Genomic DNA, 57,671 nt, shown 5'->3' with positions numbered 1-57,671 from the left:
CCACATGAAGAGCGGGTTTCTCTGGAAGCTGTCTCCTCACCAGACGCGCCACGGCGCCTGCAACCGCGGCTCCGAGGACCGGATCCACCTGATCCTCGATTGCTACATGAACGAAACGCTGGAGGCGCTCGTCTCCAGGGAGTTCCTGCATCCGGACGCGCTGCAGGACAAGCCGAGTCTCTCGGAGGAGCGCTTCGCGGAGCTCTGCCGCGCCGCCGACGCGCTGGCGAGCGGAGGGCGCCAGGGCGCCGCAGAGGACCTGTTCCGGAAGGCGTTTCACGATCACGACCTGGGCTCCCTGTCGAGCTACGACCTGCTCGCGCGCTATCACGAGGAGCGCGGCGACGCCGCCCGGCGGGATCACTGGCTCGGCGAGAAGATCACCTTCCTGAACCTCAACGTGCCCGGACACCCGTTCTATCAGCCCGCCCAGGCGTGAGGCCCGCAGCTCCGCCGATCGAGGATGGAGGACTGGGGCTCGGAGCCGTCCCCGCCGTGCTCCCAAGTTCGCTCACGTCGGCCATCGCACCGCGCGTCCAGCGGCAGAAGTGGTACCACGAACGGAAAAATGCGCCTGCTTGCCAGCGAGGCCCTCCCCCCATAGCATGAAAGGTTGCGGGCTCGCGGAGCCCCCGCGCTTCGAGGGGACGGCGGATCATGCTTAGGATCAAACACGTACAGACAGGCGCGTTGGACGACCTCTCGCTGACCGGCGCCGAGGCGCGCCCTCCGGCCCGAGCGGAGCGGGAGCGGCTCGCCGGCCCGCGCGACGCCGCCCCGCCCGGCGAGGGCCGCCTCAAGCCCGCCCCCGCGCGGCGCTGCGTCACGGCGCGCGCCGTCCGCTCCGACATGCTGCTCGTGCTGCTCGCCGCGCTCTCCGCGCTCGCCGCCGGCGGCGCCCTCGGGTGCGGCCACGCGTGCAACCACGGCTTCTCGCCGTGCCCGGCGGTGTCCCCCGCGACCATGGTGTCGAGCTCGGCGGGCGCGCAGGGCACCTGCCCGACCGAGTATCGTCCCCTGTGCCCGGGCCTCGATACGCGCTGCGTGACCGACCGGAACGGCTGCCAGGTCTGCGACTGCGCGGAGACCGGGGCCGCCCCGCTCCACCCCCGCGACGTGCAGGCACCCCCGGAGCGATAGCCCGGGCGCCCGAGGCGTCAGCCGACGAGCCGCCGGAGCCGCTCGAGCAGCTCCGGGAAGCCGATCCCCTTGGCGAGCACCGCGTCGGGCGCCGGCGCCCCGCCGAGGTCGTCCTCACCGCACCCGCTGAGCACCACCGCCTTCGCGGCCGGCAGGCGCGCCCGCAGCGCCGGCAGGAGGTCGGTGCCGCGGCCGTCGCCGAGGTTCTGATCGAGCAGCGCGAGATCGTACGCCGCCCCCTCCGCCGCGAGCATGCGGCCGGCCTCGGCGAACGAGCCGGCCAGGTCGACCTGGAAGCCCTCGTCCTCGAGCAGCGTCGCGAGCACCATCCGCGACGACGCGTCGTCGTCCACGAGCAGCACCGTCACGCGCATGCGGCCCCCTCAGCCCTCAGCATGTCCCTGGATCGCTCCTGGCGCGCGCGATCGTGTGCATCAGCTCGCGCACGCCGAACGGCTTGTGCAGGCAGGCGTACCCGCCCCGGCTCGTGAACGCGTGGATCAGCTCCGGCGCCGCGTGGCCGGTCATCGCGATCACCGTGATCGGCCTGCTCATCCGCCGGAGCTGCTCGTACGTCTTCACCCCGTCCAGGGACGGCATGAGCAGGTCGAGCACGCACACGTCGACCGCCTCGTCGCGCGCGCGCTGGATCGCCGTGTGCCCGTCGTACACGGCCTCGGCGCGCAGCCCCGCCGCGTTGAGCCCCGCCACGATCGACTCCGCCACCGCGGGGAGGTCGTCCACCACGAGCACCCCGCGCGACCCGAGCGCCCGCGCGACGATCCGCATGAGGTGATCCATCGAGAACGGCTTGTAGATGACCGCGTACACCCCCTCGCCGATCCCCTCCTCGATGAGCTGCTCGATCGCGAACGCGGTCATCAGCACCACCGTGAGCTCCGGCTGGATCCGCCGGAGCTCCCGGAACGTCTCGACCCCGTTGAGGCCGGGCATCTTCACGTCGGTCAGCACGAGCGCGAAGCGCTGCTGCCGCACGAGCTCGAGGGCGTGCGCGCCGTCGCGCGCCTCGACGACCTCATACCCTTCGAGCTCGAGGTTCGCGGCGACGGTGGCGCGCATCCCCTCTTCGTCGTCCACCACGAGCACCCGCCTGGTCGCTTCCATCGACGGCTGTCCCTTCCCCGCTCACGCGGGCTGCGCCGAGTGTACCTCCGGCGCCGCCGCGAGCGGCAGCCGGATGATGAACGTCGTCCCTGCGCCGGGCGCGCTCTCCACCCCGATCGCGCCGCCGTGCATCCGGACGATGCCGGCGGTGATGGCGAGGCCGAGGCCCGTCCCCTTCAGCTTCGTGCTGAAGAGCGGCTCGAAGATCCTCGCGAGGTGCTCCTCCTCGATCCCCGCCCCGTCGTCCTCCACCGTCAGGACCAGCGCGCCGTCGCACACCCGCGCAGACGCGACCACGCGGCCCTCGCGCCCGGCCGGGATCGCCTCGGCCGCGTTCTGGATCAGGTTGACGAGCACCTGACGGAACTGGTCCTTGTCGAGGCTCGGCACGGGCAGCGCGGCCGGCACCTGGTTCACGAGGCGCACGTGCGCGGGCGCCTCCACGACCGACATCGCGTCGTCCACGAGGGGCGCGAGCGGGCACGCGGAGCGGCAGAGCCTGCGCTCCCGCGCGAAGTCCAGGAGATCGCCGATGATCCGGGCGCACGAGAGCAGCTCCTTCTCCATGAGGACGAGGAGCTGGGCGACGCGCGCGTCGGCGCCGAGCTCGGTGCCGGCGAGGCGCTTCTTGAGGTAGTACGCCGCGTTCCGGATGGCGCCGAGCGGGTTGCGGAGCTCGTGGCCGACGCTCGCCGCGAGCTGCCCGATGGCGGCGAGCCGCTCGACGCGCAGCCGCGACTCCTGGGCCTCGCGCAGGCTCTCGGCCATGTGGCGGAGCGCGGCGCCGATGCGCCCGAACTCGTGCTTCCCGAGGTCGGGCACGCGGTAGTCGAGGTCGCCGCCGGCGATGCGCCGCGAGCACTCGGCGAGCGCGCCGAACCCCCGCGCCATCGCGCGCAGGAGCCCGCCGAGGAGCACGACGAGGAGCACGAGCGCCGCCGTCATCAGGGCGACGCTGGCGACCCGGATCCGCGCGCTCGCGCGGCCCGCCGCCGCGGCGTTTCGCGCGACGTCGCGCCGCGCGTCGAGGATCGCCGCGTCGACGTGGGGCAAGAACCCGCGCTCGTACTCGTCCTCGGGCCGCTCCACGAACCGCCGGTGGGCGGCGAGCCGCTCCCCGCCGCTCGCCATGCGGGACACCTCGCCCACGTCCCCGGTGATCCTCGCGAGGCTCGCGCGCATCTTTCGCAGGCGCTCGTCGTCCTCACGCGCCTCGCCCGGCTCCGCGCGGAGGTGCGGGTGCTCGACCCACGCCCGCTCGAGCGCCTCCACCGCGGCGAGGTCCCGCGCGACGACCTCGGTCAGATGACGGAGCTCCTCGGTGTCGCCGCCGCCGAGGGAGATCTCCGCCGCCTCCCGCATGTAGCGGCCGGCGTGGTTGGCGAGCGTGATGTGGCGGGTGAGCTGCTCGTACGACAGCTCGGAGCGCCGCTGGAGCAACGAGAGCCGGTCGGACGTCACGTAGAGCGCGCCGGAGGCGAGCAGGACGACCGCCGCGGCCACGGCGAAGATCAGCGCGAGGGTCGCGCGGATGCTCATCGCGGCGCCTCCGGCGCGGCCGCCGTCACGGCGGCGGCTCCGCGGGGCCGGCGGCGGGCGGCGGCTCGGGCGTGGCCGCGAGGGGCAGCTCGATGCAGGCCCGCGTGCCGCGGGGCGCGGCGTCGGCGATGGTGAGCGTCCCGAAGTAGCGGCGCGCCACGCGCCCGGCGATGTTGAGCCCGAGGCCGAGGCGGCCGGGCTTTGTGGTGTAGAACGGGCGCGCGATGGCCTCGCGCTCCGCCTCGGGCACGCCGGCGCCGGTGTCGCCGACCTCGACGCGGTAGCGCGCCCCGACCACGCGCCCGCGCAGCGTGACCACCCCGCCGCCGGGCATCGACTCCGCCGCGTTCTCCACGAGGCACCGCACCGCCACGGACAGCTCGGCCGGATCGAGCTCGACCACGCCGTCCACCGCGTCGAGATCGACGCGGACCTCCGGATCGGCGATGCGCGCGCACGCCGCGGCCAGGCGGACGCACTCGAGGGCGCTCGCGCTCACCGGCCTGCGCCGGAGGTGCGGCCTCGCGTCGGTGACGCCGTCGACGAGCGCGCTCGCCGCGATCGCCTCCTCGTCGATGACGTGGAGGAACTGCTCCACCCGCGGATCGCCCTGGAAGGCCTGCTCCCGGGCGATCTTGCGCTTGAGGAAGAACGCCGCGTTGCGGATCGTCCCGAAGCAATTGCGCAGATCGTGGCGCATCGCCGCGACGATCTCCTCGGCCGTCGCGATCTGCTCCGCCGCGCCGAGCGGATCTCGGCTCATCATCGCGGGGCGCCACCTCCGCCGGCCCCCTCGGGGCCGTGCACGCCGCGGCGGGCCGTCACTTGAGGGTTCGGGCCGGGAGCCCGGCGTCCACGAGCCGCGCCCCGCCGAGGCAGATCGACGTGCGGGAGGATGGGGGCGGGTACGAGCTCACCCTGGCGCGCTGCGAGGACTCCGGCGCGTCGCGGGTCTCCGGCGACCTGTGCGACGGCGCGCTCCGCAGCGAGGGGGGCGCGACGGTCTCGCGCGGCGTGGACGGCGAGCCCGCGAGCGCGTCGACCGACCGCCGCGTGCTGGCGAGGCGCGCGAGCTCCAGGACGATCCGGGTGGTGCGGGCGGGATCGAACGGCTTGAGGATGACGTAGTGGCGGCCGCCCTCGCTGGAGCGGATGTACTCCTCGGCGCCGGTGATCAGCAGGCAGCTCGTGTAGAGCGGCAGGCTGGCGACCCGCTTGAGGAGCTCTTCGCCGTTCATGCCCGGCATCTTGTAATCGGAGCAGACCACGTGGAACTGGCCTGTGTGCAGCAGCTCGAGCGCCCGGTGGGCGGACACGCAGGTCGTGACGTCGACGTCATCGGCGAGGATCGCCGCGATGCTGTCCAGCATTCTCTGCTCGTCGTCGACGACGAGCACGCGCAGCCGCTCCTGGGCATTCAGGCTCACGATACTCCTCTTGTGTGCTCATACGGGGGTGGAACGCCGGCCTGGCGAGCGATCACGGGAGCCCTCGCGTCATGTCCCGCATGCCGCTCGGATCGCTCGCCAGGGCGAGGTCTCACGATGAAACCGCGCCGCGGCCTCGCGCCCTCGTGCCGATGCCTTCCAGCTCGGAGCAGCGGCGTGGGCAGATTAGGAATCTACACTACCCACCCTACTCGGTAAAGCAATTCCTGAGCTCATTCGCGATCGTCATCGCGTGGGCACCGTCGTGTGGGTGTCTCGTCGCGCCGGTCGCTCCGGTCGCTCCGGGTCGCTCCGGGCTGCTCCGGGCTGCTCCTGGTCGCTCTTGCTGACTGGCTCGTTCACCGTTTTGAAACACTCGATTCACGTGAACGATAAGCGCGCCTGTAGGCGGCGCTCATGGATTGCACATCTGCAAGGAGCGCGTGATTTCAACTCTGCTCTGCGAAACAGGCCTACGTTGCGGTTCCGAAAGGAGCGCCTCGACTCGGCTCGGCTCTCCTCGGCCGCCGTCCGTCGCGTTCGGCGGCCTTCGGCGCGGATCCTCCGGGACGATCGGCCCGAGGCTCGAGGTGCTCGCCCGGCTCGGGCGCTACGGGAACACCGAGCGCGGGCGTTACTTCTACGCTCACATCGGCGTCGATATCCCGCTCGCCGGGTCGGTCGCCGACACCGGCGACATCGCGCTCACCGAGCTGGAGGTCCTGTTCCGGACCGCGATCGTCTATCTCGCCCTGCTCGTCGTCGTGCGGCTGCTCGGCAAGCGGAGGTCCGGACAGATCGCGGGCAGTGCGGCACTTTGGCCGAAAGCGCGGGACTTTGGGGACCGCCAAGGCGCCAAGGACGCCAAGAAATTCCAGCGATTTGGCGTTCTTGACGTCCTTGGCGGTTCGATCCTCTGCGGCGCGCGTCAGCCCCCGCCGTCCCGAGCAGCGCTCCTGGCTGACAGCGGAGTGACCGACGCGATCCGGTCTGGTAGGGTGTCGGCCGTCCATGCCTCCGGCCATCGACAAGCGCGCGTTGCTCGCGGCCCTCAAGGATCAGCTCGCCCGCGAGCTCGAGCGCTCGACCGAGCGGGCGCGCGACGCCGCGAGCGCGGCGACCCACGAGGAGAACCGCGCCGAGGGCGACAAGGACATGCGCGCCACCGAGGCGTCGTACGTGGCGCGGGGCCACAGCGAGCGCGTGCACCAGATCGAGCAGGCGCTCGCGAAGCTCGGCGCCTGCGCGGTGCGCGACTTCGGCCCCAACGCCCGCATCGAGAGCTCGGCGCTGGTCGAGCTGGAGAGCGGGAAGCGGCGCGCGCTCTATTTCCTGCTGCCGGCCGCCGGCGGCGAGCGCATGCAGTTCGGGGGGGTCGAGGTGCAGACCCTGGCCACGACGAGCCCGCTCGGCGCGTCGCTGCTGGGCCTGTCGGAGGGCGACGAGGCCGAGGTCTCCACGCCGCAAGGGACGCGCTTCTACCTGATCGCCAGCGTGCGGTGAGGCCAGGCCGCGCGGCCCCGCGGCGGCGGGCGCCCCGCCGGCCGCCGGGCTCGCTGCCGGGCCCGCCTCCAAAAAAAGCGGACCTCCGTAGGGAGCCCCTGCCCGGCGGCGTCCCACGGACGAACGACCCGCTCGGCACGATGCGGGCGACCCAGGAGAAGAGTCCATGATGCAGTCTCGTTGGTGGAGGCTTGGTGGGATCTTGCCGCTCGTCGGCGCGCTCGTCGTTGGGGCCGGTTGCACCGCGGAGACGGGCCAGAGCGACACGTCGCCGAGCGAGGAGGCCGCCGAGGCGGCGCTCGCCCGGGGGCCGTCGAGGGGCCGCCCCGGCGAGGCCGCCGGTCCTCGGAAGGGCTTCGGCGAGCACCGCGGCGGCCCGGAGCGCCTCCTGCGCGCCGCGCTCCACGAGCTCGACCTGTCGGACGCGCAGAAGGCGACGATCGAGGGCGCCCTCGAGGGCCTGCGCGACGGCGCGCCGGCGCGCCCGAGGGACGGGGCCGCGTTCGCGGCGCTCGCCGAGGGCGTGCGCGCGGGCAAGATCGATCGGGCGGCGATCGAGGCGAAGCTGCCCGACGCCGGCCGCGCGGACGAGGAGCGCCGCGCCCGCGTCGCCGGGGCGCTGAACACGCTGCACGCCACGCTCACGAAGGAGCAGCGCCGGCAGCTCGTCGACGCGATCGCCGCGAAGATGGACGAGCGCGGCGCGATGGGCCCGCGCGGCCCGCGCGGCGAGCGGGACGGTCGACACCACCGCGGCCCGGACGGCGAGCGCGGCGCGATGGGCGGCCCGGGCATGAAGGGCGGCCCGGGCATGAAGGGCGGCCCGGGCATGAAGGGCGGCCTGGGCATGAAGGGTGGTCCGGCCATGAAGGGCGGTCCGCTGGGCCACCTCCTCGGCGGGCTCGACCTGCGCGACGACCAGCGCGCGCAGATCGAGAAGGCCCTCGAGGGGATGCGGCCGAGCGGCGCCGACAGGAGCGCGCGGCCCGCGGATCACGAGGCGAAGCGCGCCGAGATGCGCGCGCGGCTCGAGGCGTTCGCCGCCGATCGCTTCGACGCGAGCGCGCTCCTGCCCGCCGCGGACGCGAAGGTGGGCCCGCGGGCGCACCTCGACCGCATGGTCGACGCGCTGGCCGCGATCGCCCCGGTCCTCGACGAGGCGCAGCGCAACGCGCTCGCCGACCGCCTCGAGCAGGGCCCGGCCGCGGGCAGGCCCGAGCGCGGCCCCTTCCGCGGCGAGCGCGGCCCCTTCCGCGGCGAGCGCGGCGGCGAGCGCGGCCCCTTCCGCGGCGAGCGCGGCCTCGAGCGCCGCTGAGCGCTTGTCCCGATGGCGCGCGCGGAGCGATGGGCGCAGAATCGCGGGGGCACGTGATCGTCGACCTGAGGCTCGTCGCAGCGCGCGTCGCCGGGGGCGACGACGCGGCCTTCCGGCAGATCGTCGAGCAAACGCGCGCGCCGATGTACCGCCTCGCCGCGCGCCTCGTCGGCGACCTCGCCGAGGCCGAGGACGCCCTGCAGGAGGCGTTCGTCGACGCCTACCGCGCCCTGCGCGAAGGGCGCTACGACGGGAGATCGAAGGTGGAGACCTGGCTGTACCGCATCGTGACGAACGCCTGCCTCGACGCCCTCCGGCGCCGCCGCGACACCCCGCGCGAGGCGCCGACCGAGCCGCGCTTCGACGGCCTCGTGTCCGCCGAGGCGCGCGTCGCGCTGCGCGAGCTCGACGCCCTGCTCGCCGCGCTGCCGCCGCAGGAGCGCGCCGCGCTCGTCCTCGTCGCCGTCGAGGGGCTGCCCGCGAAGGAGGCGGCGGCCGCGCTCGGTTGCTCCGAGGGCGCCGTCGAGCAACGTTTGGTGCGCGCCCGCGCGGCGCTCCGCGCGCGACGGGCCGAGGAGGAGGCGCCGCATGCCTGACCGCGACGACGACCGGACCGAGCTCGATCGGGAGCTCGCGCGCCTCGCGGCCGCGACCGCTCGCCTCGACGCCGACGACCGCTTCACCGAGGCCGTGCTGCGCGCCGCCGCGGCGGCCGACGACCCGCTGGCCCGCATCGCGGCCGCCACCGCCGATCTCGCGCCGGACGCCGCCTTCACCGAGGCCGTCGTCCGCGCCGCCACGGCCGCGCCCCGGCCCGCGCGGCCCGCGATGGCCGACGGCATCGTCCGCTCCGGTCGCGCCGCCATCGCCGTCACCGCCCTCGCGGCGGCCGCGAGCGTCCTCTTCTTCCTGCAGACGCAGCGCGACGTCGACAGCGCGATCATGGCCTCCGTGGACGCCATCGAGGCGATCGAATGACTCCTTCCTCCTCCGCGCCCCCGCCCCCCGCGCCCCCGCCCCCCGCGCCCCCGCCCGCAGCCCCTGCGCGCTGGAAGCCCCTGGCCGTGCTCGCCGCCGTCTTCCTCTTCGGCGGCGTCGCCGGCGCGGCGCTCGGCCGCAGCATGGCCCTGCGCGACCTCGAGGCCACGCTCCGGGGCCCTCCGGCCGAGGCGCGCGCCCAGTTCCGCCTCCGGGCGATGCGCCGCCACCTCGACCTCACGGATCGCCAGGTGCGCGAGCTCCGCGCCACCCTGGCCGACGCCGAGACCGAGCGGGACCGGCTCCTCTCCGAGTGCCGCCCCGCGCTCGACGCCCTCCGCGACCGCACCGACGCCCGCGTGAAGAGCGTGCTCACGCCCGACCAGCTCACGCGGTACGAGGAGCTCGATGCGGAGCGGCGCCGGCGTCCCGGCCCGCCGCCGCGCGGGCCGGGGCACCCCGGCCGCGGCCGCGGCCCGGGCGGCCGCGACGATTGACGCCAGCCGCTCAGAGGAGGTCCTCCTCCTGCAGGGCGCAGTTGACCCCGAACGCCGCGTCGGCGCCCTCGGCGGCGGCCACGACGGCGAGCAGCACGTCCCTGGACGCGTCCCCGGCGACGAAGACGCCTTCGCGGGTCGTCTCCTCGTGCTTGGCCGCCGTCTCCACGCCGCGCTCCTCGGTGACCTTGCAGCGGAGCTTCGCGGCAAGGTCCGCCCCCTGCTCCTGCTTCGTCTTCAGGAAGAGGGAGCGCCGCTCCACGGCGCTTCCGTCCTCGAGCACGATGCGCTCGAGCATCCCGTCCCCGCCCTCGAGCCGGGCGATCCGCTCCTCGCGCACGCCGATCCCGTGCCGCGCGAGCCGTGTCGCGTCGGACCTGGACAGCGACGCTGGACCATCCGTGAACAGGATCACATCATCGCTCCACGTCTTCATGTTCAGGGCCAGCGAGACCCCCGTACAGCCCTGTCCATAGACGCCTATCGGTCGATCGCGCGCTTCCCAGCCATCGCAGTAGGGGCAGTGGTGCACGCTCTTTCCGTACATGGCGGGAAGGCCCGGGAGATCCGGCAGCCGGTCGACGAGCCCCGTGGCGAGCAGCAGCTTGCGGCAGCGCAGGCGCTCGCCGCCCTCCAGCGTCACCTCGAACCGCCTCGCGTCGCGGCGGACGTCGGCGACGGCCACGTCCCGGATCTCGACGCCGTAGGGCTCGATCTGCTCGCGCCCCAGCCGCCTGAGCTCGGACGGCGCGATGCCGTCGCGCGACAGGAAGCCGTGCATGGCGAGCGCTGCGTCGTTGCGGTACCGCCCCGAGTCGCACACGAGGACGCGCCTCCGGCACCGGCCCAGGATGAGCGCCGCGCTGAGGCCGGCCGGCCCTCCGCCGACGATGATCACGTCGTATCCCCGGGTCTCCTCGCTGCTCGTCGACATGGCCCGGCGGCCGGCTCGCAACGAGCGCGCCGAGGCCCCGTCGCGCTCGCCGCGCCCGCGGGCCGCACGAGGTGAGCTGGGCTCGAGCCGCCCGGCGCGCGTCCTCGCGACCGATCCCCGCGCCTCATCGTTTCCCTTCCCGCCCTCCCGTCGGAATCTTGCCATCACGCGCCGCTGCCGACCCGGCCATGCGCGCACGCCGTCGCACAGCGCGTGGCAGCGGCACACAGGCCGCTCGCCCTCGTTCTGTCAGGCCTTCATTGATTGTGAGATTTCGATCATCAATCGCTCTTCGCTCGCTTCGTTCGATTCGATACGAGGTGCGATGAGCGGCGGCGCTCGGCAACAAGACACAGCCTCGCGCTCGCCCTCCACGCTCCGGACAGAGCAGACTCGCAATCATCGATTCAACAATTTTACACAGACGCTCCATTGAGCACTGGACACCGATGGCGATTCACCGGTAGAAAGAATTCGACCTTCGACGAGACCGCGAAGGGACGAACCCGGGGGGACGACGATGTACCGGATCAGCACCGCTGATTTCGCAGCGCTGGCGCTCGTATTTCTTGTGTCCTGCGTCACGGACCAGGAAGAGGAGGAGGGACTCGTAGGAATTGCCCCTAATGCGCTTGAGTACGTCAATGCGCTCAACCCAAACGCGCTCAACCCAAATGCGCTCAATCCGAACGCGCTCAACCCCAACGCGTTGAGCTCCAACGCCCTCAGCCCCGGCGCGCTCAGCCCAGCGGCCCTGAGCGCGATCCAGGATCCGGGCGCGGCGGGCGACCTGTCGCGCCAGCTCCTCAGCTATGTGGTCGGCTGTGCGCTCACCCCCGCGCAGTCGTTCAGCTTCTCGTGGACCGACGGCACTGGCACGGTCCGTCATGAGGTGTACTGGGGGCTCATCGGCCTCGTGCCGAGCTGGATCGGCAAGCCGCTCGGCCACGTCGACCAGCAGTGGATCTCGGCGTGCCTCGCGTCGCGGACGAACTGGTACGGCGTCTCGGTGACGATCTCCTCACGAGCCGGCCATTGGGCCATCGACAAGACCGACACCCCCGAGCTCTCGAGCTACACGCGCATGGAAGGCGCGTTCTGGGGCAACCTCTTCGCCTCCACTCCTTACCTGAACGCTTGCTACAACGCGGCCAACCGCGACCACGCGCGGTCGCTGGCCCGAGAGTGCGCCGCCGGCCACCTCGACGCCGGCGGCGCCGCGCAGCCATGCGGGATGATCAGCATCCGCGGGACGTGCGACAGCTACTGCCAGCAGCTCAACACGCGCGGGATGTACTACCCGAGCTGCGTCAACCACCTCACCGGAAGCCCGGAATCGACCACGCGGGTGATCACCGTCTTCCTTCCTTAGAGCGCCTCGAGGTCCCCGTCGACAGCGCGGCTCGGACCGTCGATCGCGGCCTACTCGCCCTGGCCGCCGGCCCCCGGCGGCACCAGCGCCAGCACCCGGGCCGGCGCGCCGCTGCCGCTCGCGAGCGGGAGCGGCGCGACCACCACGACCGCGCCGGCCTCGGGGAGCTGCTCCAGGTTGGCCAGGTTCTCGATGTGGTAGCCGCCCGCGCCGAGGAACGCCTTGTGCTGCTCGAACGTCTGGCTCGGCCCCGGATCGGTCGACAGCGTGTCGATGCCCACGCACCGCACGCCCCGCTCGCGCAGATAGCGGCTCGCCTCCACGGAGACCCCGGGAAAGTGCATCACGCCCTTCGCGTCCTGGTTCAGGTACTTCACCGGATCGGACCAGCGCGCCCCCCACCCGGTCCGGATCAGCACGATGTGCTTCGCGCCGAGCGCCCCGTGCCGCGCCTCCCAGCCCCGGAGATCGTCCACGGTGACCTGATGGTCGGGGCTCGCCGCGACCTTCGCCGTCACGTCCACGACCGCCGCCGGCCCCACGAGCTGCTCCGGCGCGATCTGCTCGATGGTCGGCGCCCCGGCCTTGAAGTGCGCCGGCGCGTCCACGTGCGTGCCCGCGTGCTCGTCCATCGCGAACCGGCTCGAGTAATACGCGTCCTTCTCGACGGTGCTGAGCGTCTCCGACGCATAGGGCTTGTTGCCGGGGAACAGCGGCATCTGCGGCGTGATCGGGTGCGTCAGGTCGACCACCCGCGCCGTGGCGACGTCGAGGACCGCGGGCGCGGCCTGCGACGCGGGCGACGGCGCCGCCCCGCCCTCGTGCGCCGCGGGCGGCGGCGCCGCGGCGGGCGGCGACGCCGCGGCCGACGCGCACGCCGAGAGGGCGAGCGCCGCAGGGCCCAGCGCGTACGCCGCCGCCCCCCTCGCACCCGCTTGAAGGAAGCCGACCACGCCCGTTCCGTGCGCCTTGTGCATGGCGCGCATGTCACCACGAGCCAGCCCCCGCCACAAGGCGCGCGGGCGGGCCCGCGCCCGGCTCAGACCTCGTGCAGCTTCACCCGGCGTCGCAGGTAGTTGAGCAGATCGATGCGGGTGACGAGCCCGACGAACTCGTCGCCGTCGGTCACGATCGGCACGAGCCCCGCGTCGAACATCGGGAGGAGATCTCGAATCGGCGTCCGCACGTCGACCGTCCGGAGCCGCGTCGTCATCGCCGTCTCCACCGGCTGCCGGAAGCGCGACACGTCGTCGACGGCCGCGAGGAGGAGGTCCGACTCGTCCACGAGGCCGACGATCTTGCCGTCCTCGAGGACCGGGAGCTGCGACACGTCGTAGAGCTTCATCCGCGCATAGGCGACCAGGAGCGCGTCCGTCCGCTGCACCGTGACCACGGCCCTGTCGGCGTGGCGGCGCGTGATCACGTCGCGCAGATCGCCTGTCGGCTCGCGGTCCGTGAAGCCCTGATCGGCCATCCAGAAATCGTTGTACATCTTCGACAGGTACTTGTTGCCGCTGTCGCACACGAGCGTGCAGACGCGCTTGGGCGACGACTGCTCGCGGCAGTAGCGCAGCGCCGCCGCGAGGAGCGTCCCCGACGACGAGCCGGCGAGGATGCCCGTCTTGGAGAGGAGCAGCCGGGCCGTCTCCAGGCTCTCTCGGTCGGAGATGGTGTACGCGTGCTTGACCCGGGAGAGGTCGAGGATCGGGGGGAGGAAGTCCTCGCCGATGCCCTCGACGAGCCAGGAGCCCGCCTTGCCGAGGTTGCCGGTCTTGACGTAGCCCGCGAGCACCGAGCCCTCCGGGTCGGCGAGCACCATCTCGCAGCGCGGCTGCGCCGCCGCGAAGTAGCGCGAGAGCCCGGTCATGGTGCCGCCGGAGCCGACGCCGCACACCATCGCGTCGATCCTGCGATCGAGCTGCGCGTCGATCTCCGGGCCGGTCCCGGTCTCGTGCGCGAGCGCGTTGGCGGGGTTCTCGAACTGGTTCACGTAGAACGCGCCCTCTTCGCGCGCGATGCGGGCCGCGAGATCCTGGTAGTAGCTCGGGTGGCCCTTCTCGACGTCGGAGCGCGTCATCACCACCTGCGCGCCGAGCGCCTTCAGGTGAAAGACCTTCTCCTGGCTCATCTTGTCGGGGATGACGAGCGTCAGCCGGTAGCCCTTCCGCGCCGCCACGAGCGCGAGGCCGAGGCCCGTGTTGCCCGCCGTCGCCTCGACGACGTGCCGCCGGTCGCCGCCGAGCTGCCCGGCGCGCTCGGCCGCCTCGATCATCGACAGGCCGATGCGATCCTTGATGCTGCCGCCGGGGTTCTGGCTCTCCAGCTTGAGAAAGAGCTCGCACGGGCCGGTGTCGAGCTGAGTGACCTGGATCATCGGGGTGCGGCCGATGAGAGAGACGATGTTCTCGGCGGGCGGAGGGATCGGCATCGGCGTCATCACCGCTCAACGGTCACACGGCGCGCACCGTCTGTCGAGGTGCTCGGCGCGCAGGTGGTGATGACGCGCGCGTCAACGCGGGCAGGCTTGGAAAACGGACAAAGGTCCGTTATGATGGATTGTCCTTTGTGACGCGCCGGTCGCGCGGCGGAGCGCACGGCGCCACAAAGGAAAGAGTGCTTCTCATCGATCGACCGCTGCCGGGGATCGCGGCGCTCGTCCCGGGCGTCAGCCGCGGCATCGGCATGGGGGGTCGCGCGCGGGCCCGACATCGCCCGGGCCGCGCGCGTCAGGCGGCGGGCCGCACGGCCTTCTTGAACGCGGCCGGGCCGAGCGCGTTCAGCACCTCGCCCCGGCGGAGGCCGCCGCGCCGCGCGGTCCCCACGCCGAAGCGCAGGTTGTGGAGCGCGTTCGTCGAGTGGGCGTCCGTCGAGATCACGAAGCGGATACCGCGCTTGCGCGCCTCCTTGATCCACCGGGGCTCCATGTCGAGGCGATACGGGTCTCCGTTCACCTCGACGGCGGCCCTCGACTCGGCCACGGCGTCGAGCACCTCCTCGACGTGGCACGCGAACGGCTCGCGCCGCTGGATGAGCCGGCCGAGCGCGTGCCCCCAGATCTTGAAGACCGGCTGCTTCATCGCGCTCACCAGCCTGCGCGTCATCTGGTCCGCGTCCATCTTCATGCGCGAGTGGATGCTCGCGATGATCACGTCGAATTGCTCGAGGATCGCGTCCGGATAATCGAGCTTGCCCGACTCGAGGATATCGGACTCCGTGCCCCGGAGGAGCTTCACGCGCACGCGCTCCTGCACGCGGTCGATCTCGTCCCATTGCTGCTTGAGCCGGTCGAGGCCGACGCCGCCCGCGTAGTGGGCGGCGGGCGAGTGATCGGTGATGGTGAGGTATTTCATCCCCATCGCCTCGGCCTCCAGCGCCATCTCCTCGATCGTGTTCTTGCCGTCGGAGTACACCGTGTGGCAGTGCACCATCCCCTGGATGTCCCCCTCCTCGACGAGCGCGTCGTCGCGGCCGTCGCGGGACGCGGCGGACACGATGTCCTCGGCGCCCTCGCGGAGCTCGGGCGCGATGTACGGGAGGCCGAGGTGCCGGTAGAGCTCTTCCTCCGTCTTGGCGGAGAGGCGTTTGTTGCCCCGGAGGAGGCCTCGCTCGTCGAGGGTGAGCCCGAGCTCGCGCGCGAGCGCGCCGAGCGCCGAGAGGTACGCGGGCGCTCCGGTCCTGTGGTGGAGCGCGGCGGCGTAGTACCGGGGCGGCACGCAGAGGAGCTCGCCCCGGAGTCCGCCCGAGAACGTCACCTTGCACCGCGCGTCGTCGCGCGCCTCGACCTCGGCGACGCGCGGGAACCGGGCGAACCAGTCGACCACCTGCGCGGCGTCGTCGGTCGCGGCCACGACGTCGACGTCGGCCACCGTCTCTTCCCACCGCCGGATCGCCCCGGCGAGGTCGGCCTGCTCGGCGGCCTCGCACCCGCGCACGTGGGCGAGGAGCGGCTCGGCGAGCTCGAGGGCGTCCACGAGGAGGACGCGCTCGTCGCGCGTCTCGTAGCGGTAGATCCCCTCGAGCAGGCTCGCCTCGGTCTTGGCGCCGAAGCCCTTCACGGCGCGGACCTTCCCGGTGAGACAGGCCCTCTTGAGCTCCTCGACGCTGCCGACGCCGAGCGCGTCGTGGAGCGCCTTGATCCGCTTGAGGCTCATCCCCGGCACCTGGGAGAGCTCGAGGACGCCGGGGGGCAGCTCGGCGCGGAGCTGCTCGAGCTGCTCGGAGCGCCCGGTCTCGTAGAGCTCGGCGATCTGGGCGGCGAGCGCCGCGCCGATGCCCCTGAGCTCGGTCAGGCGCCTGGCCTTGACGAGCTCGCCGAGGTCGTCCGTGAGCTCCTCCAGGGCCTCGGCGCCGGCCTCGTAGGCGCGCGCGCGGTAGGGGTTCTCTCCCTTGATCTGGAGGAGCATGGCCGTCTCGCGGAGGGCCCGGGCGACGTCGAGCTTGTCGAGCATGGATGGCGGCAAATATAGCATTTGCAGGCCACCGGCCATGCCGCGCGGGCCGCGACGGCGAGGCAGTTTGCCACAGCGACACGCCAGGCGACGCGGGTACGTCGTCGACGCCGGAGCCTGCGGCTTCGGAGCAGCCGAGCTTCGCGGCGGCTCAGGCCGTGAGCCCGGCCCGTTGCCCGGCTCGTGTCATCGATGGACTCCCGGAGCCGGCTCTTTGATCTCCACCGTGACACGAGCAACCGAGCACTCGGGTGAGCAATCCGGACCGTTGGGTCGCTCGACGTCGTAGAACGGCGCCACGCGGGTATCCATGAGGATCGCCTGGTCACGCACCACGTGGAGAGCGACGACCTTCGGTCGCACGCCGGGGACCGTGACGGCCGTCAGGGAGCCCTTCCCCTCACGGATGGTGCACTCGGTCATGATCTCCTGGTGGCCGGAGCTGGGCAGGGATGCAGAGCAGCGCCGCGTCACGCCGTCCACATCGATCCTGAAATGATAGCGACCGGTCGCGACGAGCGCGGGCTCGAACTGGATTTCGAGCTCGTCGCCGCAAGCGGCCTCCGTGCACGCCTTGGTGCCTCCGGTCCGGCACGAAGCCAGCCCGATGAAGAGGATGGCGGCCGTGGCGCGACCGAATCTGCGCGGCGTGGATGCTGGCGACATGCGTCCTCCTGATGTCCTGAGCACGGTGCGCAGCAGCGCAGCCTCCCCGGAACGCTCATTTACCACCCTCCGGCCAAGCCCCGGGCACTTCCCGCGACGTCCTCCACCACCTCCGGCCAAGCCCCGGGCACTTCCCGCGACGTCCTCCACCACCTCCGGCCAAGCCCCGGCACTTCCCGCGACGTCCTCCACCACCTCCGGCCAAGCCCCAGGGACTTCCCGGACGCCGTGGCCGGCCCGGTTCTGGTCGGGCGCTCTTCGCGAAACGAGCGCAGGGGTTGCCCCGCTTATCGACATGGACTAACATCTTAGTCCACACTCGCACCGCCGGCCGAGCTCAAGGGGATCCCGGGTGAAGCAAGTCACCATCCATACCGCCAAGACCCACCTCTCGCGCCTCATCGAGGAAGCGTGCGCCGGCGAGGAGATCGTGATCTCCCGTGGCAGCGAGCCGGTGGTTCGCCTCGTCCCAGTAAACGCCCCTGCGCCGGCGCGCGTGTTCGGCAGCATGCGCGGTCGTGCGAAGGTTGACGCGGCCTTCTTCGAGCCGCTACCAGACGATGAGCTCGCTGCATGGGGGCAGTGAGGTGCGCGCCCTGCTGGATACTCACGCGCTGCTCTGGTGGCTCGACGGTGACGAACGCCTTTCACTCCCGGCGCGGGCCTTTCTCGCCGATGAAAACAATGAAGTCTTGGTGAGCGCGGCAAGCGCCTGGGAAATCGCCACGAAAGCGAGGATCGGAAAGCTCCCCGGAGCTCTCGATGTCGCTGCAGATATCCTGGACTGCTTGAAAAGGCAGGGGTTCACGCCTCTCAGCATCTCGGTCTCGGATGGGCAGCGCGCCGGGAGCTTGCCAGGGCCACACAAGGACCCTTTCGACCGCATGCTCATCGCGCAGGCGCTCTCGCTCGATGTCCCGCTGGTTACGAACGAGACGGTCTTCGATCAGTATGGCATTCGCCGGCTCTGGTGACGATGGAGGGCGCGATGCCACCGGCGTGCCCCGAGTCGATGGATCGGTCGGCGCGAGCTCGCCCCGCCAAGCACTCCCCCGGACGTCCTCCACGACATCCGGCCGAGCCCGGCGCACTTGAGAAACCAGCGCCGCTCGCTTCCCGCCCCTACTTGCACCCCAGCCGGCACACCATCGCCGCCGTGTAGGCGCACCCGTGGTCGCCCCAGATCGAGGAGCTCGGCCCCGTGCACCGGAACGCGCACCCGCGCCCGTCCGCGCTCGCCTCGGCCGTCAGCCGGTAGCCTTCCGCGTTGCAGCTCCCCGTCGACGACAGACAGCTCGACAGCTGCGGCTCGCACTGCTCCACCACGTACCCGGCCGGGCACGTCCAGTCGACGCTCGCACGCCCGTAGTCCGGCGACCGCCCGGTCTCGGTCGCGATCGGCTCGTGCTTCGAGAAGGTCGGCATCCCCGTCGTGACCTGGAGCGGCACCACGACCGCGCGCTCGCGCGGCACCACCGGGGAGGCCGCGTCCTTCGGCTGCACGACGAAGGTTTCGCGCCGCGTCTGCCGCTCGCAGCCGGCCGTCGCGCCCTCGGGCGCCCACGAGAACGTGAGCTCCGCGCTGCCGTGCGCGGGCACCTCGACGGTGCGCTCGCCGTGCGTCACCCGGATGTCGACCTGCGCCCGGTTCGTGATGAGCGCCTGCGCCGTCCCGGTGGCGCCGTACGGCACCACGCCGAGATCGACCGGCTGCGGCGCGATCTCCGGCTCGGCGAGCGAGAAACGGCACACGTCCGCCACCGGGTAGATCGCGTACGCCAGCGGCACCGCCTTCTTCACGTCGAGGCGCAGCGCGCCGAACGCCTGCCCGCCGCCCTTCGCGCCGGCCACCGGCGCGCCCTCGACGCCCTCGACGGCCAGCTCCCCGACCGAGGTCATCGTGACGCGGCGATCCCCCGCCTCGATCCGGGCCTTGAACAGGCCGATCGCCGTGCCGTGCGCCTCGCCGGCGGTCACGTCCGTCTCGTAGGCGACCATCGCGCCGCGCTTCACCGCCCCGATGAAGTGCGTGGCGCGACCGCAGGCGCAGCCGCCGCCCGGCGCCGGCACGACGCTCTCGGTCGGCTCGAAGAACTGCGGGTCCTCGTCCGCGACGAGCGCCATCGCGACCAGCCGCAGCCGGCGCTTGTCGAGCGTCCCGCCGGCGCTGAAATACGCCGGCAAGTCGACGTCGGCCCCGACGAGGACCGAGTCGACGGCGATGCCGACGTAGCGGAAGTCGATCGCGCGCTCGCCCTCGCCAGGCGCGGGCCGGCCCTGCGCCGCCGCGGAGGCCGTCGCGCCCGGCGCCGGCGTGGCGCCCGGCGCCGCCGTCGCGCCCGGCGCCGCCGTCGCGCCCGCGACCGCCGCCGCCCCCGCGGTCGCCAGCGCCCCCGTCGCCGCCTTCGGCTGGGCGCAGGCGACGCCGACCGGCGAGAACACCCCCGCCGCGCTCCGCGACAGCCCGCGCCCCGGCACCATCGCGCTCGAGGTGTCGAGCAGGTAGTCGTGCCGCACGTCGCTGAACGCCCGCGCGGCCTCGAGCAGCGCCCCGGCCTGCGAGCAGCCGCTGCCCTTGCAGGCCGGCAGGACCGCCGCGCCATCGGGCCGGCGCGACGGCGGCGCCGGCACCTCCGGCGGCCCGGGGCAGCCGAGCGCCGAGGCCAGCGCCCCCACGACGAGCGCGCCCGCGCGCGCCGGCGCCGCGCGCCCCGGGCGAGCCCGACCCGCGCCGCTCACGGCCATGCGATCGTCATCCACCGGACCCGCCCCGAGCCGCTCACCGCGTCGTCCGCGAAGAACAGCGACGCGCCGGACCGCCCCGCGAGCGTCGGCGACACGTCCCGCGACGCGCTGCCCGTCAGCCACGCCAGCGGCTTCAGGGGCGACGCCGCCGCCTCGCCGGGCGCCAGCGTGAAGGCGCTCAGCGCCACCGAGTCCCCCGGCGCCGACGCGAGCACGCCGCGGCAGACCTTGTCGCACGCGAGCGCGATCGACGACACGGAGGTGCCGTCCGGACCCTCGATCGTCACCGGCGGCCCCTGCATCGCGCCGCCGTCGTCGAGCCGCACGAGCCGCGCGCGCCCGCCCGTCCCGCCGGCCGCCGCGCCGCCGCCGCCGGACGCAGCGCCCGCGCCGGCCGCCGCGTCGTCGCCTCCCGGCTCGTCGACCCAGCCGACGAGGGCCCCGCCCTCGTGCGGCGCGAGCACCGGGCTGCGCGAGTGCTCGGGCGACGCGTGGAGCCGCGTCTCGTCGCCGATCCGCTGCAGCGTCTTCGCGTCGAGCCGCGCGAAGAACACGTCGCCGGTCGCCTCGCCGCCCGCCGCGCTGGCGGCGGCGCCCGCCGGCCGCGCGTCCGACCAGACGAGCCACGCCTCCTGGCCGCGCACCGCGATCTGCACCTCGGCCGCGTCGAGCGGCGCGTTCGTGATGCGCCGGTCCGGCGCCGTCCGGTTCAGCGCGCGATCCACCCGCGCCGCGTACACCTCGGCGTTGCCGTCGCGCGTGTCCACCCACGCGACGATGAAGCCGCCCGCGCCGTCGTAGGCGATCGCCACGTCGGACGCCTCGCTCGCCGCGCCGCCCGGCTTCTTCCGCGGCGCCGTGGTGAGCTTCTTCTGCGCGATCTTCGCGCCGGTCGCGTCGACCTTGGTCACGTAGACCTGCGTCTCGCCCCGCTCGCGCGCGACCCACGCGATCACGCTCTCGCCCTGCGCCGCGCCGCCCTTGCCCTTCGGATCGGCCGGGGCCGGCGGCGCCGTCGCGATGGCGACGCCGCCGAGCGACGACGCCTTCTGCGAGAGGACGTTCAGCTTGCCGAGGCCGCCCGGGGACGCGGCGCGCACCGCCAGCGTCGCCGACAGGTCCTGCCCGCGGGGCGCGCCGTCCGACGCGCCCTCCACGAAGTACGTGACCCACGCCGCGAGCGCCGCGCCGCCGTCGAGCTCGGTCGCCGCCACCTTGGCGAGCGGGTCGCCCTCGGCGAGCGCGCGCACCGCGGTCGCGCGCGGCGGCGGATCCCGGTCCTCCCGGAACGCGGGCGCGCGCCACGCGCTCTCCCGCACCGGCAGCGACACGAGCGCGAGCGGCGCCCGGGCGCCCACCGCCTTCGCCGCGCCGCCCTGCTGCGCGCCGCCCTGCTGCGCGCCGCCCTGCTGCGCGCCGGCCCCGGCCGCCGCGCTCGCCAGCGTCGCGCACGCGCCCTTGTGGCAGCTCAGGCCGCGCACGAGGTACGGCACGCCGCCCGTCGCCGCGAACGGCGCGGCGCGCACCGGCTCCGCCGCTCGCACCGAGAGATCCGGGCCGAAGCGCACGAACGTCGGCCAGATCGGCGGCGCGGCCGCCGCGTCGCGGGCGGCCTTGAGCGTCGCCGGCGCGAGCGTCACCGCGGCGAAGCCGTCGCCGTCGGCCGTGATGTCCGGCGGCCCGCTCGCGCTGAAGACGAGCGCCGCCCGCTCCGCGCCGAGCGCGCCGTCCGGTCCGACCGACGCGAGGTGGATGAGGCGTCCCGCCCCGCCGGCCTCCACGCCGCCGTCGCGCTCGCCGCCGCGGGGGCGCAAGACGTCCTCCCACGCGAGCAGCGCCCGGCCGCCCGCCCCGGCGGGCGGCGCGACGAGCGACACGAGCGCCTGCTCGCCGGACGGCGGCGTCGCCTGCCGCGGCGCGACGACCACCTTGCCGCCCGGCTCGGCCGCCGCGAGGTACACGGCGCTGTCGATGTCCCGCTCGTCGGTCCAGGTGAGCAGGTAGCGCCCGCCGACCTCGGCGATCTCGAGATCGATCTGCGCGGTCGGCTCGGGGCTGACGGCCACAGGCGCCGAGACCTTCCCGGCCGCGTCGATCTCCAGGAGCGAGATGGAGCCGAGCTTCGCGGCGTCGGCGGCGTCCTCCGCGTCCGCCTTGCGCGCGGCCTTGCCCTGGGCCCTGGGCGGCGGCGCGGCCGGCGGGAGCACGAGGGCGACCGCCGCGCCGCGCTCGGTGGCGACCGCGTTCCACCCGAGCACCCCGCGCGCGACCGACGCTGGCGCCGTCGGCTTGATCGCGGCGCCCTTGTCCTGCGCGAGGACCGTCATGACCACGTCCACGCGGTCTTCACGCGGCATCTCCCACAGCACGAGCGCCCCCTTCGCGTTCGGGAGCACGTCGAGCCACGTGATCTCCTCGGCCGTCTGCGCGACCGGGCTCGCCGGGGCGATCGGCTTGCCGGCCGGGTCGAGCGCGAGCGCGCGCACCGCGCGGCTCCCCCCGATCTGCTCGATCCACGCGGCGATGTAGCCCTGCGGCCCGGCGCGGAGCGCGGCGACGGGCACGTCGGCGGCGGCCGGCCCGGCGTCGACGACGTCCCCCCGCGGCGCGCCGTCCGCGCCGATGACGCGGGTCCTCCACCTGCCGCCCGCCGCGTAGAGCAGGAGCGCCTCGTCGCCGCGCCGGGCGAAGTAGGGCGTCGCGTCCTCGTCCTCGAGCTCCGCGACCACCTGGGCCGGCAGGAGCGGCGGCCCCTCCGGCGCCTTCGGCTGCGCGGGCGGCGTCTTCACGACGCGCGCCGGCCGCGCGGCGGGGGCCTGCGCGGCGCCGGAGCACCCGAGCAGCAGCGCGAGCGCGGCGCCGAGCAGCGCCGGCGCGCGGCGGCGGAGCGCGGCGCCGCACAGGCGGCCTGCCTCGCGCTGCGGGCCGCGTCGAACCGAGGGGAGAGCACTGCGGACGAGCATGGCGGCGACCATGCCAGAAGCGATGAGCCCCCGCTACAGGGCGCCGCTGGTCGGCGTCGCGCGGCGCGCACGCCCCGGTCGCACGCCCGCGCGGCCCTGAACGCCCCGCCCGCGCGTCCCTCGAACGCTAGAACGCGAGCAGGCGCCCGAGCAGCGACCTGTACCTGCGCAGGGCGAGCCGGAGCTCCTCCGTCGACGCCTCCGGCTGCCCGGGCTCTCCGTCGATCAGGCGCTGGAGCTCGCCGCGCTCCTCGCGGAAGCTCTGCGCGACCCGCTGGATGACCTCGGCCAGGAGCGCGTCGGCCTGCTCGACCGACAGGCGCGGCGCCTCGATGAAGCCCGCCTGGATCGCGCTCCAGCGCTCGGACAGCTCGCGCGCCTCCTCCGGCGTGAGCACGGGCGAGCGCTCCGGCCAGGGCTCTCCGGTAGGTCCACCGCACGCCGTGTAGACGGCCGGTTGCCGGCGCGACTCCGGCGGGGGCTCCTCGTCGGCGGCCCGCGCATCGGGCTGGCTGCTCTCGCGCGCCGTCACCATCCGCTCTCTGTGCAATGGGCTCACGATGGCCACCTCTCCGCTCGTTCGCGTGGTCCGCCCCGTGGGCCAAGCAAGCCGCATGCGCGTCGCGACGTGCGTCCGCGCCCGCCGCGGGCCGCAGCGCGGCAAGGCCAGAGGCTCAGAAGAGCCCGAGAAAACGCCGAGGGCTCGGGCTGGCGAGGCCGCCCGGTCCGCCTCGCCCGGGCGCGCGCCGCGGCGATCCCTCACGAGGCGAGGAGGCGGAAGAGTGCGGAAACCGCGCGCCCCGCGGCGGAGCCGCCGCCCGGACGAGGGCGCCCGGGCTCACCGGAGCGAGGCGCGCAGCTTCGTCACCACCGCGCGGATCTCCCGCACCACCTGGAGGAGCGCCTCGTCCTCGTCGGACCACTTCGTCACGGGCTTCTTGTCCCGCGGCACCGCCTGGAGCTCGGCGAAGCGCGTCGTCTCCCAGTCGCAGGGGCGGAGCAGGATCGGCACGACCGCGGCCTGCCCGGCGGCGCGCCGCTCCATGGCGCGCGTCACCTGCGCGTCGCCCTGCTCGGACGCGAGGTAGCTCGCGCTCACGAGGAGCAGGATCAGATCGGCCGCCTCGAGCTGCTCGCCGATCGCGCGCTCCAGGTCCTCGCCCGCGCCGATCTTCCCGCTGTGCCACGGCGCGATCAGCCCCTCGCGCTTGAGCGGGCTCATGTGCGCCTCGAGGCGCGCGAGCAGCTCCTCGTCGCGCGACGCGTAGGAGAAGAAGACGCGCACCGGCCGCGCCTTGGCCGGGTGCGTGTTCGCCGGCGGGGCCGCGGTCGGGTGCGCGCTCGACGCCGGGTGCGGCGCCGGCGCGGGCGTCGCGGCGCGCGGCGGCGGCGGCGGCGGCGCGGCGGCCGGCTCCAGGCCGAGGAGGAGCTGCGCGACCTCGGCGTGATCGCCGGCCTGGTTGTCGTAGACGATGAGCCGGATGCCCGACTCCTCGAGCAGCCGGCGGCGGAACGGGGGCACGCCCTTCGGGAGCAGCGCGAAGTGCATGGGCGGCTGGCCGCCCGCGAGGGCGCGCACGCGGGCGAGCGTCTGGTCGATGTTGTCGTCGGCGAGGCCGAAGCCCACGAACAGGATGGAGTGCGTGCGGTAGAGGGCGCCGAACGCGTCCTGCAGGAGCGGCGAGCCGAAGATCGCCCGGTCGTACTGGTCGCGCGAGAACACCCAGGTGTCCCACGCGCGCAGCGTGCCGTGCAGCTTCAGGATGAAGCGCCTGTCCATGGCGATGTCGGCCGCCGGCCGGTCGACCATGCGCCACTCGCCCTGGAACGCGCGCTCCAGGAAGCGGTCGACGTTGGTGGTGAGCACCGCCTTGAGCTTCGGCTTGAGCGCGGCGATCGCCTGCGCCGCCTCGGGCACGTCGCGGCCGGTGTCGTCGAGCTCCTTGTCGACCGTCCAGTTGAAGTCCTGCGGCCCGAGCGCGAGCTTCGCGGCGGAGAGCGCGTTGATGAGCTGGTTCGAGGCGATGTACTGCTGGATCTCGTCGACCACCGCGGGGTCGGCGCCCTTCCTCCGCGCGCGGTCGCGCAGCCGCTCGGCGAGCTGCTTCCAGGTCGGCATGCCCGCCGCGGCCGACACGCCCGCGCCGGCGAAGACGATCAGGTTCCCTGACGCGTAGCGCTCGCGCAGCTGCTCGAGGATCTCGTCATCCATCGACGAACACGATACCGCGGATCCGCGCCCGCGGGCGGCGCGGCGCCGCGGCGGCAAGGCGCGCATCTCTCCTCGCCGCCGCGGGGCGGAGCGCCTGCCGCTCTCACGACCGCGGCGCCGCGCCCCTCTGCTCACCGCCGCGGGGCAGCGCGCCCCTCTGCTCACCGCGGCGGCGAGGCGCGCCGCTCCGCGGCGAGCGACAGGCCGACCCCGAGCCAGACCCCCTCGACGGCGCCCGCGGTGCCGCCGGCGGCCTCGTACGGCGCCGGCCGGAGCACCACCCCGGGGTCCAGCGTGAGCCCGAGCCACAGGGGGCCGCCCAGCCGGGTCTCGACGCCGAGCCCGAGGCCGGCGCGGGCAGACCAGGTATCGCGCTCGCCCGCGACGCCGTCGACGGAAGCGGCGGCCGGCAGCCGGACCGAGGCGACCGAGGCGGCGGCGCCGATCGACAGGCGCCACGAGGCGGCGAGCCAGAAGCGGTAGTCGCCCGAGAAGCCGCCCTCGAGCCAGCGCAGCGTCTCGCCGCCGGACGACGGGGCGGCCAGCAGGCGGGCGAACAGCGATTCGGTGAGCCGCAGACGCCGCAGGCCGAGCGTCAGGCCGGCGCCGCCGAGCACGTGCGGGCCGCCCGAGACGACCGCCGCGTAGGGTCCGGCCGAGACGGACAGCGCGTCGAGATCGCGCGAGGCGAGCTCGATCTCGTCCGGGGTGGGGCGCCGCGGCGGCGGCGGCCGCCGCGGGGCGCGCGCGCGGCGCATCTCGGCGAGGATCATCTCGGAGGCGGCGATCGCGACGAGGCGCGCGGCGACGTCCGAGGTGAGGCCGGAGACGGCGATCTGCCGCCGCACGACCGCGCGGCCGTCGAGGCGCACCTGGATCTCGAGGCGGGCGGCGGTGGGCCGGTCGACCCACACGCTCGCGACGCGATCGCCGAGCGGGCCGACCGGCTCGGCGGCGAGCGCCGCGCCGTCCGGGAGCTCGATCTCGAGCAGGCGCCGCACGCGGACGCTCGAGACCTCCTCCGCCGCGCCGCGCGACAGCGCGACGCGCACCTCGATGGGCGCCGCCGCGGCGGGCAGCTGCGGCGCGCTCGGCGCAGGGGCGGAGCCGCTGCTCGCCAGCAGCGCCCGCGGCTCGGCCGCCGCGGCGGGGGCGGCGGAGCCCAGCAGGAGGACGATCGCGGCGAGGGCGCGCGCGCGCGGATGCGGGCGCGGGGCGCGCGCCGGGGACAGGCGACGGAGGCCCTCCCGCTGCGACCGCGGCCGCGCCGGAGATGATCCGCTGGGCATCCTCGCACCGGCCATCGGGGTACTTGGCCACATACCCCGTTGCGGTCTGAATTGCCTCTTTCTTGTCGACCGCGACCGCCTCACCCAGGCTGCGGTTGCCGGGCGACACCACCGCGGCGCCGCCCTCGAGCGGCAGCGACCGCGCGCGCTCGTAATATTTCGCCGCCAGCGCTTTCGTCGCGTCGTGTCACGGTCCGAGCCTCCGGGGCTCCCACGCCGCGCGGTGGTTCACCGGCCGGTCTTTCAGCCCTTCCGGATCGGACTGGTCGCCATCTCCTCGCGACGCCTCCCGCCGCCCGATCGCGGCGACCTCCCCGGGCTACGCCTCTTCGCGGAACGCGGCCACCACCCAGTTCACGTGGCGGCCTCGATCGTCGTAGCTCGAATGGCGCTTGAACAGCGGCAGCTTCAGGATGCGCACGTGATCCTGGAGGTTCGTCTTGAACGGCGAGCCCGCGATCGGCGTCCCGTCGGGGCGCACCTGCCGCCCCTCGATCTTCATCCTCTTCAGCACCTCGAGGGACGCGAGCCGCAAGAGCTCATAGGCCTTGTCCGGGTCCTTGCTGCTCACCGAGACGATGAGCTTGCCGAACGTGGGGTCCTTGTTGACCAGGACGTCCCCGGCCTCGAAGCCGCAGTCGAACCGGATCTTCAGATCGGTGAGGCCCTTGTCCTCGAGCGCCTCGCGGATCGCGCCGGCCTCGGGGAGCGCGATGCGGTCGAAGACGCCGGCGTTCGGCAGGAACAGCCCCTTCCCGCCGTCCCGCGAGTCCCTGAGGTCCGGATTCCAGCTCTCCGCGTTGATGCGGAACTCGCGGCTGCAGTGCGTCTGCACCACCTGCTCTTGCTCGAAGTCGATGGCCTGCCCGTCCGCGATGCGCATCTGCCACGCGACGAGGTTCACGGGGACGCGGCCCCGCTTCCGCTTGATGGCGTAGCTCTCCTCGCTGACGGGGTGCTCCACCTGGATGCGCGTGTTCATCTCCAGGAAGTAGAACTTCCCGTCCTTGAACATCAGCTCCACGGTCCCCGCGCCCACGTAGCCCACGCGCTCCGCGATCTGCACGGCGAGCCCGCAGATCCGCTCCTCGAGGCCGGGGTACCGGCGGAGCAGGGCCGGCGGCGCCTCTTCCTGGATCTTCTGGCTGGCGCGCTGCTCGCTGCAGTCGCGCATGCCGAAGTGCCGCGTGTTGCCGTAGCGATCCCGGAGCACCTGCACCTCCAGGTGGATCGTCTCCGGGATGTTCTGCTCGAACATCACGCCCGGCTGCCAGTTGTACGCCTTGATCTCGCCGAGGACCTTCTGGATGGCCTGGGGCACCTGCTCCGCGGTCGGGATGACGGCCTGCCCGCGCCCGCCGCCGCCGTTCGCGGCCTTGAGGCGCCCCGGGAAGGTGAAGCGCCCGGCGGCGTGCGTCTCCACGATGATCCGCTGGATCTCGTCGGGATCGTCGCTGTCGATGACGAGGCCCGGCGTCACCGCCGTCGCGTCGAACTCCTGGGCCATCAGGCGGAATTTCCGCTTGTCGCCGGCGTTCTCCACGACGTCCTGCATCGGACCGATGAAGACGATGTTCTTCTGGCGGAAGTGCCGGATCGCCGCGGCGTTCTCCGCGAGCGGGCCGTACCCGGGGTAGAGGCCCGCGCGCGAGAGCTCCTCTTCCCAGTCGTCCCCGAAGCGCCGCTCGAACTCGGCCCTCACCTTGTCCGCGATCTGGACGTAGTTCGCGTAGCTCTCGCGGAAGCTCCCCTCGAGGCCCACCGCGAACCCGCCGCCCTCCCGCGCGATCCGCACCTGCAGCGCGTTCTCGTCGTCCTTCAGGCTGTAGAGGACCACGGGGACCTTGCCGAGCGCGATCGCCTCGCGCGTCGCCCGCACGCCCATCTCCCCCTTGTCCGCCACGAGGACGTACTTGAGCTGGCCCGCGCTCACCGTGGTGGCGGGGTAGCTGTCCAGCCGGTGCACGGCGGCGTAGAGGAGATCCAGCACCTGCGCGTCGTCCCGCTGGAGCTCTCCGGCCCGGGAGCGCAGGAGCTCCGCCGCCTGAGCGCGGAGCGAGGGCTCGTCCTGCTCCAGGATCAGGAACTTGAGGAAGCGCTCCTCCTCGAAATCGCGGCGCTTCAGCGCCCGGAGCAGCCCGCCCTCCAGGTACCGGGCGAACCCGCCGCGGTCCTCGGGCGTGATCGAGGCGCGCGCCTCCCGGATCCGCGACAGGAGGCCCTCCGCCGCCGACAGGAGCTCCTGCACCCGCTCGTCGCCGAGGAGCTCCCGGCGCAGCGCCGCCTCCAGCGCGCGCCGCCAGCCGAAGTGCTCTCTCCACACCTCGCCGTTGGCGACCAGGTACCGCAGCCCGAGGAGGCGGTGCGCGTCCTTGCCGCCGGCCAGCGTGCCGAGGTCGAGCAGCGAGAACCCCGGGAGGCCCATCGCCGTGGTGAACGCTTCCATCGAGGAGACGTAGCCGCCTCTCGGCAGCACGAGCTTCCACGACGGGAGAGCCTGAACGTCCTTGCGAGCGGGGAGGGAGCTGGTGCGGACGGCGGTGGTCATCCTAAGCGGTTCTCCGGCGCGGCAAGCAAGCGCAGAGCCGTTACGGGATGTCAAGCCTGTCGGTCGGAGAGCCGGGGCCGCCGTGCGCCGCTCCGGGACCGGCGCGCGCGGATCACGGCGCGGGGCTGGCGTCGGGGGCGGGCGGAGGCTGGGGCGGCGCGGCCTCCTCCTCGTCCTCCTCCGCCGCCTCGCCCGAGACGAGCCGCTGGACGTCCTCGCACCGGCCGTCCGGGTACTTGGCGACGTACTCCTTGGCCATCTGCGAGGCCTCGTCCTTGCGCCCGGCGACGAGCTCGGTGCGGATGCGCTTGCAGAACGAGTCCTCCGCGAGGTTGCCCTCGGGCGACAGCGAGCGCGCCTGGTCCAGATACTTCGCCGCCTGCGCCTGATCGCCCATGCTGGCGTAGAGGTCGCCGAGCTTGTAGGCCGCGATCGGCGCGTACGCGTCGGTCGGGAAGCTCTCGACGACGCGCGCGAAGGCGCGCATCGCCGCGGAGAGATCGCCGCCCTTCGCGCGCAGGAGATCGCTGAGGTCCATCAGCTCCCTCGCCGTCTTCGCGGAGGCGATGGCGCCGTCGACGCCGCCGCTCTGCTGCTTCAGGCTCTGCAGCGCCTCGGCGACGTTGCCCGCGTTGTACCGCGCGCGCCAGTCGGGCGCGGCGGCCGGCGCCGCCGCCGCCGGCGCGTCGGACGGCGGCGCGACCGGCGCCACCTCCGCGCTCGAGCGCGGCAGCGACGCGACGCGGGCGCGCCGGCGCTCCTCCGGCGGCGCCACCACCGCCGTGGGCTGCCGGATCGGCACGCCCTCCTCGGCGTCGCCGCGCCCGAGCTCCCGCGAGCCGGCCGGCGACGTGAGCTTGACCGACCCGTCCGCGACGTTGACGTCGATGTCGTCGACGTTGTGCCTCACGCGCAGCACGCTGCCCGCCGCCGCCGCGAGCCGGGCCTCCCCGGCCACGATCGAGAGCGCCGCCGTGCGCGTCCCGATCACGGTGTCGAGCCACGCCTCGCCCTGCACGAGCCGCAGCGTCAGCGCGCCGCCGCCCGCCTGCTCGACCTCGACGGTGGTGCCCGCCGTGAGCGAGATCGTCCCGCCGCCCGGCAGCTGGAAGGTGCGCCCCCGCGAGCCCGCGGCGAACACGTCGACCAGCGACGGCACGTCGTCGGTCGGCGCCACGGCGGTGGGCGGCGGCGCGCCCTGCTCGTCGCTCCAGATCGTCTTGCCGAGCCACAGGCCGCCGGCGAACGCCGAGAGCGTCGCCGCCGCGAGCATCGCGGCCACGCCCGCGCGGCGCGACGACGACGGCTCGCGCGCCGCGAGGTCGTGCTCGATGCGATCCCAGACGCGCGCGATCCGCTCTTCGGTCGCGTGGTCGCGCAGATCTGCCGGTGCGATCCGGGGTAGCCCTCGCCGGCTCATGATGACGCCTCGCTGCTGGTTGAATCCACAAAATGACCGTCGAGGAAGTGTTGCGCCCGTGAAATCCGCCGCTTGACGGTGGCCAGCGAGCAGTCGGTCATCTGCGCGACCGTCTCGAGATCGTGCCCCTCCACCGAGCGGAGGATCCACGCGATCCGGTCGTCGGCCGGCAGCGTCTGGAGCAGGGCGTAGATCTGGGCGATCTGCGCGCGCGCGTGGGGAGAGGCGGCCGGGCTCGCGAGCGCGTCGAGATCGACCGGCTCGCTCGACTTGCCCATCCCGAGCATCCCGAGCAGCCGCGTGCGCCGCATCCGCGAGCGGACCTTGTGGACGACGATCGAGCCGAGCCAGGCGCGGAAGGCGGCCGGGTCCACGAGGTCGCCGAGGCGCTCGAAGGCGCGGAGGAACGCGTCGTGCACGATGTCCTCCACGTCGCGCGCCGAGCCCTCGATGCGCGTCGCGAGGTGGATGGCGAAGGCCGCGTGCCGCCGGTAGAGCTGCTCGAGCGCGCCCACGTCCCCGCGCGCGCCGAGCACCACGAGCTGCGCGTCCGGCAGCTCCGTAAGGCCTCCCCCCCGCTCCGCCGGCGCGCCCGCGACGGCGCTCCGCCTGTCCGCGGCATTCCCCCCGCGCGCGCCCCCGGGCCGGACATCGCTCCGGCCGCGCTCCTCCGGGGCGAAGGCCGGACCGGCCTCGCCCATGTCCGCCTGAGCCTCCGCGGCCGGGACGACCGGTTCGACAAGGCGCAGGCGCCCTCGCTGAGGTCTCAGAGCCATGGGTTCGTGTACCTGAAAAGGAGCAGCCTGGGTGTTCGAGACGCCGTGCGGGAAGCGGCCCCTGAGCCGAGGCGGCGCGCCGCGTCCCGGTCTCCTGTCCGGGGCAGCATCAGGAGAGCCCCGAGCCTCCCACAGTTTTCTAGACGCCTGGTGGGGCCCCGGCGGCTCATCGAAAAAACTGTGAGCCGTTCTGTCCCCCTGCGGCGTCTGGGTGGGTGGCCGCCGGATTTGGACTGCGGCTCCTACGTTTGCTGGTTGGGGGTGGCCTCGCCGCCCTCTTTTTTCGGAGGATTCCCATGAACAAGCTCGTTCTTGCGCTCGTCGCCGTGTCGGTCTCGTCCCTCGCCGTTGCCTGCGGCGGCAGCGCCCCGGCCGCGAGCGACCCGTCGGCGGCCCCGGCGTCGACCGACGCGGCCCCCGCCTCGACCGAGACGGCGCCCGCGGCGACCCCGGAGTCGGCCCCCTCGGCTCCGGCCGATCCGGCGGCGGCGAACCCGGCCGAGGCTCCCAAGCAGTGAGCCCTCTGCGCGGCGCGTCGCTTCCTGGGTGAAGCGCGCGCTGCGGAGCGCTTTGGGCGGCACCTCTCCGGAGGTGCCGCCCTCTTTCATTTTGTGCCGCTCGTGCCGCGCGGCTCCGCCCCCGCCCATCCGACCGCGACGCCGCGCCAGCAGCTCCGTCGCCCCGATCGCGCGGCGAAACGCGGCGCGCCCGTGCTTTGACCCCATCTCGCGGGCGCTCTCCGGGTATGTTCCGTCCGCACGCCGTCGGCGGGCGGCTCAGCGCGGCGCAGCCGCGGACCGCGAGCCCCTCCCGCGCCTCCTTACAACCCGATCTCGCATGGGCCGATCGTATGGGTACCACTAGCCGGCTGAGCTTCCTGCTGCGGTCCGGGCGGCATCGCCCCGGCCTCTTCTTCTCCGCGCGCGCGCTCGCCTGGTCGGCGCTCGTCGCCGCCGCGGGCGCCGGGCTCGGGGCGGGCTGCGGCCGCACCGAGGCGTGGGAGGATCCCGCCCCGCCCGGCGGCTGGCCCTCGGCGGCGTGCGGCGACGGCGTCTGCGACGGCGCGGAGGACTGCGGGAGCTGCGCCCCGGACTGCGGCCTCTGCCCGGGGTGCGGCGACGGCGCCTGCGACGGCGCCGAGTCGTGCGCGAGCTGCTCGAGCGACTGCGGCGTCTGCGGGGCGTGCGGCGACGGCGCCTGCGCCGCCCCCGAGAACTGCGGCAACTGCGCCGCGGACTGCGGCCTCTGCCCGAGCTGCGGCGACGGCGCCTGCGACGAGGCGAGCGAGTCGTGCGCGAGCTGTCCGAACGACTGCGGCCCGTGCCCCAGCTGCGGCGACGGCGTGTGCGGCGGCGCCGACACGTGCCTCACGTGCCCGGCCGACTGCGGCGTGTGCGAGGGCTGCGGCGACGGCGTCTGCGCGGCGCCGGAGGACTGCTCCTCGTGCGCCCCCGACTGCGGCGCCTGCGCCTCCTGCGGCAACGGGGTGTGCAACGTCGGGCTCGAGAGCTGCTTCTCGTGCCCCGCGGACTGCGGCGCCTGCGCCTCCTGCGGCGACGGCGCCTGCTCGGGGACGGAGACGTGCGCGTCGTGCCAGCGCGACTGCGGCGTGTGCTCGGTGTGCCCGAACGGCGTCTGCGAGAGCTTCGAGACGTGCTCCAACTGTCCGGCGGACTGCGGCGCGTGCGAGCCCGCGGACTGCCTGGAGGTGATCACCTGCTCCTCCCGGTGCATCGATCTCGCGCAGTCGCCCCCCGCCTTCAGCCTGGCGTGCGTCTCGAGCTGCGTGTCGCGGGGCTGCGCCGACGTCCAGTTCTTCGTCGATCAGGTCATGACGTGCGCCCTCCCGTTGCTCCCCGTCTGCAACGGCGACTTCGACTGCATCCAGAAGCGGTGCGCCGTCGAGGTCGCGGCCTGCATCGGCGCCACCTGCTGACCGCCTCCCGGAGGCCGGCGCGGGCGCCCGCCCCGCCCCGGCCGCGGCTCGATCGCCCCGGCCTCACGCGTCGTCGAGCAGCTCCTTGGCCGTCAGCTCGCTGGCCGACCGCCCGTGCTCGTACTCGAGCAGCCCGATCGAGGCGTAGCGCGGCCGGATCCGCCCGGAGAGCAGGCCGATCCGCTTCAGGTTCGGCACGATCCGCTTGAACATCGTCCGGCGGAAGAACCCCATCAGGTCGCTCTCGAGCATGAGCTTGTCCCACTCGCACCGCGTCATGCGGTGGGCATAGAACTCGTCATAGAACTCGTGCGCCAAGAACCGGTTGCGGAGCAGCAGTGACAGCTCGAACGCCCAGTCCTCCCGCTCCCTCCGCGCCCGCTCGCCTATGCCCTCGCGGTAGAACCTGGTCAGCGCGAGGACCCCGTAATGCACGTGGCGCGCCTCGTCGGTGATCACCGACCGGAGGACGTCCTTGAGCAGCGGCTCGCTCGTCACCTGTCGAATCGAGCTGAACGCGCCGAGCGCGAGGCCCTCGATCATGATCTGCATCCCCAGGAACTTCATGTCCCACCGGCCGTCGCTCATGATCGCGTCGATGACGACATACAGGTTGTCGTTGATCTCGTAGAGCTTCTCCAGCTTCTGCGTGAGGTAGGCGTGGAACACCTCCACGTGGCGCCCCTCGTCGGCGACCTGCGTGCTCCCGTAGAGCTTGGCGTCGAGCGAGGGCACACACTCGGTGACCTGCGACGCCGCGAACAGGGCGCCCTGCTCGCCGTGCAGGAACTGGCTCAGCATCCAGGAGAGGAGGCCATGGCGCTGCGCCGCCCGCTCCCGCTCGGAGAGCCTGCCCCAGATCGGCAGCTTGGACGGCGGCATCCAGCTGTCGGGCAACAGCGGCATCGCCGGATCGAGCCAATCGACGTCGCGAGACCAGTCGAGGTCGGTCGTGGCGTTCCACTGGGACGTCTTGGCCAGATGATAGAGCCTCGCCATGTCTGGGTCGTCCCGCCCGTAACTCCAGTTAAAGCTGGCCTCGTATCCAACCGAGATATCGGTCGAGCCCACGCCCTTGCCGCGCCGCTGGACGAAGCCGCGAAAGGCTGGCCCGAGCAGCGACGCGAGCACCCGGACGTTGCCGCAGCTCGATGCGTCGCGGAGGAGAGGGGCGGAATCGAGGAGGGTCTGGATAGCTTGCTGGAGGCGCATGGACATGAGAGCTTTCCGGAGCGGCGAGGCGCGGACACGAGGTCGAACCACCCGCGGGCCGCCTTTATAATGGCATCTATCGTCGAGCGGCAATCGCCTCTTGATCGTTTTTGCGTCGTCATATCGACTCCGGGAGATCCCGAGTCCGCCAGGGGGCCCAGGCCGAGCGCGCGCCCGTCGCTTCCCTGACATCGCACCTCGCAGGGGGCCCGGCGGCGGGCGGCGGGCGCGGCGCGGCGGGCAGCGGGCGGCGAGGGCCGCGCGCCCGGCGCCTCAGATCGCGCGGCTGCGCAAGGTCGGCGCCGGCGAGGAGCACTGCGCCGAGGGCTCTCCGATCAGCGCGAGGCGGCCCGGCCCCGCGGAGAGCTCGAGTCCGTCGACTCCGCGGATCGCCTCCTCGGTCGCGCAGAGCCCGTGCACCGGCTCGGCGGGCGCCCACGCGCCGACCCGCGCCAGGTCGCCGCCGATGATCTCCGGGTGGGGCATCCAGCGCACCACGACCCGCCCGGCGTGCAGGCACAGGTTCGGGTGCACGCGCGCGTCCGGGCGGCTCCTCTGCGCGATCTCCTCGTGCAGCGCGGCGGCGATCGCGATCACCGCCGCGCGCTCCCGCAGCGCCTCGCCGGCGTCGCAGGAGAGCAAGCGCGCGGCGAGGATCTCGCCGCCGGTCACCGACACCAGCGTGAGCCCGGCGTCGCGGAGGCGCTCCTCCGCGAGGTCCAGCACGAGGCCGAGCTCCTCGGCGAGCGCGTCGTCGAGATCGTCGGCGTCGGTGCGCAGCCGCAGGTCGAGGTACACCGCGATCGCGTCCGCCTCGAGCTCCGGCGTGCTGCTCCGCCCCGACGTCGGCTCGCCCACGGCCTCGCGGAGCGCGCAGAGGAAGCTCTTCACCGACGGGTAGCGGTGCTCCGGCTGCTTCTCCAGGCAGCGCAGGACGATCGCGTCGAGCGCGGGCGGCAGCGGGGTCCGCCGGCTCGGGCGCGGCGGCGGCTCCTCCAGGTGCTGCCGGAGCAGCTCGGCCGCGTCCGGCGAGTAGAACGGGAGCTTGCCCGTGAGGAGCCGGTGGAGCAGGACGCCGAGCGCGTACACGTCGACGCGCGCGTCGAGGGGGCCGCCGAGGATCTGCTCGGGCGCCATGATCGTGAGCGTGCCGGGCGCCCTCCCCGCCGTGGTGAAGCCGCTCGCCCCCTCCTCGGGCTCCATCAGCTTGGCGATCCCGAAATCGAGGAGCTTGACCGCGCGCGGCGCGCCCCGCGAGACGAAGATGTTGCTGCCCTTCACGTCGCGGTGAATGATGCCGGCGGCGTGCGCCGCGTCGAGCGCCGAACAGACCGGCTCGAGCAGCTCGAGCGCCTGCTCCGGCGAGAGCCTCCCCTCCTGCCGGAGGAGCACGTCGAGCGTGAGCCCGTCGAGGTGCTCCATCACGTAAAACGGCCGGCCGTCCGGGAGCTCGCCGGCGTCATGAATGTCGACGATGCCAGGGTGGTTGAGCAGCCTCACCACCTCGATCTCGCGCAGGAAGCGCTTCACCATCTTCGGCGAGGCGGCGAGCGTCCCGTGCAGCACCTTCATCGCCACACGCGCGCCCGTCTGGAGATGTCTCGCCTCGTACACAGCGCCACATCCGCCCCGGGCGATGGGCGCCACAACACTGTAATTGCCCGCGCGCGCGCCGCACGGGAGCTCTCCTCGGGAGAACGACCTCTCCTCCAGGGAAAACGCCCTCGTCTCGTTATCGCGCGTCGCCAACCCATCCAATGTCATAACCCCCCCGATACGACTAAGGGCTCACCCGAGCGACGTTTTTACCAGCACGTGACGATCGTGTTGTCGCTACACGTCGCTTCGCCTGGTGGTACAGTAAATCCATCGTTGTCCCGACGGTAGCCTATTCCATCTGCTGGCGGAACGGGGGAGGGAACTGATGAAGGGGCGAATTCACGCGCGGCACCTGCGCACGCTTTCGTTGGTCGCATTGCTGCCCTGCTGCGGTGGCGGCGACGGATTTCCGGTGGAGTCGGGGTCGGTCGAGGCAGCCCCAAGTGCGCTCCGCAATCACAACGCCCTCAACCCCAACGCCCTCAACCCCAACGCCCTCAACCCCAACGCCCTCAACCCCAACGCGCTCGCCCCGAACAGACTCGAGGGGAGCAGCCTCGCGGCGACCGCCTTCTCCGCGATCACCGATCCAGGGGAGCTCGGCGCGCTGTCCAGGCAGCTCCTTCAATACATTGTCAGCTGCGCGCTCAGCCCGTCGCAGTCGCTCCGCTTCTCGTGGCGCGACGAGCTCGACGAGCCGCACGACGAGGTCTACTGGGGGCACCTCGGGCTCGCCCCGGGCTGGAGCGACGAGCCGCTGAGCGCCTCCCGGAGGCATTGGGTCTCGGCCTGCGTGGCGTCGCGCGCAAACCGGGCTGGCGTCTCGGTGATGATCTCGTCGCGCGGGACGCATCAGGCCCTCAGGTACCCGGACCGGAGCGAGGTGGCGTCCTTTCCGAGGGAGGAGGGCGCGTTCTGGGGCGATTTGTTCGCGAGCACCCCCCGCCTCTATGCCTGCTACAACGCGTCCAACGCCGAGAGCTCGCGCGACCACAGCAGGGACTGCGCTACGGGGCTCCCCGACCCCGAGGGCGGCGTCCGGGAATGCCCGAACATTCACATCGTGGGCTCATGCGATCTCGTGTGCGGCCCGCTCCACGCCGCCAGCGGCTATCGCCCGAGCTGCACCAACGATCGAGGCGAGTCGTCGTCCGCGGTGATTACGACGTTCCTGCCCTGAGGCCCCCATGTCGCCCGATGTTCGTCGAGACGGACGCGGCGCCCACGCCGGTGGGCTCGCCGCGCGGTGCAGGGAATGCGGCAGGCGGGTCGCGCGCGCGGACCCCGGCTGCCCGCAGCACGGCCCGGTGCTGCGGCAAGCCGGTCCGGAGCCCGGCGCCCCGAGCGGCGCGGACGACGCCAGCACCGGCTGGCCCCGCGAGGCGCCGCCGCCCAGCATCGCGGGCTACCGCAACGTCCGCCTCGCCGGCGCGGGCGGGTTCGGGGCCGTGTTCGCGGCCGAGCCGGAGGGCGGCGGCCCGACCGTGGCGATCAAGGTCGCGCACGGAGCCCGGCCCGACGCGGGCGTCCGCCTCGTCGAGGAGATGCGGGCCCTCCACGACATCGGCCCGCCCCACGTGCCCGCCGTCCACGCGTGCGGCCAGCTCCCCTCCGGGCTGCCGTACTTCGTCATGGACTACCTCGACGGCCCGACGCTCGCCGACCGCATGGTCGCCTCCGGCGTCGCCGGCCCGGTGCCGGCGCGCGCGGCGTGCTCCCTCGTCCGCGCCGCGGTCCGGGCCCTGGAGGCGGTGCACGCGCGCGGCTACGTGCACCGCGACATCAAGCCCGAGAACCTCTTCATCCAGCCCGGCGCGCCCCTATCCGCGGCCGCCCGGGACGGCGCGCACCGCGCCACCATCATCGATCTCGGCCTCGCGGCGGGGCACCGCGACCCGTCGCTCCGCATCACCGCAGAGAGCGAGGCGCCCGGCACCGCCGAGTACATGGCGCCCGAGCAGTGCGACGGCCACGGCGACATCGACGTGCGCGCGGACGTGTATGCCCTCGGCGTCGTGCTGTTCGAGCTCCTCACCGGCAAACCGCCGTTCTGGGGACCTCCCGCCCTGGTGCGGCAGGATCACCTGAGCCGCCGCCCCCCGAGGCCCTCCTCGATCGCGCCGATCTCGGGGTCGCTCGAGGAGATCGTGCTCCGGTGCCTCGCCAAGGACAGGAATCAGCGCTTCGAGACCGCCGCGGCGCTCGGCGCCGCCCTGGAGAGCTTCGAGCGCGCCCAGGAGCGCCGCCCGTCGCGCCTCCGGCGCCTCACCACGGAGCCGCCGCCGCCGAGCGCCCGCCGCGTCGAGCGGCGCGCGGTCGCGCTCCTCTTCTTCGAGGCCGAGCTCGACGTCGTCGCCCTCCAGCGGAGGCTCGGCGCGCTCGGCGGCGAGCTCGCGCACGCCGCCGGCAACCGCTTCGTCGCCGTCTTCGACCACGCCGACGGCGCGAGCCCGCTGCGCCGCGCGATGCGCGCCGGCCGAGAGCTCGAGCAGCAGCGCGTCCTCGCCCGCGGGCTGCTCGACCTCGCGTCCGTGTCCGTCCAGCCGCGGCCCGACGGCTCGCGGCGCTTCCTGAGCCCGCTCTTCCACCGGGAGGATCGCTTCGCGCCGGACCGCCCCCCGGGGCTCACCCTGTCGCCGGCCGCCGTGGAGGCGCTGGGCGACGGCGCCTCGCAGCCCCCGGGCGACTCGCTCCCCCCGCCCGGGCCGGCGTCCGTTCAGCCCGGGCCGACCTCCGCCCGGCCCGACGCCGACACCGCGTTCGACACCGGCTCGCAGCCGCTCTTCGGCCGGAACGAGGTCCTCGACGCGCTCGTCGCGGGCGCGCGCGACGCCGCGGCGAACGCGAGGCCCACCATCGCCAGCGTCATCGGCGTGGCCGGCCACGGCAAGAGCCGCCTCGCGGGCGCCCTCGTGCAGCGGCTGCGCGAGATCGACGGCCGCGCCGAGGTGATCGAGCTCCGCACCGGCGAGCCGGTGGCCGGCGGGGCCGACCGCGTCGTCCGGGAGATCCTCCAGCAGGCGCTCGCGCTGCCGTCGTCCCCGCCCGCCGACGGCGGCAGCGAGCTCCTCCGGCGCCGCCTCGGCGCCGCGCAGGAGCGGCTCGGGGCCGCCGTGGCGCTCGCGCTCGGCTGGATCAGCGACGACGCGCTCGCCGAGGAGCGCTACCCGGAGCTCCGCGCGCTCTCCGCGGCGCCGGGCGCGCTCCGCGCCGCGCTCACCGTGGCGGCCGGCGAGGCGCTCCGCCGGCGATCGCGGAGGACGCCGCTCTTCGTGGTGCTCGACGACGCGCACGCGGCGGACGACGCGGCGCTCGCCGCGCTCGAGTACGCGGCGCTCGCCGAGGCGCAGGCGCCGCTCTTCATCTGCGCCTTCGGCCGGCCGAGCTTCGAGAGCGCGCGCCCCGACTGGGGCGAGCGCGCCGCGCGCCGCGAGACCTACCGCCTCGAGGCGCTCGACCGCGAGAGCGCGATCGCCCTCTGCCGGCGGCTGCTCCTGCCCGCCGAGGACGTGCCCGAGCCCGCGCTCGCGCACCTCGTCGAGCGGGCGCAGGGCGTCCCGCTCCTGCTCATCGAGCTCGTGCGCGGCCTCAAGCGCGAGGGCATCGTGCGTCGGCACCCGCGGGGCGACGCGTGGTACCTCGCGACGGACGAGCTCGATCGCCTGCCGGACATGCCGCTCCTCGACTGGCTCGCGCTCGGCGAGATCGACGCGCTCCCGCCGGCGCTGCAGGCGCACGCGCGGCTCATCGCGCTCCTCGGCCCCGACGTCGCCGTCGCCGAGGTGGCCGGCGTGCTGAAGCGGCTCGACGAGCATGGCGAGGCGGACGACCTCCCGCTCGACGCCGAGGTGGCCGTGAAGCGCCTGCTCGCCGCGGGCCTGCTCGTCCAGGATCGCCGAGGCCGCATCGGCTTCCGCCACGCGCTGGTCCGCGAGGCGGTGGCCCGCGGCGCGCCCGAGGCGCTCCGCCGGCGCGTCCACCTCGCGGCCTTCAAGCTGCACCGCGACGCCGCCGACGAAGAGGAGGGCGAGCGCGACGCGCCCCACCTCAAGGACGCGCGCCTGCTCCCGTTCGCGTACCACGCGGCCCAGGCGGGCCTCGGCGAGGTCGCCGAGGCCGCCTACCTCACCCTGGCCGAGCGCGCGCGCGCCCGGCACGCCTACCTCGACGCGGAGTCGTTCTACAGCCGCGCGCTGGAGCAGCCGATCGAGCCGACGGCCCCGAGCGGCGGCGCTCCACGGGGCCACGCGCCCGGCGCGCCCGCCCGCGCGCGGCCCGACCGCGCGGCCGCGCACCGGGGCCGCGGCCTCATGCGCTACCGACTCGGCCGCTACCACGACGCGCTCGCCGATTTCGCCAGCGCGCGGACCATCGCGCGCGCGCGGGGCGACGTCCCGGCGCAGATCGACATCCTCCTCGACGAGGCCACGGCGCTCGACTGGATGGACGAGTTCAAGAGCTCCGAGGAGCGCGTCGAGGAGGCGCGCGCGCTCGCCGAGGGGCTCGCGCTGTCGCCGGCGCTCGCCGCGCGCCTCGCGCTCGGCGTCGGGCGCTCGCTCCACCGCTTCAGCCGGGAGGAGGAGGCGGCCGCCGCGCTTGAGCGGGCGGCGGCCGACTCCGCCTCGCTCGGGGCGGACGGCTACGAGACGCGGGTCATCTCGCTGCTCATGCTCGGCTTCGTCCTCCAGGGGCTCGGCCGGCTCGACGACGCCGAGGAGGCGCTCGGCCAGGCGATCGCGCTCTGCGAGGCGCACCACGACACGCTGCACCTCGGCTCGGTGACGAACAACCGCGCGCTCCTCTGGGCGTGCCGCGGCGACAAGGCCCGGATGATCGCCGACCTCGAGCGGGTGCTCTCGCTCGCGCGCGAGCTCGGCCAGAGCGGGCTCGAGCGGATCGGCGAGTACAACCTCGGCGAGTACCTCTACCTCATGGACGACCTCGCGGCGGCGAAGCCGCACATCGAGCGCGCGCTCGAGATCGAGCAGCACCGCTTCTGCGGGATGTGCCGGCCGGTCGCCCTGCTCCTCAAGACGCGCTTCCTCTTCTATTGCGGCGAGCAGGCCGAGGCCCGCGCGCTGTTCGAGCGGATGCGCGAGATGCAGGAGCAGGCGCGCGCGGAGGGGCGCGCCGACGCGCTGATGGTCCCCTCGGAGGAGGTGCTCTGCGCGATGATCGACCTGGCGACGCGGGACGGGGGCGACGCCGCGTGGGACGCGCTCGTGGACCGCTCGGCGCAGAGCTCGGTCGGCCAGGAGCACATCGAGGTGCTCGAGATCCGCGCGGTCACCGCGCTGCGCCGCGGCCGGCTCGCCGCCGCGCGCAGCGCGCTCTCGGCCGCGCTCCTGGCCGCCGAGCGCATCCCGAACGTGATGGCCGACCGGCTGCGCCGCCACGCCGCCGCCATCGGCGAGCGCGAAGCCGCAGAGCTCGCCTCGGATCGGCCGCCGTCGCCCGCGTGAGCGCACCTCGGCAGGCGATGTATTCCATGCAACCACCCGCGCGGGGTCGTCGCCTGCCGTCGTGACAGAAACCTGACGCGGATCGTCACACCACCGCTCGCTACGTCCATGCCTGATACCCCGCTCGGGGGTTCGCTGTAGAGACTGCCATTTTTCCTGTCCGGGATCGCGCGTTGTGAGAGCGTCAATCCCGAGGCGATTGCCACTCGCTCGGGGGAGCGCGCGCGGCGCGAGACCCGCGCCGGCTTGACAGGGATGGATCTCGATCGGCTTGACATGTCATGAGTCCATCACGAATCGACAGCCGCGATCCGGTCTCAGCTTGACAAATAGGGTCTCGCGCTCGACTTGATCTCGAGGTCCGCAGGTACGATGTTGGAACTCCGATTCACACGCGCCGCGCAGCGGCGTCCGCCATCCATTCACGCGGCGCCGCAGAGGCCGCGCGAACGAGCGGCGCCTCCGTGGCGCAACGATCGCGCAACCATTTGAATTGGTTACACAAAATGCCACAAGCGAGCGTCGTTCGCGCTCACCGGAGCGAGCCTTGAAAATGGTCGACCTGGAGCTCGGTATACGCTGGTTCCAAGGCAGTGAGCTCGCCTCGTCGCCGCGGGGTCTCGCGCTCGCGCTCACCGTGGAGCGCCGCCGCGCCGCCCCCGCGCAGCACAACGCATGTCACGCCGCTCACCGCGCCCCGCGCGGCAATCCCGGACATGAACGTGATTTCCTCGACATGGACTACATCGCTTCATTGAAGCGAGCGCGCCGCGATCTCGAGCGCGGCGCGCCTGTGATCTCGCGCTGCGCCGCCCCTCACCGCCGCTCCCCCGCGCGGCGCGGCGGACCGGCCTCGACGGGGGTGCGCGCGTGAGAGGAGGACGACAGGCCACCGTGTGGGGGCTCATCCCGGCCGCCGGCCCGGAGCGCCGGATTCAGCCGCTCGCCTTCTCGAGAGAGCTCCTCCCGATGGGCAGCCGCCTCGAGCAGGGCGCCGAGCAGCCCCGCGCGGCGAGCGAGCACCTCGTCGAGCGCATGCTGCTCGCCGGCGCGACCCGGATCTGCTTCGTCGTCTCGCCGGGCAGGTCGGAGCTCCTCGAGTACTACGGCGCCGCCATCGGGCAAGCGAGCCTGTCGTACGTCGTCCAGCCGCGCCCGGCTGGCCTCTGCGACGCGGTCTTCCGCGCGCTCCCGCTCATCGCGCCCGACGATCTCGTGTTCGTCGGCCTCCCGGACGCGATCTGGTTCCCCGAAGACGGGCTGTCCGCGCTCCGGGCGCGGGCGCTCTCGTTCCTCCTCTTCCCGTTCGACCGCCCGGGGCGCTTCGACGTCGTCGTCACGGACGGCGGTGGGCGCGTCGTCGAGATCCAGGCGAGGCGCCGCGACGCCGCGTCGCGCTGGATCTGGGGCGCCTTCAAGCTGACCGGCGCCGTGCTCCAAGAGCTCCACGAGCTCTGGTGCGAGCGGAGCCGGCGCGACGAGCACATCGGGCCCCTCGTCAACGAGTACATCGCCCGCGGGGGCGTGGCGCTCGGCGTCCCCGCCGGGCACGCGTACGTCGAGGTCGGGACCGTCGACGGCTACCGCGAGGCCCTCCGCCTCCTGAGCTCCCGGACGAGCCCGCAGGCGGACGGGGACGGCGAGCGGCGCGAGCCCGCCGGCGCGCCCGCCGAGCTGCGCGCGGCCGGGGGCGAGGCCCCCTGACCCGTCACACGGCGAGCGCCAGCGTCCTCGCGTTGTCGGGCACGCACGTCAAGAAGCGCTCGCGGAAGCTCGGATCGCTGATCTTCTCCGCGCGGCTGAGCAGGTGCTCGCGCGCGGCGGCGAGCGCCGCCGCCGCCTCCCGCTCGGCCCCGGCGGCGGCCAGCGCCTCGGCGTAGGCGAGCCGCACCAGCGACTCGCCCTCCTCCAGCGAGCCCACCTCCTCGAGCTGCGCGAACGCCTCGCGCGCGGCCGGCAGCGCCTCGTCCTCCCGGCCCTGCGCGAGCAGCGCGCGCGAGAGCACCGCGACCGCGGCGGCGCGCAGCGGCGGCACCACCGTCAGCGCCTCGACCGCGGCGCGCGCCTCGCGCTCGGCGCCCGCCGGGTCGCCCGAGAGCAGCAGGATCTTCGCGAGGTACGTCAGCGTCACGCCCTCCATCCGCCGGTCGCCCTGCTGCTGGAACGCCGCGGCCGCGCGCTGCTCGAGGAGCTTCGCCTCCTCCAGCTGCCCGAGGTGGGCGATGACGTAGCCGAGGTTCTGGAGCGCCGCCGTCTCCAGGTCGTCGAGGCCCATGCGCTGCGCCGCCGCGAGCGCCGTGCGGAGCGCCGACTCGGCCACCTCGAAGTCGCCGAGCTCGCCGTACAAAAAGCCCAGGTTCTCGCGCACCGTGCAGGCGTTCCGGCGATCGCCGGCCTGCTCGAACGCCGCGAGCGCCGCCGTGAGCCCGCTCAGCGCCGCCCCGATGTCGCCCTTCGTCTGCGCCCGGAACGCGCGCGCCTGCTGGTAGAGCCCCGCCGCCTGCGGCTCGAGCCCGGCGGGCTCGCTCGCGACCGCGTCGAGCATCTGGATCAGCCGATCGGCCGCCGCGTAACGGCCGCCGAAGACCAGGTACGTCGCGCCCTCGCACAGGCACATGATCCGGGCGCTCGTCGCGCCCGCCGCCTCGGCCACCCGCGTCGTCCAGGCCTCGACCCGATCGAAGTGGCCGAGCTTCCCCTCCGCGACGATCACCTGCCCGATGGCGCGGAACCACGCCGAGCTGCCGACCCGGACGAGGCTCGCCGCCTCGGTGCCGCGCTGCACGGCGAGCGCCGTCTCCTGCTGCCACAGGCTGATCTCGGCCTCCACGAGCCGCAGCCGCCCGAGCTCCTCGTCGGCCGCCCCGCACCGCACGCCCATCTCGGCGCGCGCGAGCGCGTTCGCGAGATCGTTCGCCTCCAGCGCCTGCTCCGCGGCCCGCCGGTACCACTTCACCGCGCGCGCCGGCTCGCCGCCGAGCCGGAAGTGCTCCGCCATCGCCATCGCGTCGGTGTGCCCGCTCCGCTCGAGCCACTCGCCGGCCAGCTTGTGGCCGAGGGCGCGGTCCGACTCGGTCAGCATCGCGTACGCGGCCTCGCGCACGATCGCGTGGCGGAAGACGTAGTCGGTCGGGATGAGCCACCCCGGCGTCTGGGCCGGCGCGATGAGCTCGCGCGCCGCCAGCGCGTCGAGCCACGTCTCGGTCTCCTTCACGCGCGAGGCGCCGCCGAGCAGCGCCGCCACCGCGAGCTTCGAGAACCGATCGCCGAAGATGCTCGCCGCCCGCAGCACCCGCTTCGCCTCGTGCCCCTCGGCGTCGAGCCGCGCCTCGACCGTGCCCAGCACCGAGTCGGGCAGCACGTCCCCCTTGCCGTCCGCGACCGCGCGGATGAGCTCCTCCAGGTAGAACGGGTTGCCGTCGGCCCGCTCCACGACCCGGGCCACGATCTCGGCGGGCGTGTCCTCGCCGAGCGCGCTGCGCACCATCCGCTCGCTCGCCTTGGCGGGCAGCGGCCCGAGCTTGATCGTCTGCACCTCGCGATCGGTCCACAGGCCGGGGAACTGCTTGCTGACCTCGGGTCGGGCCAGCGCGAGCAGCGTGAGCGGCAGATCCCGGAGGTTCCGCAGCGTCTGGTCGATGAGGCGCACGGTCGCCGGGTCGCCCCACTGCAGGTCCTCGAGCACGAGCAGCACCGGCTGCGCCGCGCACTCGGCGGCGAGCCAGTCCTCCCAGGCCGCGCGCGTCGCGTCGGCCATCAGCATCGCGTTCTCGCGCGCCGCGCGCAGCCCGCTCGTCTCGCCGTCGGGGAACGGCGTCCGCGTGAGCTCGCCCAGGAACGCCGCGATCCGGTTCAGCGCGTCGCCGCTCAGGTGGCGCCCGAGCCGCCGCTTCAGCTTGCGCCGCCGGGCCTCCACCGGCTCGCCCTCGCGCATCCCCGCCGACTTGCGGATCGCGTCGGCGATGAGGCCGAACGGCGACCCCGCGGCCACCGACTCGGCCCGGCCGGCGAGGATCTCCACCGTCCCGAACTGGCGCCGCACCCGGGTGAGGAACTCCAGGCGGAGCCGCGACTTGCCGGCGCCGGCCGGGCCGATCACCAGGACCGCGCTCGCCAGCGACTCGCTCACGCAGCCGGAGAACACGCCCTCCAGCATGGACAGCTCGCGGCTGCGGCCGACCCAGACGCTCGGCTTGCCGAGCAGGACGGGGGTGCTCTCGTCGGCCGCCGTCTCGCTCGCGAGGAACGGCCCCTTCTCGTCCGTGTCGATCTTGAGCCGGCCACCGACGACGCTGGCGGTCACGTCGTCGAGCCGGACGACGCCGCCCTGCGCCGCCCGCAGGGCGCGCACCCCCCGATCGATCACGTCGCCCTCGATGAGCGTCGCCGACGACACCCCGCGCCCCGTCGCGACGGCGAGCGGGATGCCCGGGAACCGCGCGCGCAGGGCGAGCGCGCACCGCGCCGCCCGCTCCGCCCGGTCCACGGCGCTCCCGGCGCCGGCGAGGATCGCGATGAGCGACCCGCGCGAGATCTCGGTGATGTGCGCGCCGTACGGCTCCACCGCGGCGCGCACCTCCGAGCGAGGCACCGCGGAGCCGGGGCCCTCGCTCGAGATCTCCTGCAGCACGCTCGAGACGTCCGAGGCGCTCGGGACGCCGCCGGCCGCCGCCACGCTCATCTCGACGTCGTCCGGCTCGCCGGCGAGCACGAGCGACACGAGCCGCTGCTCGCTGCGCGTGAGGAAGCCCGGGGGCCGCGCCGAGCGCATGGTCGCGTCGCGCGGCGACGCCAGCGTGGCGGGCCGCGGCGTCGCCCAGGCGTCGAGCGCCTCCGCCAGCTGCGCGAGCTGCGCCCCGACCTCGCCGCAGTCGCGCGGCCGCTCCTCGGGGCTCTTCGCCATCATCCGGTCGATGAGCTGCTCCAGCGGCTCCGGCACGTCCGCGCGGACGTCGCGCAGCCGGGGCGTCTGCTGGAACAGGAGCTTGGCGAGCGCGGCCATGACGTGCGCCCCCTCGAAGGCCGGGCGGCCCGCGATGCACTCGTAGAACACGCACGCCAGCGAGAACACGTCCGCGCGCGCGTCGAGGGAGCTCCCGCTCTCGATCTGCTCGGGCGCGATGTACCCGGGCGTCCCGAGGATCCCGCCGGTGTAGGTGAGCCGCCGCGACTCTCCGTCGGGCCGCGCGATCCCGAAGTCGACGAGCTTGAGCTGAGCGACGTCGCCGGCGACGAGGAAGATGTTGCTCGGCTTGACGTCGCGGTGGATGATCCCGCGCGAGTGCGCGAAGGCGAGCGCGTCCGCCGTCCTGCGCAGCACCCCGAGGCTCTCGGCGAGCGAGAGCTGCCGGCGCGCGAGGCACGCCGCCAGGTCCTCGCCCTCCAGCCACTCCATGGCGAGGTAGTGGTCCCCGGCGCCCGTCCGGCCGTGGGCGACGTACCGCACGATCCCGGGGTGGCTCAGCTCGGCGAGGATCTGCGACTCGCGCTCGAAGCGCTCGACGTCGAAGGCCTCGCGGCTGTGCAGGAGCTTGAGGGCGACCAGGCGCGCGTCGAGGCGATCGTGGGCGCGGTAGACCGTCCCCATCCCCCCGGCCGCAACCTGCTGCTCGACGACGAATCGGCTCGCGAGGACGGCCCCGGACTCCACGCTGCTCGATGCTACTCGAGGAAGACGCTCACCGAGGCCTTGTAGCTGTGGGTGCCGAGCGGAAAGATGCGGGTCCCGCACGGGAGCTTGAGGAGGGGCTTCCGGTCGCGGCAGTCCGTGTAGCTGCCGTCGTGCCGCGGACCGTCGCACACGTCCTCACACTTGCCCACGACGTCGACCACGCAGTCGTCGATCGAGGGGCCGCAGACGCGGGGGATCGACCTCTGCCCTGGCGCAAGGCAGGCGAAGCGGCGCTGGTTCTTCAGGAAGACGTTGCCGTAGTAGGTCGCCTCCGGCTCCTCGTACTTGTCGCGCTCGCTCCTCGTGGACGAGAGCGCGTCGTTCTTGCCGCGGAGCGAGATCGGCACGTGCTCGCCCCGGTAGTTCACGCGGGAGAGGAGGCAGGCCGACACCCACTCCTGGCACTTTTCACCACAGGAGCCGCTCCTCCGGCCCCACTCGGGCGCGAGCCCGAGCTCCCCGACGAAGGTGTAGGAGCGGCGGTCGACCTCGACCGTGATCTTCTCGTCCTCGGGCAGAGCGCAGCTCACGATGAAGCTGAGGAGCTCCCGCGACTCGGGGTCACGGAGCGCCTCCCTGGTGAACGGATTGCCCATCAGACCGTTGTAGGTCAGCGCGTTGTAGGTCAGCGCGTTGTAGGTCAGCGCGTTGTAGGTCAGCGCGTTGTAGGTCAGCGCGTTGTAGGTCAGCGCGTTGTAGGCCACGACCTCCTGCTGCACCTCCTCCACCAGCTCATCCTCACCCTCGAGACCATCGAGCTCGGTAGACGCGATACAAGCGGCCTGCGAGGTCGACACCGCCACGCAGACGATGAGAGCGAATTGGCGTGCAGATTCCATAGTCCTATTTCATCTACACCACTCCAGCTCATAAATTCAATTTTTTTATAGACATTTTGCGGGACATGTTTCTCCACACTGCCATGACACGCATCACGTAGTCAGGTGCCGGGCGGGGGACAACGCAGAGCGCAGCACTCCCGCGCACCCTGAGCAGGGGGGAAGCAAAACAGCGCGTGGGTGGGAGAGTTACGCCAGTTTCCTGGTCAGCAGCGCATTGACCAGGTCGGGGTTCGCTTTGCCGCCGGAGGCCTTCATGACCTGACCGACGAAGAACCCGATCAGCTTCGTATTGCCCGCGCGGAAGCGGGAAACCTCGCCGGGATGCCCGGCGATGATCTGGTCGACGATGCGCTCCAGCGCGCCCTCGTCGGCCACCTGCCGGAGCCCTCTCTGCTCGACGATCGCCCTCGGGCTACCGCCCCGCTGCATTATCTCAGCCAGGACATCTTTCGCTATCTTCGTCGAAATCGTCCCATCATCGATCAGCGCGAGGAGCTCGCCGAGCTGCGCACCTGAGAAGGGCAGGTCGCCTGTCTTCCTGTCCCTGAGCTCGCGCGAGATGGAGTGGATGACCCAGTTGGCCGCGCTCCTCGGGTTGTCGTGGACCGCCACCGCCTCCTCGAACAGCCGCAGGAGGCCGTCGTCCTCGGCCAGGACGACGGCGTCGTCGCCGGGAATCCCGCGCGTTTCGATGAGGTTTCTGGCCTTGTCGGCGCGGGCCGGATCGAGCCGCGCGAGCCGCTCCTCCACGGCCCTGCGCTCGCTCTTCGGCCGGGGCGGCGGCGCCTTCGCGGCCGCGCTCTCGGGCGCCGCGGCCGGAGCGGGCTTCTCGCCGGCCAGCTTCGCCCACGAGTCCTTGAGCGCCACCGTGCGGTTGAAGACCGGCGCGCCGGGCGCGGAGTCGACCGGATCCACGAAGAAGAACCCCTGGCGCTCGAACTGGACATGGCTGCCCCGCTCCACGGTGGACAGGCTCGGTTCCACCCGGCATCCGGTCAGGGTGACCAGCGAACCAGGATTCAAGTTCTCCAGAAAATCTCGCCCCTCCTCGACCGCGTCGGGCCGCTCGGCCGCGAAGAGCCGGTCGTAGAGCCGGACCTCCGCGGAGATCGCGTGGGCGGCCGAGACCCAGTGCAGCGTCCCCTTCGGCTTGCGGCCGTGGGGCGCCTCACCGCTGCTCGTGGGGTGATCGTAGGTGCACCGGAGCTCCACCACCTCTCCTGTGGTCGGATCTTTCACCACCTCTCGACAGGTGATGAACCCGGCGTAGCGGAGCCGCACCTGCTGCCCGGGCGCGAGCCGGAACCACTTCTTGGGCGGGTCCTCGAGGAAGTCGTCGCGCTCGATGTAGAGCACCCGCGAGAGGGGGACCTTGCGGGAGCCCTGCTTCGGCACGTCCTCGGGCCAGTAGGGCGCGTCGATCTGCTCCACCTGCCCCTCGGGGTAGTTCTCGAGGACGACGCGGAGCGGGCGCAGCACGGCCATCACCCGCGGGGCGCGGAGGTTCAGGTCGTCGCGAACGCACGACTCGAACTTCGCGATGTCCACCATGCTGTTCGTCTTGGCGACGCCGATCTCCTCGCAGAAGGCGCGGATAGCCTCGGGCGTCACGCCGCGGCGCCGGAGGCCGGCGATGGTGGGCATGCGCGGGTCGTCCCAGCCCTTCACGTGGCCGCCCTTCACGAGCCCGAGCAGCTTGCGCTTGCTCATCACCGTGTAGTTCAGGTTGAGCCGCGCGAACTCGTACTGCCGGGGGCGGGACGGGACGTCCAGGCTCTCGATGATCCAGTCATAGAGCTCCCGGTTGTTCTCGAACTCCAGCGTGCAGATCGAGTGGGTGATCCCCTCGATCGCGTCGGAGAGGCTGTGCGCGAAATCGTACAGCGGGTAGATGCACCAGGCGTCGCCCGTCCGGTAATGGCGCGCGCGCTTGATGCGGTAGATCGGCGGGTCGCGCATCTTCATGTTGGGAGCGGCCATGTCGATCTTGGCCCGGAGCACGTGCGCGCCCTCCGGGAACTCCCCTGCTCGCATGCGCGCGAACAGATCGAGGTTCTCCTGGACGGACCTGTTCCTGTAGGGGCTCTCGCGCCCGGGCTCGGTGACGGTGCCGCGCATCTCGCGGGTCTCCGCCTCGCTCAGGCTGCACACGTACGCCTTGCCCTTCTGGATGAGCTCCACCGCGAACGCGTACAGCCGCTCGAAGTAGTCCGACGCGAAGAAGAGCTTGTCGCCCCAGTCGCCGCCGAGCCAGCGGACGTCCCGCTGGATGGACTCGACGTACTCCAGGTCCTCGGCCGCCGGGTTCGTGTCGTCGAACCGCATGTGGCACGCGCCGCCGAAGTCGGCCGCCAGCCCGAAATTGAGCAGGATCGACTTCGCATGTCCGATGTGCAGATATCCGTTCGGCTCGGGCGGGAACCGGGTCACGACCCGCGTGTGCCTGCCTGCGGCGAGGTCTTCGGCGATGATGTTGCGGATGAAATTGGACGCGGCGCCGCCGCTGTCAGCGTCGCTCGGTCGGGGGCTCTGCGTTGTCACAGCTGTCTTTCACCTCGGCTCGGGCGACGCGGCCGGGCGCAGCCGGGCGCCGCCGCCCGAGCGGAGCCTACTCGAACGGCCCCCCCTGGACCACCGCGGAAGAGGGCGCCGCGCGGCCGCTCCCGCCGCGGGCGCCCGCTTCTCGGGGCGGGCGCGACGCGGCGGGCGGCCCTTCGGCAGCGTGGACGACGCGCGGACGTGCGCGGCGGAGCGGCGCGCGGCCGCCCGCGCGGGCGCTCAGAACTGGGCGGCCTCGGTGGACTCGTGCAGGGCCAGCGTGGACGCCGCGCCGCCCGAGATCACCTGGGCGACCTCGTCGAAGTAGCCCGTCCCGACCTCGCGCTGGTGGCGCGTGGCGCTGTAGCCGAACTGCTCGCCGGCGAACTCGGCCTGCTGGAGCTCGGAGTACGCGGACATGCCGCGGCGCTGGTACTGCCTGGCGAGCTCGAACATGCTGTGGTTCAGCGCGTGGAACCCGGCGAGGGTGACGAACTGGAACTTGTACCCCATGGCGCCGAGCTCGCGCTGGAACCGCGCGATGGTCGCGTCGTCGAGGTGCTTCTTCCAGTTGAACGAGGGAGAGCAGTTGTAGGCGAGCAGCTTGCCCGGGAACTGCTTGTGGATCCCCTCCGCGAAGCGGCGCGCCTGGTCGAGGTCCGGCGTCGAGGTCTCGCACCAGACGAGGTCGGCGTAGGGCGCGTAGGCGAGCCCGCGCGCGATGGCCGCCTCGAGGCCGCCCTTCAGCACGTAGAAGCCCTCGGGCGTGCGCTCGCCGGTGATGAACGGCTTGTCGCGCGGGTCGATGTCCGAGGTGATGAGCTTGGCGCTGTCGGCGTCGGTGCGCGCGACGAGGACGGTCGGCACGCCCATGACGTCGCTGGCGAGGCGGGCGGCGACGAGGGTGCGGATGAACTGGCTGCTCGGGACGAGGACCTTGCCGCCCATGTGCCCGCACTTCTTCTCGGACGCCAGCTGGTCCTCGAAGTGCACGCCCGCGGCGCCGGCCTCGATCATGCCCTTCATGAGCTCGAAGGCGTTCAGCGGCCCTCCGAAGCCGGCCTCGGCGTCGGCCATGATGGGGGCGAGCCAATAGCGCCCCGATTTGCCCTCGGCGGTCTCGATCTGGTCGGCGCGGAGGAGCGCCTGGTTGATGCGCCGCACGAGCGTCGGGACGCTGTTGGCCGGATACAGGCTCTGGTCGGGGTACATCGTCCCGGCCTCGTTGTTGTCCGCCGCCACCTGCCAGCCGCTCAGGTAGATCGCCTTGAGCCCGGCCCGGACCTGCTGCATCGCCTGGTTGCCGGTGAGCGCGCCGAGCGCCGCCACATAGGGCTCGCTGTGCATCAGGTTCCAGAGCCGCTTGGCCCCGAGGGTGGCGAGGGTGTAGTCGATACGGACGGTGCCGCGGAGGCGCGCGACGTCGGCCTCGGAGTACGGGCGCACGATGCCGCTCCATCGGCCGGGGGCGACGTCGCTCGGCGTCGCGTGCAGGGAATCGGCGGAGATCGGCGTATTGAGCGGGAAAGCAGCGGACATGACTGGGCTCCTAATGCGTTGGGGTTGCAGGCGGCAGCTGCCGCTGTGTCGACGTCGAAACAAGGTGGCCGAGGGTCACGCGCCCTGACCTCCGGCGCGCGAGATCAAGAGCTCGTAAGCGGGCAGCGTGAGGAACTCCTCGAAGGTCTCCCCGACGGAGAGCCGCTCGAAGAGCTCTCGCGCGTCGGCGAAGCGGCCGCCGTCGAAGCGCGCCTCGCCGAGCGCGCCGCGCAGCGCGGCCATCTCGCTGTCGACCGCCGCGCGGAAGCGGGCCTCGGTGAGCGGCTGGCCGTCGTCGAGCGTCGCCTTGTGGCGGATCCACTGCCAGACCTGGGTGCGCGAGATCTCCGCGGTGGCCGCGTCCTCCATCAGGTTGTAGAGCGGGACGCAGCCGAGGCCGCTGATCCACGCCTCGAGGTATTGGATGCCGACGCGGATGTTGTGGCGCAGGCCGGCCTCGGTGCGCGGGCCCGGCGGCACGCGCAGGAGGTCGGCCGCCGTCACGCGGACGTCCTCGCGCTTCCGCTCGATCTGGTTCGCCGCGGGCATGTGCGCGTCGAACACCTCGCGGGCGAGCGGCACGAGCCCCGGGTGGGCGACCCAGGTGCCGTCGTGTCCGTCCTTGACCTCGCGCAGCTTGTCGGCGCGCACCTTCTCGAGCGCCGCGCGGTTCGCCTCGGGGTCGCTCTTGATCGGGATCTGCGCCGCCATGCCGCCCATCGCGTGCACGCCGCGGCGGTGGCACGTCTTCACGAGCAGCTGGGTGTACGAGCGCAGGAAGTGCTGCTCCATCGTCACCTGCGAGCGGTCGGGCATCACGCAGGCCGGGTCGTTCCGGAGCTTCTTGATGAAGCTGAAGATGTAGTCCCAACGGCCGCAGTTGAGCCCGGCCGAGTGCTGGCGGAGCTCGTAGAGGATCTCGTCCATCTCGAACGCCGCGGGCAGCGTCTCGATGAGGACGGTGGCCTTGATCGTGCCCACGGGCAGGCCGAGCGCCTCCTGCGCGAAGACGAACACGTCGTTCCAGAGGCGCGCCTCCAGGTGACTCTCCATCTTCGGCAGGTAGAAGTACGGCCCGGTGCCGCGGCGGACGAGCTCACGCGCGTTGTGGAAGAAGAACAGCCCGAAATCGAAGAGCCCGCCCGGCAGCGGTCTTCCGTCGAGCTCGACGTGCTTCTCCCAGAGGTGCCAGCCGCGCGGGCGCACGAACAGCGTCGCGAGCCGGTCGCCGAGGGCGTAGCGCTTGCCCGTGGCCGGGTCCTCGTAACGGAGGTCGCGCCGCGCCGCGAGCCGCAGCGCCGCCTGCCCCTCGATGAGGTTCTTCCACGTCGGCGAGGTGGCGTCCTCGAAGTCCGCCATGAACACGCTCGCGCCGGAGTTCAAGGCATTGATGATCATCTTGGGATCGACGGGCCCGGTGATCTCCACGCGCCGGTCGAGCAGGTCCTCGGGCAGCGGGGCCACGGTCCAGTCCCCCTCGCGCACATCGCGCGTCTCCCGGAGGAAATCGAACCGCTCGCCCGCGTCGAGCCGCGCCTGCACCCCGCGCCGCCGCTCGAGCAGGGCCGGAACCCGGTCAGCGAACTTACGTCCAAGATTCGCGAGGAAGCGAAGGGCCTCTGGCGTGAGGACAGACTGGTCGCCCGCAACGCGAGGAGCGAGCAGGCTCAGGTTCGAGGTCGCATGATTCTGGCTCATCCACATCTCCTGCAACGCTGCGCGTCGTTACAAGCAACCTATGTTTGTCGACGAGGTTTCCACGTCAACTTCGCTTTGAAATGCAGGCGGATAACGATGTCGACAAAAGGCCTTTACAGGCAGTCAACGTGTAAACTATTGTAAATTTCTACGGCGGCGCGCTTCGCCTGCACGTCAGTTCAGTGAGTTCAGCTACGTTCGGGAGGGTCCCCATGGCCGATGCACCTCTACTCGGAGCCAAGGTCCGTGCGCTCCGGCGTCGCGAGCACATGACGCAGGTCGATCTGGCGGAGCGCCTCGGTGTCTCAGCGAGTTATTTGAACTTGATAGAGAACAACCGGCGTCCGTTGACCGCGCCGCTGCTCATCCGGATTGCCCAGATATTCCAGCTAGATCTCCAGAATTTCGCGTCGGAAGAGGATGTCCGGCTTACAGCCGACCTCCACGAGGTGTTCGGCGATCCCATCTTCGAGAGCCACGGGCTCACGAACGCGGATCTGCGCGAGCTCGCCGCGACATCCCCGAACGTGGCGCGCGCGGTGCTCACGCTTTACCGCACGTACGCGACGACCCGCGAATCGCTGGACACGCTGGGAGAGCGGCTGGCGGGGGACGGGTTCGTCGCGGTCGACAACTCTCGCCTGCCGTCCGAGGAGGTGAGCGACCTGATCCAGCGCCGAATGAACCACTTCCCGGAGCTCGAGGAGGGCGCCGAGGCGCTCTGGCGCGACGCGGAGCTCGACGCGGACGACGTCTACCGCGGCCTCGTCCGGTACCTCCACGCGACGCGCGGCATCGAGGTGCGCATCGTGCGCGTCGCGGACGAGCGCCAGGCGATGCGGCGCTACGATCCCGAGAGGCGCGTGCTCAGCATCTCCGAGGTGCTGCCGCCCCGGAGCCGCCGGTTCCAGCTCGCGCACCAGCTCGGGCTCCTCACGCAGTCGGCCGCCATCGACCGCATCCTGCGCGACGAGAACCTCACCACCCCCGAGTCCCGCGCGCTCGCGCGCGTCGCGCTGGCCAACTACTTCGCCGCCGCGATCCTCATGCCGTACCAGCCGTTCTTGGAGGCGGCGCGCGCCGAGCGCTACGACATCGAGCTCCTCGCGCACCGCTTCGGCACGAGCTTCGAGCAGGTGTGCCACCGGCTGACGACGCTGCGCCGCCCCGGCGCCGAGGGCGTGCCGATGCACATGGTCCGCATCGACATCGCGGGCAACATCTCGAAGCGCTTCAGCGGCTCAGGCATCCGCTTCGCGCGGTTCAGCGGCGCCTGCCCTCGCTGGAACGTGCACGCCGCCCTGATGACGCCCGGCATGATCCGGATCCAGCTCTCACAGATGCCCGACGGCGCGGTCTACTTCTGCATCGCGCGCACCGTGCGCAGCGACCGCGGCGGCTACCACGTCCCTCACACGGTGCAGTCGATCGGCATGGGCTGCGACGTCCGCTACGCCCGCGAGCTCGTCTACGCCGACGGGATCGACCTCGACAACATCGGCGCGGCCGTCCCGGTCGGCGTCACGTGCCGGACCTGCGAGCGCCTCGACTGCGCCCAGCGGGCGCTGCCGGCGCTGCAGCACCCGCTGCGCCTCGACGAGAACCGGCGGGGCGTCTCGTTCTACGCGTCCGTCGACAAGTGAGCCGGGCGCTCAGCCCGGGCGCCCGAGCAGCTCGTTGAGCGTCGACACGAGCCGGGCCACGTCGACCGGCTTGACGAGGTGCACGTGCGCCCCGGCCGCCCGGCTCTTCTCGCGGTCGTCGTCGCCGCCGAAGCCGCTCACCACGACGAGCGCGCGCGGCTTGTTCTCGAGCGACGCCACGAGCTCCAGGCCGCTGCCGTCCGGGAGCGACACGTCGGTCACCAGGGCGTCCACCGCGCGCTCGGCGAGCGCCGCGCGCCCCTCCTCGCACGATCGCGCCACGGCCACGCGGAAGCCGCGGCGGCGGAGCGCCATGCCGAGCAGCGACGCGGTGTCGTCATCGTCGTCCAGGACCAGGACCTGCGGCAGCTCCTCGCTCATCGCGCGTCCACCTTACGATCCGCCTCGTTCAGCGGCCACTCCAAGGTGATGCGCGTCTCCGCGCCCACGCGCTCGACCCGCGCCGTGCCGCCGTGCGCCCGGAGCACGCCGTCGATGACGCGGACGGGCAGCGCGCCCTCGTCGAGCGGGTCCGCTTCGGGGGAGAGCGCGGTCTCGAAGAGCTCCTCCACCGAGGGCGTGTCCGCGTCGCTCGTGAGCACCACCCGCGCCTTGTCGCCGTGGGCGGCGAGCTCGACGGCGACCCGCGCGCGGGCGGCGCGCAGGGCGAGCATGAGCGCGTCCGCGAGCGCCGCGGTCATCGACGACGGGTGCGCGAAGCCGCGCAGCGGCGCGAGGTCGAGCGCCACCGTGACCTGGCGCCTGCCGTAGACGAACGACGCCTCCGAGACGGCCTGGCGCACGAGCGGCTCGAGGTCGAGCGACTGCACCGGGGCGTCCACCTGCCGCGACAGCTCCGAGGCGGCGGTGTAGCGGTCGGCGAGGCGCAGGAGGCGGCGCACGCCCCGGCGCGCCATCGTGAAGAACGCCGCGTTCCGAGCGGTCGTCTCGCCGCCGAGGGCGCGCTCGAGCTCGTCGAGGGCGCCGGCCACGACGCCCGCCGGCCCTCGGACGTCGTGCCCCGTGCGCGCGAACAGCTTGTAGACCGACTCGGGGAGCGCCTTTTCCGTCATTCCTTCCGCCTTACCTCGCGCCTCATCTCAGCTCAGCTGAGCGCAGAGCTCGCCGACCCCGGCGAAGAGGCCGCCTTGTCCTTGTCTGGGCCTTCGTCCCCGCCCGAGCCATCCTGCTCCCCGTAGCGCTCCAGCTTGCGGTACAGCGTGCGCCGGTCGAACCCGAGCATCTGGGCGGCGCGCGACTTGTTGCCGCCGACGAGCGCGAGCACGCGCTTGATGTACCGCTTCTCGAGCTCGTCCATCGTCATGATCTCGGCCGGCTCGTCGACGGCGACGACGAAGCGGTCGGGCCGGTAGGCCTGGACCTTCTCGGGCAGATCCTCGACCGTGATCTGCTCGAACCGCGCGAGGGCCACGGCGCGCTCGATGCTGTTCTCGAGCTCGCGCACGTTGCCCGGCCAGTTGTAGGCGGTGAGCTTCTCCGCGGCCGCCGTCGAGAGCGAGAGCACGCCCTTGCCGCTCCTGGACGAGAACTTCTCGAGGAAGTGCATCGCGAGGTGGAGCACGTCGGTCCCGCGCTCGCGCAGGGGCGGCAGGTCGATCTTCACGACGTTGACGCGGTAGTAGAGGTCCTCGCGGAACCGCTTCTCGTACACCTCGGTCTCGAGGTCGCGGTTCGTCGCGGTCACGATGCGCGCGTCGAAGGGGATCTCGGCGTTCGAGCCCACCGGCCGCACCTTCCGCTCCTGGAGCGCGCGGAGCAGCTTCGGCTGGACCTCGAGCGGCATCTCGCCGATCTCGTCGAGGAAGATGGTGCCGCCGCTCGCCTCCAGGAACAGGCCGGTGCGCTGGGTCTTCGCGTCGGTGAAGGCGCCGCGCGCGTGGCCGAAGAGCTCGCTCTCGAGGAGCGCCTGGGGCACCGCGGCGCAGTTGACGGCGACGAAGGGGCCGGGGCGGCCGCTGGCCTCGTGGATCGCCCGCGCGATGAGCTCCTTGCCAGTGCCGGTCTCGCCGTGCACGAGCACCGAGGCGTCGCTGCGCGCGACGCGCCCGATGAGGTCGTAGACGCGCTTCATCGCGGGGCTGCGCCCGACGAGGCCCTTCGTCTGCTGGACGTCGTGAGCCGCCTCACGCAGGCGCTTCACCTCGGACCGGAGGCGCCGGTGCTGGACGGCGCGCGAGACCGTAAGGCCGAGGAGGTTCGAGTCGAGCGGCTTCGTGACGAAGTCGAACGCACCGGCGCGCATCGCGGAGATCGCCGTCTCCATGCTCCCGAGCGCCGTCATGACGATGACGAGCATGTCGGGCCGGGCGCCGAGGATGCGCTCGCACAGCTCGAGCCCGCTCATCTCGCTCATGCCGACGTCGGTCAACACGACGTCGAAGTCGTCCTCGCTCACGAGCTCCAGCGCGCTCTTCGCGGAGGTGCGCGCCGCCACGGAGAACTCCTGCCTCTTAAGGAGGGCTTCGACCAGATCGCACGTCGCTTCGTCGTCATCGACGACGAGTATCCTGCCGCTCATCGCGTGTCCTTCCCCGGCAGCTCACTAGGTCGACCGCTGCCTGCACTTGCAGGGAACGTGCCACGGAGACACCGCGCCATCAAGCCCAGCTCGCT

General features: G+C 73.0%; 43 protein-coding genes and 1 pseudogene (1 of these 44 only partly in view). 16 read left to right on the top strand and 28 right to left on the bottom strand.

The annotated features are described in order from the left end of the window. A protein-coding gene (locus WMF20_RS48645) for an aspartyl/asparaginyl beta-hydroxylase domain-containing protein (RefSeq protein WP_437608769.1) crosses the window boundary here: on the top strand, positions 1-439 show its 3' portion. 416 nt of this gene lie to the left of the window's left edge; 439 of the gene's 855 nt are visible here — the last part of the coding sequence; the start codon falls outside the window, past its left edge; it ends in the stop codon at positions 437-439. A gap of 218 nt (positions 440-657) precedes the next feature. Beyond that, a complete protein-coding gene (locus tag WMF20_RS48640; RefSeq protein ID WP_437608767.1) occupies positions 658-1,140 on the top strand; it encodes a hypothetical protein in 483 nt (160 codons plus the stop codon). Positions 1,141-1,157: 17 nt separating this feature from the next. On the opposite strand, the gene WMF20_RS48635 is transcribed toward WMF20_RS48640, so the two are convergent. From WMF20_RS48635 to WMF20_RS48615, 5 genes are read right to left on the bottom strand one after another with little or no spacing between them, the layout of a single operon-like run. Next, positions 1,158-1,514 (bottom strand): response regulator, encoded by a 357-nt coding sequence (locus WMF20_RS48635; RefSeq protein WP_437608765.1) that lies wholly within the window; start codon positions 1,512-1,514, stop codon positions 1,158-1,160. A 16-nt stretch (positions 1,515-1,530) separates the two neighbouring features. After that, positions 1,531-2,265, bottom strand: coding sequence for a response regulator (locus WMF20_RS48630; protein WP_129580637.1), 735 nt, complete (start codon positions 2,263-2,265; stop codon positions 1,531-1,533). Between the two features lie 21 nt (positions 2,266-2,286). Then, a complete protein-coding gene (locus WMF20_RS48625) occupies positions 2,287-3,804 on the bottom strand; it encodes a sensor histidine kinase (protein WP_437608762.1) in 1,518 nt (505 codons plus the stop codon). 25 nt (positions 3,805-3,829) lie between these two features. Continuing rightward, positions 3,830-4,570 carry an ATP-binding protein gene (locus WMF20_RS48620; protein WP_437608760.1) on the bottom strand — a complete coding sequence of 247 codons (741 nt, stop codon included), beginning with the start codon at positions 4,568-4,570 and terminating at the stop codon, positions 3,830-3,832. A 55-nt stretch (positions 4,571-4,625) separates the two neighbouring features. After that, positions 4,626-5,231: a response regulator gene (locus tag WMF20_RS48615; RefSeq protein WP_437608758.1), complete on the bottom strand. Its 606-nt coding sequence runs from the start codon at positions 5,229-5,231 to the stop codon at positions 4,626-4,628. Between the two features lie 1,011 nt (positions 5,232-6,242). Between WMF20_RS48615 and WMF20_RS48610 the strand changes: the two genes are divergently transcribed. The 5 genes from WMF20_RS48610 (at position 6,243) to WMF20_RS48590 (ending at position 9,524) form a co-directional block, all read left to right on the top strand. Next, positions 6,243-6,734 (top strand): GreA/GreB family elongation factor, encoded by a 492-nt coding sequence (locus WMF20_RS48610; protein ID WP_437608756.1) that lies wholly within the window; start codon positions 6,243-6,245, stop codon positions 6,732-6,734. 166 nt (positions 6,735-6,900) lie between these two features. Continuing rightward, the gene (locus WMF20_RS48605; protein ID WP_437608754.1) at positions 6,901-8,049 is read left to right on the top strand and encodes a Spy/CpxP family protein refolding chaperone; all 1,149 of its coding nucleotides are present in this window, start codon (positions 6,901-6,903) and stop codon (positions 8,047-8,049) included. 29 nt (positions 8,050-8,078) lie between these two features. Beyond that, positions 8,079-8,645 carry an RNA polymerase sigma factor gene (locus WMF20_RS48600; RefSeq protein WP_437608752.1) on the top strand — a complete coding sequence of 189 codons (567 nt, stop codon included), beginning with the start codon at positions 8,079-8,081 and terminating at the stop codon, positions 8,643-8,645. Beyond that, the gene (locus WMF20_RS48595) at positions 8,638-9,027 is read left to right on the top strand and encodes a hypothetical protein (RefSeq protein ID WP_437608750.1); all 390 of its coding nucleotides are present in this window, start codon (positions 8,638-8,640) and stop codon (positions 9,025-9,027) included. Before WMF20_RS48600 ends, WMF20_RS48595 begins: the two co-directional genes overlap by 8 nt. After that, positions 9,024-9,524, top strand: a complete 501-nt coding sequence (locus WMF20_RS48590; RefSeq protein WP_437608748.1) for a hypothetical protein — start codon at positions 9,024-9,026, stop codon at positions 9,522-9,524. The genes WMF20_RS48595 and WMF20_RS48590 overlap by 4 nt, the downstream gene beginning before the upstream one ends. A 10-nt stretch (positions 9,525-9,534) precedes the next feature. On the opposite strand, the gene WMF20_RS48585 is transcribed toward WMF20_RS48590, so the two are convergent. Further along, the gene (locus WMF20_RS48585; protein WP_437608746.1) at positions 9,535-10,458 is read right to left on the bottom strand and encodes an NAD(P)/FAD-dependent oxidoreductase; all 924 of its coding nucleotides are present in this window, start codon (positions 10,456-10,458) and stop codon (positions 9,535-9,537) included. Between the two features lie 709 nt (positions 10,459-11,167). On the opposite strand from WMF20_RS48585, the gene WMF20_RS48580 reads away from it, so the two are divergent. Further along, positions 11,168-11,830: a hypothetical protein gene (locus WMF20_RS48580; protein ID WP_437608744.1), complete on the top strand. Its 663-nt coding sequence runs from the start codon at positions 11,168-11,170 to the stop codon at positions 11,828-11,830. Positions 11,831-11,880: 50 nt separating this feature from the next. On the opposite strand, the gene WMF20_RS48575 is transcribed toward WMF20_RS48580, so the two are convergent. The 4 genes from WMF20_RS48575 to WMF20_RS48560 form a co-directional block, all read right to left on the bottom strand. After that, a complete protein-coding gene (locus tag WMF20_RS48575; RefSeq protein ID WP_437608742.1) occupies positions 11,881-12,807 on the bottom strand; it encodes a cyclase family protein in 927 nt (308 codons plus the stop codon). A gap of 62 nt (positions 12,808-12,869) precedes the next feature. After that, a complete protein-coding gene (locus tag WMF20_RS48570) occupies positions 12,870-14,267 on the bottom strand; it encodes a pyridoxal-phosphate dependent enzyme (RefSeq protein WP_437608740.1) in 1,398 nt (465 codons plus the stop codon). A 289-nt stretch (positions 14,268-14,556) separates the two neighbouring features. Then, the gene (locus tag WMF20_RS48565) at positions 14,557-16,278 is read right to left on the bottom strand and encodes a PHP domain-containing protein (protein ID WP_437608738.1); all 1,722 of its coding nucleotides are present in this window, start codon (positions 16,276-16,278) and stop codon (positions 14,557-14,559) included. A 186-nt stretch (positions 16,279-16,464) separates the two neighbouring features. Beyond that, the gene (locus WMF20_RS48560; RefSeq protein WP_437608736.1) at positions 16,465-16,944 is read right to left on the bottom strand and encodes a hypothetical protein; all 480 of its coding nucleotides are present in this window, start codon (positions 16,942-16,944) and stop codon (positions 16,465-16,467) included. Between the two features lie 352 nt (positions 16,945-17,296). On the opposite strand from WMF20_RS48560, the gene WMF20_RS48555 reads away from it, so the two are divergent. Next, positions 17,297-17,530 carry a type II toxin-antitoxin system Phd/YefM family antitoxin gene (locus WMF20_RS48555; RefSeq protein ID WP_061624609.1) on the top strand — a complete coding sequence of 78 codons (234 nt, stop codon included), beginning with the start codon at positions 17,297-17,299 and terminating at the stop codon, positions 17,528-17,530. Position 17,531: 1 nt separating this feature from the next. Then, positions 17,532-17,918 (top strand): type II toxin-antitoxin system VapC family toxin, encoded by a 387-nt coding sequence (locus WMF20_RS48550; RefSeq protein WP_437617244.1) that lies wholly within the window; start codon positions 17,532-17,534, stop codon positions 17,916-17,918. Between the two features lie 148 nt (positions 17,919-18,066). On the opposite strand, the gene WMF20_RS48545 is transcribed toward WMF20_RS48550, so the two are convergent. From WMF20_RS48545 to WMF20_RS48510, 8 genes are all read right to left on the bottom strand, one after another. Further along, positions 18,067-19,683, bottom strand: coding sequence for a hypothetical protein (locus WMF20_RS48545; RefSeq protein ID WP_437608734.1), 1,617 nt, complete (start codon positions 19,681-19,683; stop codon positions 18,067-18,069). After that, complete coding sequence (locus WMF20_RS48540; RefSeq protein WP_437608732.1) at positions 19,680-22,652, bottom strand: hypothetical protein; 2,973 nt, start codon at positions 22,650-22,652, stop codon at positions 19,680-19,682. The genes WMF20_RS48545 and WMF20_RS48540 overlap by 4 nt, the downstream gene beginning before the upstream one ends. 127 nt (positions 22,653-22,779) lie before the next feature. Continuing rightward, positions 22,780-23,211, bottom strand: coding sequence for a hypothetical protein (locus WMF20_RS48535; RefSeq protein ID WP_237244804.1), 432 nt, complete (start codon positions 23,209-23,211; stop codon positions 22,780-22,782). 279 nt (positions 23,212-23,490) lie between these two features. Next, positions 23,491-24,864, bottom strand: a complete 1,374-nt coding sequence (locus tag WMF20_RS48530; RefSeq protein WP_437608730.1) for an SIR2 family protein — start codon at positions 24,862-24,864, stop codon at positions 23,491-23,493. A gap of 161 nt (positions 24,865-25,025) precedes the next feature. Further along, positions 25,026-26,153 carry a hypothetical protein gene (locus tag WMF20_RS48525; RefSeq protein ID WP_437608728.1) on the bottom strand — a complete coding sequence of 376 codons (1,128 nt, stop codon included), beginning with the start codon at positions 26,151-26,153 and terminating at the stop codon, positions 25,026-25,028. Positions 26,154-26,472: 319 nt separating this feature from the next. Beyond that, the gene (locus WMF20_RS48520) at positions 26,473-28,701 is read right to left on the bottom strand and encodes a biotin carboxylase N-terminal domain-containing protein (protein WP_437608726.1); all 2,229 of its coding nucleotides are present in this window, start codon (positions 28,699-28,701) and stop codon (positions 26,473-26,475) included. Between the two features lie 112 nt (positions 28,702-28,813). Next, positions 28,814-30,121, bottom strand: coding sequence for a tetratricopeptide repeat protein (locus WMF20_RS48515; protein WP_437608724.1), 1,308 nt, complete (start codon positions 30,119-30,121; stop codon positions 28,814-28,816). Continuing rightward, the gene (locus WMF20_RS48510; RefSeq protein WP_129582062.1) at positions 30,118-30,822 is read right to left on the bottom strand and encodes an RNA polymerase sigma factor; all 705 of its coding nucleotides are present in this window, start codon (positions 30,820-30,822) and stop codon (positions 30,118-30,120) included. Before WMF20_RS48510 ends, WMF20_RS48515 begins: the two co-directional genes overlap by 4 nt. Positions 30,823-31,193: 371 nt before the next feature. On the opposite strand from WMF20_RS48510, the gene WMF20_RS48505 reads away from it, so the two are divergent. Together WMF20_RS48505 and WMF20_RS48500 are read left to right on the top strand one after the other, a co-directional pair. Beyond that, positions 31,194-31,415, top strand: a complete 222-nt coding sequence (locus tag WMF20_RS48505) for a hypothetical protein (RefSeq protein WP_437608722.1) — start codon at positions 31,194-31,196, stop codon at positions 31,413-31,415. Positions 31,416-31,747: 332 nt separating this feature from the next. Then, complete coding sequence (locus WMF20_RS48500) at positions 31,748-32,833, top strand: hypothetical protein (RefSeq protein ID WP_437608720.1); 1,086 nt, start codon at positions 31,748-31,750, stop codon at positions 32,831-32,833. A 63-nt stretch (positions 32,834-32,896) separates the two neighbouring features. On the opposite strand, the gene WMF20_RS48495 is transcribed toward WMF20_RS48500, so the two are convergent. After that, complete coding sequence (locus WMF20_RS48495; protein WP_061623998.1) at positions 32,897-34,051, bottom strand: ferritin-like domain-containing protein; 1,155 nt, start codon at positions 34,049-34,051, stop codon at positions 32,897-32,899. 267 nt (positions 34,052-34,318) lie between these two features. Next, positions 34,319-35,809: a serine/threonine-protein kinase gene (locus WMF20_RS48490; RefSeq protein WP_437608717.1), complete on the bottom strand. Its 1,491-nt coding sequence runs from the start codon at positions 35,807-35,809 to the stop codon at positions 34,319-34,321. Between the two features lie 160 nt (positions 35,810-35,969). Here WMF20_RS48490 and WMF20_RS48485 point away from each other — a divergent pair, with 160 nt between their 5' ends. The 3 genes from WMF20_RS48485 (at position 35,970) to WMF20_RS48475 (ending at position 42,810) form a co-directional block, all read left to right on the top strand. Beyond that, positions 35,970-36,824 carry a hypothetical protein gene (locus WMF20_RS48485; RefSeq protein WP_437608715.1) on the top strand — a complete coding sequence of 285 codons (855 nt, stop codon included), beginning with the start codon at positions 35,970-35,972 and terminating at the stop codon, positions 36,822-36,824. A gap of 127 nt (positions 36,825-36,951) precedes the next feature. Then, positions 36,952-41,106 (top strand): serine/threonine-protein kinase, encoded by a 4,155-nt coding sequence (locus WMF20_RS48480; protein WP_437608713.1) that lies wholly within the window; start codon positions 36,952-36,954, stop codon positions 41,104-41,106. An 894-nt stretch (positions 41,107-42,000) separates the two neighbouring features. Further along, complete coding sequence (locus tag WMF20_RS48475) at positions 42,001-42,810, top strand: sugar phosphate nucleotidyltransferase (RefSeq protein ID WP_129582060.1); 810 nt, start codon at positions 42,001-42,003, stop codon at positions 42,808-42,810. A gap of 4 nt (positions 42,811-42,814) precedes the next feature. On the opposite strand, the gene WMF20_RS48470 is transcribed toward WMF20_RS48475, so the two are convergent. From WMF20_RS48470 to aceB, 5 genes and pseudogenes are all read right to left on the bottom strand, one after another. Next, positions 42,815-46,756, bottom strand: a complete 3,942-nt coding sequence (locus WMF20_RS48470; protein WP_437608711.1) for a protein kinase domain-containing protein — start codon at positions 46,754-46,756, stop codon at positions 42,815-42,817. 582 nt (positions 46,757-47,338) lie between these two features. Beyond that, positions 47,339-47,428, bottom strand: a pseudogene (locus tag WMF20_RS48465) (pentapeptide repeat-containing protein); the annotation flags it as partial. Positions 47,429-47,805: 377 nt separating this feature from the next. Further along, positions 47,806-50,160, bottom strand: coding sequence for a glutamine--tRNA ligase/YqeY domain fusion protein (locus WMF20_RS48460; RefSeq protein ID WP_437608709.1), 2,355 nt, complete (start codon positions 50,158-50,160; stop codon positions 47,806-47,808). A 237-nt stretch (positions 50,161-50,397) separates the two neighbouring features. After that, positions 50,398-51,696 (bottom strand): isocitrate lyase, encoded by a 1,299-nt coding sequence (gene aceA / locus WMF20_RS48455; RefSeq protein WP_437608707.1) that lies wholly within the window; start codon positions 51,694-51,696, stop codon positions 50,398-50,400. Between the two features lie 75 nt (positions 51,697-51,771). Next, complete coding sequence (aceB, locus tag WMF20_RS48450; protein ID WP_437608705.1) at positions 51,772-53,394, bottom strand: malate synthase A; 1,623 nt, start codon at positions 53,392-53,394, stop codon at positions 51,772-51,774. 212 nt (positions 53,395-53,606) lie between these two features. Between aceB and WMF20_RS48445 the strand changes: the two genes are divergently transcribed. Then, on the top strand, positions 53,607-55,037 hold the full coding sequence (locus tag WMF20_RS48445; RefSeq protein WP_437608703.1) for a helix-turn-helix domain-containing protein: 1,431 nt from the start codon (positions 53,607-53,609) through the stop codon (positions 55,035-55,037). Between the two features lie 9 nt (positions 55,038-55,046). Here the strand turns inward: WMF20_RS48445 and WMF20_RS48440 are convergent, their stop codons facing one another. The 3 genes from WMF20_RS48440 to WMF20_RS48430 are packed head-to-tail and all read right to left on the bottom strand — an operon-like array spanning position 55,047 to position 57,576. Beyond that, positions 55,047-55,418 (bottom strand): response regulator, encoded by a 372-nt coding sequence (locus WMF20_RS48440; protein WP_129580605.1) that lies wholly within the window; start codon positions 55,416-55,418, stop codon positions 55,047-55,049. Beyond that, entirely contained in the window at positions 55,415-56,110 is a 696-nt protein-coding gene (locus tag WMF20_RS48435) for a histidine kinase (protein ID WP_129580604.1), read from the bottom strand. The genes WMF20_RS48440 and WMF20_RS48435 overlap by 4 nt, the downstream gene beginning before the upstream one ends. Before the next feature lie 32 nt (positions 56,111-56,142). Beyond that, complete coding sequence (locus tag WMF20_RS48430) at positions 56,143-57,576, bottom strand: sigma-54-dependent transcriptional regulator (RefSeq protein ID WP_020741839.1); 1,434 nt, start codon at positions 57,574-57,576, stop codon at positions 56,143-56,145. Between the last annotated feature and the right edge of the window lie 95 nt (positions 57,577-57,671).

The organism is Sorangium sp. So ce834 (assembly GCF_051521425.1).
Classification (GTDB): domain Bacteria; phylum Myxococcota_A; class Polyangia; order Polyangiales; family Polyangiaceae; genus Sorangium; species Sorangium cellulosum_D.
The sequence above is the reverse complement of the archived record's forward strand: the minus strand, read 5'-3'. Positions and strand labels throughout refer to the sequence as shown.

Coding starts and splice junctions, on each gene's coding strand:
- WMF20_RS48640 (WP_437608767.1), top strand. CDS start 658: ATGCTTAGGATCAAACACGTACAGACAGGCGCGTTGGACGACCTCTCG.
- WMF20_RS48635 (WP_437608765.1), bottom strand. CDS start 1,514: ATGCGCGTGACGGTGCTGCTCGTGGACGACGACGCGTCGTCGCGGATG.
- WMF20_RS48630 (WP_129580637.1), bottom strand. CDS start 2,265: ATGGAAGCGACCAGGCGGGTGCTCGTGGTGGACGACGAAGAGGGGATG.
- WMF20_RS48625 (WP_437608762.1), bottom strand. CDS start 3,804: ATGAGCATCCGCGCGACCCTCGCGCTGATCTTCGCCGTGGCCGCGGCG.
- WMF20_RS48620 (WP_437608760.1), bottom strand. CDS start 4,570: ATGATGAGCCGAGATCCGCTCGGCGCGGCGGAGCAGATCGCGACGGCC.
- WMF20_RS48610 (WP_437608756.1), top strand. CDS start 6,243: ATGCCTCCGGCCATCGACAAGCGCGCGTTGCTCGCGGCCCTCAAGGAT.
- WMF20_RS48605 (WP_437608754.1), top strand. CDS start 6,901: ATGATGCAGTCTCGTTGGTGGAGGCTTGGTGGGATCTTGCCGCTCGTC.
- WMF20_RS48600 (WP_437608752.1), top strand. CDS start 8,079: ATGGGCGCAGAATCGCGGGGGCACGTGATCGTCGACCTGAGGCTCGTC.
- WMF20_RS48595 (WP_437608750.1), top strand. CDS start 8,638: ATGCCTGACCGCGACGACGACCGGACCGAGCTCGATCGGGAGCTCGCG.
- WMF20_RS48590 (WP_437608748.1), top strand. CDS start 9,024: ATGACTCCTTCCTCCTCCGCGCCCCCGCCCCCCGCGCCCCCGCCCCCC.
- WMF20_RS48585 (WP_437608746.1), bottom strand. CDS start 10,458: ATGTCGACGAGCAGCGAGGAGACCCGGGGATACGACGTGATCATCGTC.
- WMF20_RS48575 (WP_437608742.1), bottom strand. CDS start 12,807: ATGCACAAGGCGCACGGAACGGGCGTGGTCGGCTTCCTTCAAGCGGGT.
- WMF20_RS48570 (WP_437608740.1), bottom strand. CDS start 14,267: ATGACGCCGATGCCGATCCCTCCGCCCGCCGAGAACATCGTCTCTCTC.
- WMF20_RS48565 (WP_437608738.1), bottom strand. CDS start 16,278: ATGCTCGACAAGCTCGACGTCGCCCGGGCCCTCCGCGAGACGGCCATG.
- WMF20_RS48560 (WP_437608736.1), bottom strand. CDS start 16,944: ATGTCGCCAGCATCCACGCCGCGCAGATTCGGTCGCGCCACGGCCGCC.
- WMF20_RS48540 (WP_437608732.1), bottom strand. CDS start 22,652: ATGCTCGTCCGCAGTGCTCTCCCCTCGGTTCGACGCGGCCCGCAGCGC.
- WMF20_RS48530 (WP_437608730.1), bottom strand. CDS start 24,864: ATGGATGACGAGATCCTCGAGCAGCTGCGCGAGCGCTACGCGTCAGGG.
- WMF20_RS48525 (WP_437608728.1), bottom strand. CDS start 26,153: ATGCCCAGCGGATCATCTCCGGCGCGGCCGCGGTCGCAGCGGGAGGGC.
- WMF20_RS48520 (WP_437608726.1), bottom strand. CDS start 28,701: ATGACCACCGCCGTCCGCACCAGCTCCCTCCCCGCTCGCAAGGACGTT.
- WMF20_RS48515 (WP_437608724.1), bottom strand. CDS start 30,121: ATGAGCCGGCGAGGGCTACCCCGGATCGCACCGGCAGATCTGCGCGAC.
- WMF20_RS48510 (WP_129582062.1), bottom strand. CDS start 30,822: ATGGGCGAGGCCGGTCCGGCCTTCGCCCCGGAGGAGCGCGGCCGGAGC.
- WMF20_RS48505 (WP_437608722.1), top strand. CDS start 31,194: ATGAACAAGCTCGTTCTTGCGCTCGTCGCCGTGTCGGTCTCGTCCCTC.
- WMF20_RS48500 (WP_437608720.1), top strand. CDS start 31,748: ATGGGTACCACTAGCCGGCTGAGCTTCCTGCTGCGGTCCGGGCGGCAT.
- WMF20_RS48495 (WP_061623998.1), bottom strand. CDS start 34,051: ATGTCCATGCGCCTCCAGCAAGCTATCCAGACCCTCCTCGATTCCGCC.
- WMF20_RS48490 (WP_437608717.1), bottom strand. CDS start 35,809: ATGACATTGGATGGGTTGGCGACGCGCGATAACGAGACGAGGGCGTTT.
- WMF20_RS48485 (WP_437608715.1), top strand. CDS start 35,970: ATGAAGGGGCGAATTCACGCGCGGCACCTGCGCACGCTTTCGTTGGTC.
- aceA (WP_437608707.1), bottom strand. CDS start 51,696: ATGTCCGCTGCTTTCCCGCTCAATACGCCGATCTCCGCCGATTCCCTG.
- aceB (WP_437608705.1), bottom strand. CDS start 53,394: ATGAGCCAGAATCATGCGACCTCGAACCTGAGCCTGCTCGCTCCTCGC.
- WMF20_RS48445 (WP_437608703.1), top strand. CDS start 53,607: ATGGCCGATGCACCTCTACTCGGAGCCAAGGTCCGTGCGCTCCGGCGT.
- WMF20_RS48440 (WP_129580605.1), bottom strand. CDS start 55,418: ATGAGCGAGGAGCTGCCGCAGGTCCTGGTCCTGGACGACGATGACGAC.
- WMF20_RS48435 (WP_129580604.1), bottom strand. CDS start 56,110: ATGACGGAAAAGGCGCTCCCCGAGTCGGTCTACAAGCTGTTCGCGCGC.
- WMF20_RS48430 (WP_020741839.1), bottom strand. CDS start 57,576: ATGAGCGGCAGGATACTCGTCGTCGATGACGACGAAGCGACGTGCGAT.